This is a genomic window from Streptomyces sp. NPDC048639 (assembly GCF_043199075.1).
Taxonomy (GTDB): domain Bacteria; phylum Actinomycetota; class Actinomycetes; order Streptomycetales; family Streptomycetaceae; genus Streptomyces.
This window is the reverse complement of record NZ_JBICVP010000002.1, coordinates 509094-566764: the sequence shown is the minus strand read 5'-3', so window position 1 is coordinate 566764 and position 57671 is coordinate 509094. Positions and strand designations below refer to the sequence as shown.

At 71.1% G+C, this 57671-nt stretch carries 50 protein-coding genes (2 of these 50 cut by a window edge); 41 read left to right on the top strand and 9 right to left on the bottom strand.

Annotated elements, in window-relative coordinates; all coding sequences use genetic code 11:
• The 3 genes from secF to ACGFNH_RS06805 all read left to right on the top strand — a co-directional run.
• Window positions 1-1016, top strand: the 3' portion of a protein-coding gene (gene secF, locus ACGFNH_RS06815) for a protein translocase subunit SecF (RefSeq protein WP_393651957.1). 112 nt of this gene lie to the left of the window's left edge; only the last 1016 of its 1128 coding nucleotides appear in the window; its start codon lies beyond the left edge, outside the window; the stop codon is at window positions 1014-1016.
• Window positions 1013-1567 (top strand): adenine phosphoribosyltransferase, encoded by a 555-nt coding sequence (locus tag ACGFNH_RS06810; protein ID WP_393651956.1) that lies wholly within the window; start codon window positions 1013-1015, stop codon window positions 1565-1567. The genes secF and ACGFNH_RS06810 overlap by 4 nt, the downstream gene beginning before the upstream one ends.
• 216 nt (window positions 1568-1783) lie before the next feature.
• Window positions 1784-4315: a RelA/SpoT family protein gene (locus ACGFNH_RS06805; RefSeq protein WP_393651955.1), complete on the top strand. Its 2532-nt coding sequence runs from the start codon at window positions 1784-1786 to the stop codon at window positions 4313-4315.
• A gap of 183 nt (window positions 4316-4498) precedes the next feature.
• Here the strand turns inward: ACGFNH_RS06805 and ACGFNH_RS06800 are convergent, their stop codons facing one another.
• Complete coding sequence (locus ACGFNH_RS06800; protein WP_393651954.1) at window positions 4499-5728, bottom strand: DUF349 domain-containing protein; 1230 nt, start codon at window positions 5726-5728, stop codon at window positions 4499-4501.
• A gap of 131 nt (window positions 5729-5859) precedes the next feature.
• The gene (locus ACGFNH_RS06795) at window positions 5860-6687 is read right to left on the bottom strand and encodes a peptidylprolyl isomerase (RefSeq protein ID WP_393651953.1); all 828 of its coding nucleotides are present in this window, start codon (window positions 6685-6687) and stop codon (window positions 5860-5862) included.
• Between the two features lie 150 nt (window positions 6688-6837).
• On the opposite strand from ACGFNH_RS06795, the gene ACGFNH_RS06790 reads away from it, so the two are divergent.
• The 4 genes from ACGFNH_RS06790 (at window position 6838) to ACGFNH_RS06775 (ending at window position 11386) form a co-directional block, all read left to right on the top strand.
• Window positions 6838-7551: an MBL fold metallo-hydrolase gene (locus ACGFNH_RS06790; protein WP_393651952.1), complete on the top strand. Its 714-nt coding sequence runs from the start codon at window positions 6838-6840 to the stop codon at window positions 7549-7551.
• 11 nt (window positions 7552-7562) lie between these two features.
• Entirely contained in the window at window positions 7563-8825 is a 1263-nt protein-coding gene (gene hisS, locus ACGFNH_RS06785; protein WP_393651951.1) for a histidine--tRNA ligase, read from the top strand.
• A gap of 216 nt (window positions 8826-9041) precedes the next feature.
• Complete coding sequence (locus ACGFNH_RS06780) at window positions 9042-9695, top strand: vitamin K epoxide reductase family protein (protein ID WP_393651950.1); 654 nt, start codon at window positions 9042-9044, stop codon at window positions 9693-9695.
• A gap of 230 nt (window positions 9696-9925) precedes the next feature.
• Window positions 9926-11386, top strand: coding sequence for a replication-associated recombination protein A (locus ACGFNH_RS06775; protein ID WP_393651949.1), 1461 nt, complete (start codon window positions 9926-9928; stop codon window positions 11384-11386).
• A 163-nt stretch (window positions 11387-11549) separates the two neighbouring features.
• Here the strand turns inward: ACGFNH_RS06775 and ACGFNH_RS06770 are convergent, their stop codons facing one another.
• A complete protein-coding gene (locus tag ACGFNH_RS06770) occupies window positions 11550-12458 on the bottom strand; it encodes a DUF2470 domain-containing protein (RefSeq protein ID WP_393651948.1) in 909 nt (302 codons plus the stop codon).
• Window positions 12459-12513: 55 nt separating this feature from the next.
• Between ACGFNH_RS06770 and rpsD the strand changes: the two genes are divergently transcribed.
• Entirely contained in the window at window positions 12514-13125 is a 612-nt protein-coding gene (rpsD, locus tag ACGFNH_RS06765) for a 30S ribosomal protein S4 (protein WP_360851258.1), read from the top strand.
• Between the two features lie 153 nt (window positions 13126-13278).
• Here the strand turns inward: rpsD and ACGFNH_RS06760 are convergent, their stop codons facing one another.
• Complete coding sequence (locus tag ACGFNH_RS06760) at window positions 13279-15519, bottom strand: ATP-binding protein (RefSeq protein WP_393651947.1); 2241 nt, start codon at window positions 15517-15519, stop codon at window positions 13279-13281.
• Between the two features lie 185 nt (window positions 15520-15704).
• Here ACGFNH_RS06760 and ACGFNH_RS06755 point away from each other — a divergent pair, with 185 nt between their 5' ends.
• The 14 genes from ACGFNH_RS06755 to nusB all read left to right on the top strand — a co-directional run bounded on the left by ACGFNH_RS06755 (window position 15705) and on the right by nusB (window position 30106).
• Window positions 15705-16145, top strand: coding sequence for a DUF948 domain-containing protein (locus tag ACGFNH_RS06755; RefSeq protein ID WP_393651946.1), 441 nt, complete (start codon window positions 15705-15707; stop codon window positions 16143-16145).
• Window positions 16146-16152: 7 nt separating this feature from the next.
• The gene (locus tag ACGFNH_RS06750; RefSeq protein WP_393651945.1) at window positions 16153-16467 is read left to right on the top strand and encodes a DUF6167 family protein; all 315 of its coding nucleotides are present in this window, start codon (window positions 16153-16155) and stop codon (window positions 16465-16467) included.
• The gene (alaS, locus tag ACGFNH_RS06745; RefSeq protein WP_393651944.1) at window positions 16467-19133 is read left to right on the top strand and encodes an alanine--tRNA ligase; all 2667 of its coding nucleotides are present in this window, start codon (window positions 16467-16469) and stop codon (window positions 19131-19133) included. The genes ACGFNH_RS06750 and alaS overlap by 1 nt, the downstream gene beginning before the upstream one ends.
• A 19-nt stretch (window positions 19134-19152) precedes the next feature.
• Window positions 19153-19617, top strand: coding sequence for a Holliday junction resolvase RuvX (gene ruvX, locus ACGFNH_RS06740; protein ID WP_393652234.1), 465 nt, complete (start codon window positions 19153-19155; stop codon window positions 19615-19617).
• A 132-nt stretch (window positions 19618-19749) separates the two neighbouring features.
• Entirely contained in the window at window positions 19750-21753 is a 2004-nt protein-coding gene (gene mltG, locus ACGFNH_RS06735) for an endolytic transglycosylase MltG (RefSeq protein WP_393651943.1), read from the top strand.
• 4 nt (window positions 21754-21757) lie between these two features.
• Window positions 21758-22615 carry a shikimate dehydrogenase gene (locus tag ACGFNH_RS06730; protein WP_393651942.1) on the top strand — a complete coding sequence of 286 codons (858 nt, stop codon included), beginning with the start codon at window positions 21758-21760 and terminating at the stop codon, window positions 22613-22615.
• Between the two features lie 286 nt (window positions 22616-22901).
• Window positions 22902-24086 (top strand): chorismate synthase, encoded by a 1185-nt coding sequence (aroC, locus tag ACGFNH_RS06725; protein WP_393651941.1) that lies wholly within the window; start codon window positions 22902-22904, stop codon window positions 24084-24086.
• Window positions 24087-24217: 131 nt separating this feature from the next.
• Entirely contained in the window at window positions 24218-24802 is a 585-nt protein-coding gene (locus ACGFNH_RS06720) for a shikimate kinase (RefSeq protein WP_393652233.1), read from the top strand.
• Window positions 24803-24824: 22 nt separating this feature from the next.
• Window positions 24825-25922 (top strand): 3-dehydroquinate synthase, encoded by a 1098-nt coding sequence (gene aroB / locus ACGFNH_RS06715; RefSeq protein WP_393651940.1) that lies wholly within the window; start codon window positions 24825-24827, stop codon window positions 25920-25922.
• Window positions 25919-26359, top strand: a complete 441-nt coding sequence (aroQ, locus tag ACGFNH_RS06710; RefSeq protein ID WP_393651939.1) for a type II 3-dehydroquinate dehydratase — start codon at window positions 25919-25921, stop codon at window positions 26357-26359. The genes aroB and aroQ overlap by 4 nt, the downstream gene beginning before the upstream one ends.
• A 404-nt stretch (window positions 26360-26763) precedes the next feature.
• Window positions 26764-27660 (top strand): Pro-rich N-terminal domain-containing protein, encoded by an 897-nt coding sequence (locus ACGFNH_RS06705; RefSeq protein ID WP_393652232.1) that lies wholly within the window; start codon window positions 26764-26766, stop codon window positions 27658-27660.
• Window positions 27661-27941: 281 nt separating this feature from the next.
• A complete protein-coding gene (locus ACGFNH_RS06700; RefSeq protein WP_393651938.1) occupies window positions 27942-29048 on the top strand; it encodes an aminopeptidase P family protein in 1107 nt (368 codons plus the stop codon).
• Window positions 29049-29108: 60 nt separating this feature from the next.
• Complete coding sequence (gene efp / locus ACGFNH_RS06695) at window positions 29109-29675, top strand: elongation factor P (protein WP_393651937.1); 567 nt, start codon at window positions 29109-29111, stop codon at window positions 29673-29675.
• Between the two features lie 2 nt (window positions 29676-29677).
• Entirely contained in the window at window positions 29678-30106 is a 429-nt protein-coding gene (gene nusB / locus ACGFNH_RS06690; RefSeq protein ID WP_393651936.1) for a transcription antitermination factor NusB, read from the top strand.
• Window positions 30107-30314: 208 nt separating this feature from the next.
• On the opposite strand, the gene bldD is transcribed toward nusB, so the two are convergent.
• Window positions 30315-30815, bottom strand: a complete 501-nt coding sequence (gene bldD / locus ACGFNH_RS06685; protein WP_004948690.1) for a transcriptional regulator BldD — start codon at window positions 30813-30815, stop codon at window positions 30315-30317.
• A gap of 215 nt (window positions 30816-31030) precedes the next feature.
• Between bldD and pyrR the strand changes: the two genes are divergently transcribed.
• The 14 genes from pyrR (at window position 31031) to ACGFNH_RS06615 (ending at window position 47949) form a co-directional block, all read left to right on the top strand.
• On the top strand, window positions 31031-31654 hold the full coding sequence (gene pyrR, locus ACGFNH_RS06680; protein ID WP_393651935.1) for a bifunctional pyr operon transcriptional regulator/uracil phosphoribosyltransferase PyrR: 624 nt from the start codon (window positions 31031-31033) through the stop codon (window positions 31652-31654).
• 85 nt (window positions 31655-31739) lie between these two features.
• Complete coding sequence (locus ACGFNH_RS06675; RefSeq protein ID WP_393651934.1) at window positions 31740-32780, top strand: aspartate carbamoyltransferase catalytic subunit; 1041 nt, start codon at window positions 31740-31742, stop codon at window positions 32778-32780.
• 2 nt (window positions 32781-32782) lie between these two features.
• Window positions 32783-34087 carry a dihydroorotase gene (locus ACGFNH_RS06670; protein WP_393651933.1) on the top strand — a complete coding sequence of 435 codons (1305 nt, stop codon included), beginning with the start codon at window positions 32783-32785 and terminating at the stop codon, window positions 34085-34087.
• Complete coding sequence (locus tag ACGFNH_RS06665) at window positions 34084-34656, top strand: hypothetical protein (protein ID WP_393651932.1); 573 nt, start codon at window positions 34084-34086, stop codon at window positions 34654-34656. The genes ACGFNH_RS06670 and ACGFNH_RS06665 overlap by 4 nt, the downstream gene beginning before the upstream one ends.
• Complete coding sequence (gene carA, locus ACGFNH_RS06660; protein WP_393651931.1) at window positions 34653-35801, top strand: glutamine-hydrolyzing carbamoyl-phosphate synthase small subunit; 1149 nt, start codon at window positions 34653-34655, stop codon at window positions 35799-35801. The genes ACGFNH_RS06665 and carA overlap by 4 nt, the downstream gene beginning before the upstream one ends.
• Window positions 35785-39096: a carbamoyl-phosphate synthase large subunit gene (carB, locus tag ACGFNH_RS06655; RefSeq protein WP_393651930.1), complete on the top strand. Its 3312-nt coding sequence runs from the start codon at window positions 35785-35787 to the stop codon at window positions 39094-39096. Before carA ends, carB begins: the two co-directional genes overlap by 17 nt.
• A 99-nt stretch (window positions 39097-39195) precedes the next feature.
• Window positions 39196-40311 carry a quinone-dependent dihydroorotate dehydrogenase gene (locus ACGFNH_RS06650; RefSeq protein ID WP_393651929.1) on the top strand — a complete coding sequence of 372 codons (1116 nt, stop codon included), beginning with the start codon at window positions 39196-39198 and terminating at the stop codon, window positions 40309-40311.
• The gene (gene pyrF / locus ACGFNH_RS06645; RefSeq protein WP_393651928.1) at window positions 40311-41153 is read left to right on the top strand and encodes an orotidine-5'-phosphate decarboxylase; all 843 of its coding nucleotides are present in this window, start codon (window positions 40311-40313) and stop codon (window positions 41151-41153) included. Before ACGFNH_RS06650 ends, pyrF begins: the two co-directional genes overlap by 1 nt.
• A gap of 357 nt (window positions 41154-41510) precedes the next feature.
• Window positions 41511-41834, top strand: a complete 324-nt coding sequence (locus ACGFNH_RS06640) for an integration host factor (protein WP_393651927.1) — start codon at window positions 41511-41513, stop codon at window positions 41832-41834.
• 38 nt (window positions 41835-41872) lie between these two features.
• Complete coding sequence (gene gmk / locus ACGFNH_RS06635; RefSeq protein ID WP_393651926.1) at window positions 41873-42493, top strand: guanylate kinase; 621 nt, start codon at window positions 41873-41875, stop codon at window positions 42491-42493.
• A 26-nt stretch (window positions 42494-42519) separates the two neighbouring features.
• The gene (rpoZ, locus tag ACGFNH_RS06630; RefSeq protein WP_003982715.1) at window positions 42520-42792 is read left to right on the top strand and encodes a DNA-directed RNA polymerase subunit omega; all 273 of its coding nucleotides are present in this window, start codon (window positions 42520-42522) and stop codon (window positions 42790-42792) included.
• Window positions 42793-42898: 106 nt separating this feature from the next.
• Window positions 42899-44113 (top strand): bifunctional phosphopantothenoylcysteine decarboxylase/phosphopantothenate--cysteine ligase CoaBC, encoded by a 1215-nt coding sequence (coaBC, locus tag ACGFNH_RS06625; protein WP_393651925.1) that lies wholly within the window; start codon window positions 42899-42901, stop codon window positions 44111-44113.
• A gap of 242 nt (window positions 44114-44355) precedes the next feature.
• Window positions 44356-45564, top strand: coding sequence for a methionine adenosyltransferase (gene metK / locus ACGFNH_RS06620; protein WP_393651924.1), 1209 nt, complete (start codon window positions 44356-44358; stop codon window positions 45562-45564).
• A gap of 201 nt (window positions 45565-45765) precedes the next feature.
• Window positions 45766-47949: a primosomal protein N' gene (locus ACGFNH_RS06615; protein WP_393651923.1), complete on the top strand. Its 2184-nt coding sequence runs from the start codon at window positions 45766-45768 to the stop codon at window positions 47947-47949.
• A gap of 347 nt (window positions 47950-48296) precedes the next feature.
• Here the strand turns inward: ACGFNH_RS06615 and ACGFNH_RS06610 are convergent, their stop codons facing one another.
• Entirely contained in the window at window positions 48297-48854 is a 558-nt protein-coding gene (locus ACGFNH_RS06610) for a hypothetical protein (protein WP_393651922.1), read from the bottom strand.
• A 268-nt stretch (window positions 48855-49122) separates the two neighbouring features.
• Here ACGFNH_RS06610 and fmt point away from each other — a divergent pair, with 268 nt between their 5' ends.
• Both fmt and ACGFNH_RS06600 read left to right on the top strand, forming a co-directional pair.
• Window positions 49123-50055: a methionyl-tRNA formyltransferase gene (gene fmt / locus ACGFNH_RS06605; protein WP_393651921.1), complete on the top strand. Its 933-nt coding sequence runs from the start codon at window positions 49123-49125 to the stop codon at window positions 50053-50055.
• Window positions 50056-50145: 90 nt separating this feature from the next.
• A complete protein-coding gene (locus tag ACGFNH_RS06600; protein ID WP_393651920.1) occupies window positions 50146-51582 on the top strand; it encodes an RsmB/NOP family class I SAM-dependent RNA methyltransferase in 1437 nt (478 codons plus the stop codon).
• A gap of 1078 nt (window positions 51583-52660) precedes the next feature.
• On the opposite strand, the gene ACGFNH_RS06595 is transcribed toward ACGFNH_RS06600, so the two are convergent.
• Complete coding sequence (locus ACGFNH_RS06595) at window positions 52661-53260, bottom strand: dihydrofolate reductase family protein (RefSeq protein ID WP_393651919.1); 600 nt, start codon at window positions 53258-53260, stop codon at window positions 52661-52663.
• Window positions 53261-53846: 586 nt separating this feature from the next.
• Between ACGFNH_RS06595 and ACGFNH_RS06590 the strand changes: the two genes are divergently transcribed.
• Window positions 53847-54431 (top strand): RICIN domain-containing protein, encoded by a 585-nt coding sequence (locus ACGFNH_RS06590; RefSeq protein ID WP_393651918.1) that lies wholly within the window; start codon window positions 53847-53849, stop codon window positions 54429-54431.
• Between the two features lie 367 nt (window positions 54432-54798).
• Here the strand turns inward: ACGFNH_RS06590 and ACGFNH_RS06585 are convergent, their stop codons facing one another.
• On the bottom strand, window positions 54799-55371 hold the full coding sequence (locus ACGFNH_RS06585) for a MarR family winged helix-turn-helix transcriptional regulator (RefSeq protein WP_393651917.1): 573 nt from the start codon (window positions 55369-55371) through the stop codon (window positions 54799-54801).
• 219 nt (window positions 55372-55590) lie between these two features.
• On the opposite strand from ACGFNH_RS06585, the gene ACGFNH_RS06580 reads away from it, so the two are divergent.
• Both ACGFNH_RS06580 and ACGFNH_RS06575 read left to right on the top strand, forming a co-directional pair.
• Window positions 55591-56100, top strand: coding sequence for a nitroreductase family deazaflavin-dependent oxidoreductase (locus ACGFNH_RS06580; RefSeq protein WP_393651916.1), 510 nt, complete (start codon window positions 55591-55593; stop codon window positions 56098-56100).
• A gap of 255 nt (window positions 56101-56355) precedes the next feature.
• Window positions 56356-57069, top strand: coding sequence for a DUF4142 domain-containing protein (locus tag ACGFNH_RS06575; RefSeq protein WP_393651915.1), 714 nt, complete (start codon window positions 56356-56358; stop codon window positions 57067-57069).
• A 330-nt stretch (window positions 57070-57399) separates the two neighbouring features.
• Here the strand turns inward: ACGFNH_RS06575 and ACGFNH_RS06570 are convergent, their stop codons facing one another.
• Window positions 57400-57671, bottom strand: partial view of an alpha/beta fold hydrolase gene (locus tag ACGFNH_RS06570; RefSeq protein WP_393651914.1) — the 3' portion only. It continues 538 nt past the right edge of the window; only the last 272 of its 810 coding nucleotides appear in the window; the start codon falls outside the window, past its right edge; it ends in the stop codon at window positions 57400-57402.

Genomic DNA, 57671 nt, shown 5'->3' with positions numbered 1-57671 from the left:
CCATCGTCGGGCTCGGGGTCCGCGGCCTGAACATGGGCATCGAGTTCTCCGGTGGCGCGGTCTTCACCACGCCCAAGACCAGCATCTCGGTCGCCCAGGCCCAGGAGGACGCCGAGAAGGCGTCCGGGCATCAGGTGATCGTGCAGGAGCTCGGGGACGAGGGCACCCTCCGCATCCAGATCAGCGAGGTCGAGACCGCGCAGGCGGACAAGATCCGCGAGGAACTGGCGAAGGACTTCGGCGTCCAGGCGCAGGACATCAACGCCGAGCTGGTCGGCCCGAGTTGGGGCGAACAGATCGCCAACAAGGCCTGGCTGGGTCTGGGAATCTTCATGGCGCTGGTGGTCGTCTATCTCGCCATGGCCTTCGAGTGGCGCATGGCGGTCGCCGCGCTCATCGCCCTGATCCACGACCTCACGATCACCGTCGGTATCTACGCCCTGGTGGGCTTCGAGGTCACTCCGGGCACGGTGATCGGTCTGCTGACCATCCTCGGTTATTCCCTCTACGACACCGTCGTCGTCTTCGACGGTCTGAAGGAAGCCAGCAAGGACATCACCAAGCAGACCCGCTACACCTACAGCGAGATCGCCAACCGCAGCCTCAACGCGACCCTGGTCCGCTCCATCAACACCACGATCGTCGCGCTGCTGCCGGTCGCCGGCCTGCTGTTCATCGGCGGCGGTGTCCTCGGCGGCGGCATGCTGAACGACATCTCGCTGTCGCTGTTCGTCGGTCTGGCCGCCGGTGCGTACTCCTCGATCTTCATCGCCACCCCGCTGGTCGCCGACCTCAAGGAGCGCGACCCGAAGATGAAGGCCCTCACCAAGCGGGTACGCGCCAAGCGTGCCTCCGCCGCCGCCAAGGCGGAGAACGAGCCGGACGACTCACCAGGGGACGCCGCGCCCGAGGACGGCCTTCCGGACGGAGAGGCGGCCGTGGTCGGCCAGCGCAGCCGTCCCGCGCCCCGTAGCGGCGGTGGCCGCCGCGGACGTCCGTCGGGGAAGCGCCGGTGACCGCAGTGGAGCAGGAGGCGCTGAAGGATCTGCTTCTCGCCCGTATCCGGGACGTGCCGGACTATCCCAAGCCCGGCGTGCTGTTCAAGGACATCACCCCGCTGCTCGCCGATCCGGTGGCCTTCGGCGGCCTCACCGAGGCGCTCGCAGAGCTGTGCGTCCGGCACGGCGCCACGAAGGTCGTCGGCCTGGAGGCGCGCGGCTTCATCCTGGCCGCTCCTGCGGCACTCCGTGCCGGGGTGGGCTTCGTCCCGGTTCGCAAGGCGGGCAAGCTGCCCGGCGCCACCCTGGCGCAGGCGTACGAGCTGGAGTACGGCACCGCGGAGATCGAGGTGCACGCGGAGGACCTCGCCCCGGGCGACCGGGTCATGATCATCGACGATGTGCTGGCCACCGGCGGTACCGCCGAGGCCTCGCTCGAGCTGATCCGCCGCGCCGGTGCCGGGGTCGCAGGACTGGCGGTCCTGCTGGAGCTCGGCTTCCTCTCCGGCCGGGACCGTGTGCTGCCGGTTCTCGGTGAGGCTCCGCTGGAGGCTCTGATCACGGTGTGAGACAGCGCACACACCGACCGTAGGAGCGCATCGCAGCGCGAAGGGGCGGGCGCCCGGGAGAACCGGGTGCCTGCCCCTCGGTCGTGCGCCGGTGGCGGACTGCCGACTTGCTTCACGCCCAGGGTCGATACCATGGGGGTTCTCCGGTCCTGATCGGAGGCCGGACGATCCCTCCTGGCTTGCCCTCGCGAGGAGGGGCACACCCGAGGAGTGCTCTTGCCCGACAAGGCTCAGCCGCTGACCGCCGCGGAACCGGAGCAGCCCGCGACCGAGGCCGCCGCGGCCGGAGACGGGTCTGCCGAGACCGCCTCCGAGGCCCCCCAGAACCCGGCCGCAGAGGCTCCCGCTTCCGGGCAGCAGCCGCCCGCCGCCGAGCGTCCGGGCGGCGCCGTCACCGGGGCCACCGGGTCCTCCGCCGCCGGCCGTCCCTCGCAGGGCCCCGCCGCCAGGTCGGCCTCCTCCAACCGCGTCCGCGCGCGCCTGGCCCGTCTCGGCGTGCAGCGCTCCAGCCCGTACAACCCGGTGCTCGAACCGCTGCTGCGCATCGTCCGGAGCAACGACCCGAAGATCGAGTCGGGGACGCTGCGCCAGATCGAGAAGGCGTACCAGGTCGCCGAGCGCTGGCACCGCGGCCAGAAGCGCAAGAGCGGCGACCCGTACATCACGCACCCGCTCGCCGTGACCACCATCCTCGCCGAGCTCGGGATGGACCCGGCGACCCTGATGGCGGGCCTGCTGCACGACACCGTCGAGGACACCGAGTACGGTCTCGACACCCTGCGCCGTGACTTCGGCGAGCAGGTCGCCCTGCTCGTGGACGGCGTCACCAAGCTGGACAAGGTCAAGTTCGGCGAGGCCGCCCAGGCCGAGACCGTGCGCAAGATGGTCGTCGCCATGGCCAAGGACCCGCGCGTCCTGGTCATCAAGCTCGCGGACCGCCTGCACAACATGCGCACGATGCGCTATCTCAAGCGGGAGAAGCAGGAGAAGAAGGCTCGCGAAACCCTGGAGATCTACGCCCCGTTGGCGCACCGGCTGGGCATGAACACCATCAAGTGGGAGCTGGAGGACCTCGCGTTCGCGATCCTCTACCCCAAGATGTACGACGAGATCGTGCGGCTTGTCGCCGAGCGCGCGCCCAAGCGCGACGAGTATCTGGCGGTCGTCACCGACCAGGTGCAGAGCGATCTGCGTGCGGCCCGCATCAAGGCGACCGTGACAGGCCGTCCGAAGCACTACTACTCCGTCTACCAGAAGATGATCGTCCGCGGCCGGGACTTCGCGGAGATCTACGACCTGGTCGGCATCCGCGTCCTCGTCGACACCGTCCGCGACTGCTACGCGGCGCTCGGGACCATCCACGCGCGATGGAACCCGGTGCCCGGGCGGTTCAAGGACTACATCGCGATGCCCAAGTTCAACATGTACCAGTCGCTGCACACGACGGTGATAGGGCCCAGCGGCAAGCCCGTTGAACTCCAGATCCGCACCTTCGACATGCACCGCCGCGCCGAGTACGGCATCGCCGCCCACTGGAAGTACAAGCAGGAGGCGACGTCCGGCGCGTCCAAGGTCCGCAGCGACGCGCCGAAGAGCAAGGCCGGCAAGGACGACGCCATCAACGACATGGCGTGGCTGCGGCAGTTGCTCGACTGGCAGAAGGAGACCGAGGACCCGGGCGAGTTCCTGGAGTCGCTGCGCTTCGACCTCTCCCGCAACGAGGTCTTCGTCTTCACGCCCAAGGGCGACGTCATAGCGCTTCCGGCGGGCGCGACCCCCGTCGACTTCGCGTACGCGGTGCACACGGAGGTCGGCCACCGGACGATAGGAGCACGGGTCAACGGACGGCTCGTCCCGCTCGAATCGACGCTGGACAACGGGGACTTGGTGGAGGTCTTCACCTCCAAGGCGCCCGGTGCCGGCCCCTCCCGCGACTGGCTGGGCTTCGTCAAGTCCCCGCGCGCCCGCAACAAGATCCGTGCGTGGTTCTCCAAGGAGCGCCGCGACGAGGCGATCGAGCAGGGCAAGGACTCCATCGTCCGGGCCATGCGCAAGCAGAACCTGCCGATTCAGCGGATCCTGACCGGCGACTCGCTGGTGACGCTCGCGCACGAGATGCGCTATCCCGACATCTCGGCGCTCTACGCGGCGATCGGCGAAGGCCATGTCTCCGCGCAGAACGTCGTGCAGAAGCTGGTGCAGGCCCTCGGCGGCGAGGAGGCCGCCAACGAGGACATCGCCGAGACCGCACCGCCGATCCAGCGCCGTACCAAGCGCCGGTCGAGCGCGGACCCGGGCGTGGTCGTCAAGGGCGTCGATGACGTGTGGGTCAAGCTGGCCCGCTGCTGTACGCCGGTACCCGGCGACCCCATCATCGGCTTCGTCACCCGCGGCAACGGCGTCTCGGTGCACCGCGCGGACTGCGTCAACGTCGACTCGCTGTCCAAGCAGCCCGAACGGATCCTCGAGGTCGAGTGGGCGCCCACCCAGTCCTCGGTCTTCCTGGTCGCCATCCAGGTCGAGGCGCTGGACCGCTCCCGGCTGCTCTCGGACGTCACACGCGTACTGTCCGACCAGCACGTCAACATCCTGTCCGCGGCGGTACAGACCTCCCGCGACCGGGTCGCCACATCCCGCTTCACCTTCGAGATGGGCGACCCGAAGCACCTCGGCCATGTGCTGAAGGCGGTACGGGGTGTGGAGGGCGTCTACGACGTGTACCGCGTGACCTCGGCACGCAGGCCGTAGCGAACGGTCCCGGGCACCGACACCCGTAGCGACCCGAACGGAACGCCCCGGAACCGGAAGGCCCCGGAACGGCCCGGAACCGGAAGGCCCCGGAACGGAACGGAGCCGGAAGGGCCCGGACAACGGAACGGCCCCGGCGCTTCAGGCGCCGGGGCCGCTCGCGTCAGCAGCGGTCAGGGATGATCAACCGCCGAACTCATGAAGGCCCTTGAGCGCCTGATCGAGCAGCGCCTGACGGCCTTCCAGCTCCTGAGCGAGCTTGTCCGCCTTGGCGTTGTTGCCCGCGGCCCGAGCCTGGTCCACCTGTCGGCGCAGCTTGTCGACGGCCGCCTGGAGCTGTCCGGTGAGCCCCTCGGCGCGGGCCCGCGCCTCCGGGTTGGTACGCCGCCACTCGGTCTCCTCGGCGTCCTGCAGCGCACGCTCCACGGTGTGCATCCGGCCCTCGACCTTGGGGCGGGCGTCCCGCGGTACGTGGCCGATGGCCTCCCACCGCTCGTTGAGCGAGCGGAAGGCCGCCCGTGCCGTCTTGAGGTCGGTGACCGGGAGCAGCTTCTCGGCCTCGGTCGCCAGCTCCTCCTTGCGGTCCAGGTTCTCGCGCTGTTCCGCGTCGCGCTCGGCGAAGACCTCTCCGCGGGCCTGGAAGAAGACGTCCTGGGCGCCGCGGAAGCGGTTCCACAGATCGTCCTCCGCGTCGCGCTGCGCACGCCCCGCGGCCTTCCAGTCCTGCATCAGCTCGCGGTACCGCGCTGCGGTCGTGCCCCAATCGGTGGACCCGGACAGCTCCTCGGCCTCGGCGACGAGCTTCTCCTTGATCCGCCGGGAGTCCTCGCGCTGCGCGTCCAGCGCCGCGAAGTGCGCCTTGCGCCGCTTGGAGAACGCCGAGCGGGCATGCGAGAAGCGGTGCCACAGCTCGTCGTCGGTCTTGCGGTCCAGGCGGGGCAGGCCCTTCCAGGTGTCGACCAGCCCGCGGAGCCGCTCTCCGGCGGCCCGCCACTGCTCGCTGGCGGCCAGTTCCTCGGCCTCGGTGACGAGCTGCTCCTTGGCCTGGCGGGCTTCCTCCGACTGCCGTGCCTTGGCCGCCTTGCGCTGTTCCCGGCGCGAATCGACCTCGCCGGTGAGCTTGTCGAGGCGCTGCCTCAGGGCGTCCAGGTCGCCGACGGCGTGGTGCGCGTCGATCTGCTCACGCAGGTGCTCGATGGCAGTGGTGGCGTCCTTCGTGGACAGATCGGTGGTCCGCACCCGGCGCTCGAGGAGACCGATCTCGACGACCAGCCCGTCGTACTTGCGCTCGAAGTAAGCGAGGGCTTCCTCGGGAGATCCCGCCTGCCACGATCCGACGACCTTCTCGCCGTCGGCCGTCCGCACGTACACGGTCCCCGCCTCGTCGACGCGTCCCCATGGGTCGCTGGTCACAGCGCCTCCTCCACATGATGCTCGCGCGGGCAGCCCACGGGCATCGTCCACAGTTTCGTCACCGCCAACATAGGCGAACCATGGGTCGGCTGTCCGCATCCAGCACGACCGAAATTTCACGTTCGCGCGTGTCAGGACTTGCTTACCGTGGCCTTGTCGATCACAACTGTCGCGTTGGGCGCGGTGTTCCGAGCGGCGTCCGGCGGAGTGGCCCCGGCGTCGGCGATCTTCTTCAGAACGTCCTTGCCGCCGGCGATGGTCCCGAACGGGGTGTAGTCGGGCGGTAGCTGACTGTCCTGGTACACGAGGAAGAACTGACTGCCGCCGGTGTTACGGCCCTTTCCCGACTGGGCGTTGTACTGATTCGCCATCGCGACCGTGCCCGCCGGGTAGACCTTGCCCTTGAGCTTTTGATCCTTGAGGTTCTCGTCCGGGATCGTGTAGCCGGGACCTCCCTGGCCCGTGCCCTTCGGGTCGCCGCACTGCAGCACGAAGATACCGCCCGTGGTCAGGCGGTGACACTTGGTGTGGTCGAAGAACCCCTTGCCCGCCAGGAAGTTGAAGGAGTTCACCGTGTGCGGGGCCTTGGCGGCGTCCAACGCGATGCCGATGTCGCCGCAGGTGGTCTCCAGATTCATCGTGTACGCGGCCGACTTGTCGATCGTCAGCGGCGGTTCCTTCTTCCACTGACTCGTGCCGGGGGAGCCCTTGGCGGGCTTGGCGCAGGGGTCCTTGGCAGTGGGGGAGGGGGAGGGGGCCGCGCTGTCGCTCTTCTCGTCCTCGCCGCCGAAACCGGTGACCGCGTACGCAGCGGCGCCCGCCGCCAGTACGACGGCCAGGCCGCCTGCGAGCACGACGTTGCGCAGCCGCGTCCTGTGCCGCTGCACGGCACGCCGCTGCCGCTGCCGCTCGAACTTCTCCCGGGCGAGCTGTCGCCGCCGCTGGTCCCTCGTGGCCACCGGTTCCTCTCCTCGCATGCGTGGTGCGTCGTGCGCCCGTGCGGGCGTGATGTGAGCCGTACGGTAATACGGGTTCGCTGTGGCCCGTACAGCGCCGGTAGGCTCTGAACTGCTCAGATTGCTGATGCCGGACGACACTGAGGAACGATCGTGCTGATTGCCGGGTTCCCTGCCGGAGCCTGGGGGACCAACTGCTACCTGGTCGCCCCTGCCGCAGGTGAGGAGTGCGTGATCATCGACCCGGGCCACGAGGCCGCCGAAGGGGTCGAGGAGACGCTGAAGAAGCACCGACTCAAGCCCGTCGCCGTCGTCCTCACCCATGGTCATCTCGACCATGTCGCCTCGGTCGTCCCGGTGTGCGGCGCCCATGACGTCCCGGCCTGGATCCATCCGGACGACCGCTACATGATGAGCGACCCCGAGAAGGCCCTGGGCCGGTCGATCGGGATGCCGCTGCTGGGCGATCTGACCATCGGCGAGCCCGACGACGTACGGGAACTGATCGACGGATCCGGGCTGAAGCTGGCGGGCATGGAGTTCACGGTCGCGCACGCGCCCGGTCATACCAAGGGGTCGGTGACCTTCCGGTTGCCCGAGAACTCCGACATCCCGCCGGTGTTCTTCTCGGGCGACCTGCTGTTCGCCGGCTCCATCGGACGCACCGATCTGCCCGGCGGCGACCACGCCGAGATCCTCGAGTCGCTGGCCCGTGTGTGCCTGCCGCTCGACGACTCGACCGTGGTGCTGTCCGGCCACGGCCCCCAGACGACCATCGGCCGCGAGCGCGCCACCAACCCGTTCCTGCGGGAGGTGGCGGCCGGCCTCGGAGATGGCGGAACTGCCGCTCCGCGACGAGGAATGTGACGACTTCTTCCGTGAGCACCTTCAAGGCCCCCAAGGGCACGTACGACCTGATCCCGCCCGTGTCCGAGACCTTCCTCGCGGTGCGCGACGCCCTCTCCGCACCGCTGAGGCGCGCCGGATACGGCTATGTGGAAACCCCCGGATTCGAGAGCGTCGAGCTCTTCGCGCGCGGGGTCGGGGAGTCCACCGACATCGTGACCAAGGAGATGTACACCCTCACCACCAAGGGTGGTGACGAGCTGGCGCTGCGCCCGGAGGGCACCGCGTCCGTGCTGCGCGCGGCCCTGGAGGCGAGCCTCCACAAGGCGGGCAATCTGCCCGTGAAGCTCTGGTACTCCGGCTCGTACTACCGCTACGAGCGGCCGCAGAAGGGGCGTTACCGCCACTTCTCGCAGGTCGGTGCCGAGGCGATCGGCGCCGAGGACCCGGCGCTGGACGCCGAGTTGATCATCCTGGCGGTCGACGCGTACAAGTCGCTGGGTCTGCGGAACTTCCGGCTGCTGCTCAACTCCCTGGGCGACAAGGAGTGCCGGCCGGTCTACCGCGCCGCGCTCCAGGAGTTCCTGCGCGGACTCGACCTCGACGAGGACACCCGCCGGCGGATCGACATCAACCCGCTGCGGGTGCTCGACGACAAGCGGGAGGCGGTGCAGAAGCAGCTCACCGGCGCGCCGATGATGCGGGACCACCTGTGCGAGGCGTGCAAGGCGTACCACGAGCAGGTGCGCGAGCTGCTGACCGCCGCGGGCGTCGAGTTCGAGGACGACCCCAAACTGGTGCGCGGCCTGGACTACTACACGCGCACCACCTTCGAGTTCGTCCACGACGGGCTCGGCTCGCAGTCCGCGGTGGGCGGCGGCGGCCGGTACGACGGCCTGTCCGAGATGATCGGCGGCCCGGAACTGCCGTCGGTCGGCTGGGCGCTGGGCGTGGACCGTACGGTCCTGGCGCTGGAGGCCGAGGGCGTGGAGCTCCAACTGCCCGCGTCCACCCAGGTGTTCACGGTCCCGCTGGGCGAGGAGGCGCGGCGCACGCTGTTCGGCGTGGTCACCGAGTTGCGGAGGGCCGGGATCGCTACGGACTTCGCGTACGGCGGCAAGGGCCTGAAGAACGCGATGAAGTCCGCGAACCGTTCGGGCGCGCGGTACGCGATCGTGGCCGGCGAGCGTGATCTCGCCGAGGGCGCGGTGCAGCTCAAGGACCTGCAGAGCGGCGAACAGGCGCCGGTGGCGCTCGGTGAGATCGTCGCGGAGCTGCGGCGGAAGCTCGCCTGACGCGGCAGGGCGGCCCGCCGGAGTGCGGCGGGCCGCTCCTGTCCGCCCGGTCGGGGTGTCCGGGCCTGCGGATCCTTACGTTCATCGAACGGTCGCCGGGCAACCATGGGTACACACAGTCACTCGTCCGGTGGGCGACGCCCTCAGGGCGCCCGAACTGCGGCACAATGTGCGTGTCCGGTAGGCGAGATCTTCGGTAGCGACGGAAACGGCGATATGGCGACGACAGTGGTTGACGACGTGTCCACCGAGAGGGACGACCGGGAGCACGGCAGCCGCGATGCCATCGGCAGCAGCCGGGGCTTCGCCTGGCTCCTGGTGATCACGGGAGCGGCGGGTCTGCTCGCGGCATGGGTCATCACGCTCGACAAGAACAAGATCCTCGAGGCGAAGGCCGAGGGGAAGACCTTCACGCCGGGCTGCAGCCTCAACCCGATCGTCTCCTGCGGCAACATCATGGAGAGCGACCAGGCCTCCGCCTTCGGATTCCCCAACCCGATGCTGGGGCTGGTCACCTACGGCATGGTGATCGCGATCGGCATGGCGCTGATCGCGGGCGCCCGCTACCGCCGTTGGTTCTGGCTCGGGCTGAACGCGGGCACGCTCTTCGGCGTCGGTTTCTGCACCTGGCTGCAGTACCAGTCGCTGTACGTCATCGGCTCGCTGTGCCTGTGGTGCTGCCTGGCCTGGGTCGCCACGATCGTGATGTTCTGCTACGTCACGAAGTTCAACATCGAGCGGCGCTTCCTCCCGGCGCCCGATGGCCTGCGGCGCGGGCTGATGGAGTTCCACTGGGTCCCGCCGGTGGTCTGGATCGGGATCATCGGCATGATGATCCTGACCCGCTGGTGGGAGTTCTGGACGGGCTGAGCCCGTGGCGCGGCCCTCGCGAGGGCCGTGAAAGCTGTGCCCGGGCCCGGGAGCGACGATGTCGCTTCCCGGGCCTCGGGCGTTCCGGCCGCGTTCCGGTACGCCGGGTGCCCGGAGCGGGCGGGGCACCGGCCGGGGCTGCGGAGCCGACGCGGTTCACTGCCGGTCGGGACATGGATCGGGATCGGAGCCGGGCGGCGTTGTCAGTGCGGTGACATACGCTTCCCGACGTGGAGCCCGATCTGTTCACCGCAGCCGAAGAGGACCGTCGCGAGAAGGATCCGGCCGCCAGTCCGCTCGCCGTGCGGATGCGCCCCCGGACCCTCGACGAAGTCGTGGGGCAGCAGCATCTGCTGCGCCCCGGATCGCCGTTGCGCCGCCTCGTCGGCGAGGGGAGCGGCGGGCCCGCCGGCCCGTCGTCCGTGATCCTCTGGGGCCCGCCCGGCACCGGCAAGACGACCCTGGCCTATGTGGTCAGCCAGGCGACCAACAAGCGCTTCGTCGAGCTGTCGGCGATCACCGCGGGCGTCAAGGAGGTGCGCACCGTCATCGACGGCGCACGCCGCGCCTCGGGGGGTTACGGCAAGGAGACCGTTCTCTTCCTCGACGAGATCCACCGCTTCAGCAAGGCCCAGCAGGACTCGCTGCTGCCCGCCGTGGAGAACCGCTGGGTCACCCTCATCGCGGCGACCACCGAGAACCCGTACTTCTCGGTCATCTCCCCGCTGCTCTCCCGCTCGTTGCTGCTGACGCTGGAGTCGCTCACCGACGAGGACCTGCGCGGTCTCGTCCACCGGGCGCTCGACGAGGAGCGCGGGCTCGGCGGCGCGGTCCGGCTGCCCGAGGACGCCGAGGCCCATCTGCTGCGGATCGCGGGCGGGGACGCCCGCCGAGCGCTCACCGCCCTTGAGGCGGGCGCCGGTTCGGCCATCGCGAAGGGCGAGGACGAGATCACTCTCCAGTCGCTGGAGGAGGCCGTCGACCGCGCCGCCGTGACGTACGACCGCGACGGCGACCAGCACTACGACGTCGCGAGCGCACTGATCAAGTCCATCCGCGGCTCGGACGTGGACGCGGCCCTGCACTATCTGGCGCGAATGATCGACGCGGGGGAGGACCCGCGGTTCATCGCGCGACGGCTGATGATCTCGGCCAGCGAGGACATCGGCATGGCCGATCCGACCGCGCTGCAGACCGCGGTGGCGGCGGCCCAGGCCGTGGCCATGATCGGTTTCCCGGAGGCGGCTCTCACGCTGAGCCATGCCACGATCGCCCTGGCCCTGGCGGCGAAGTCCAACACCGCGACGACGGCCATCGGTGCCGCGCTCGCGGACGTACGGGCGGGGCTGGCCGGACCCGTGCCCGCGCATCTGCGGGACGGCCACTACAAGGGCGCCAAGAAGCTCGGCCATGCCCAGGGCTATGTGTATCCCCACGATGTGCCGGGTGCCATCGCTGCCCAGCAGTACGCCCCGGACGCCCTCCACGGCAAGCGCTACTACGAGCCGACGCGGTACGGCGCGGAGGCCCGCTACGCCGATGTCGTGGAGCGTGTGCGGGCGCGCCTGCGCGGTGAGGCGCCCGCGCGCCCGGCGGATCCCGCGCCCCCGGCGGAGAGTCCGCCCCCGGCCGCGCCGCAGGGGGAGGGCGGCGAGGAAGCCTCGGCCGGGACCCCGCCGGCATCGGACTGACCCGGCCCCGGCCGCGTACCCCCCTGGTCGTGCCGGAGCTGTCGCCCGTGCGGTCCTCATCCCCCGTGCGGTCCTCATCCCCCGTCCCCGCCCGGCCCGTTGGTGCCGTGCTGTTGTACGGGCGGGCCGGACCCTGCGGCCGCAGTGGCTGCGGCCGCACGTCTCACTCGCTCTCGAGCGCCGCCTCGAAGAGCAGGTGCATCGCCCGCCGCAGCTCCGCGATGTCCTCCACCGGCTCGGGGAAGTCGAAGCGCGCGTCGAAGAGGCGGTCGTCGGCGCCGGAGAACCGGACGCGGAGGCCGAAGCGGTCCAGCGCCACCGGCACGGCCTGCTCCTGCAACTCGCAGTCCCCGTCCGAGCGCTCGCCGAGCAGCGAGCACAGCCCCCGCACCTGGTCGCCGTGCGCGGCCGCGAGATGCTGCAGCAGCTCGGCCTCATGGCGTACGAGCGGATCCGCGGCCGCCGACGCGAACTCCTCGGGCTCCACGGACTCCGCCCCCCACAGGTCGTCGACCGCCGCTTCGCCGATCTCGAGGCGCAGCAGCATCCAGGCGGGACGGCCGTAGTCACCGGGCCCCGGGTCCTCCCGCAGAGCCTCGCCGATGCCCAGGATCTGGCCCACGGGGTGGTGCTCGGCGAGCAGCATGGCGGACTCCGCACGGTCCTCGTTCCGTACAGAAGTGAGCCACCCGCCGACCCACCCGCGACCCCGGATACGATGGGGCACGGCGACCGGTGCGACATCGGTGATCTCGATCACTGCCGTCAGATCGTCGTCCTGTGCATGGGCCGCGGCGCGAGCCGCGGGGGAGTCCCCAGGCACCAGTAGCAGTACGTCTCCGTCCGGTGTGACGGCGCGTGCTGCGGGCGTTGCGGCGCCCAGTTCGTCGAGGTCCGCACCCGGAATGCACAATGCGGCCGAGGCGTTCGACTCCACGAGGGTTCGTACACGCTCGGCTGCCGTCGGCTGCCGAGTCTCGTCCAAGGGGCGCGGCTGACCCGGCCTTGCGCTGTCCGCCGTCGATTCCGCGGCGCGGCCGGTGCTGGGCAGGGGGCTCCCAGGTCGAAACATGCGTTCTCCTCCGCTAAGGTAAGCCTCACCTAACTTACACGGAGGTCCGTTCCACGTGAACCAGTCGCGTCCCAAGGTCAAGAAGTCGAGGGCGCTCGGCATCGCCCTGACGCCGAAGGCGGTCAAGTACTTCGAGGCCCGTCCCTACCCGCCCGGCGAGCACGGCCGTGGTCGCAAGCAGAACAGCGACTACAAGGTCCGTCTGCTCGAGAAGCAGCGTCTGCGCGCTCAGTACGACATCAGCGAGCGCCAGATGGCCCGTGCCTATGACCGCGCTCGGAAGGTCAGCGGCAAGACGGGCGAAGCGCTCATCATCGAGCTCGAGCGCCGTCTGGACGCGCTCGTCCTGCGGTCGGGAATCGCCCGCACGATCTACCAGGCCCGTCAGATGGTCGTCCACGGTCACATCGAGGTCAACGGCCGCAAGGTCGACAAGCCCTCGTTCCGCGTGACCCCGGACGACGTCGTGATGGTCCGCGAGCGCAGCCGCGAGAAGCACCCCTTCCAGGTGGCCCGTGAGGGTGGCTACGCCCTCGACGGCGAAACCCCCCGCTACCTGGAGGTCAACCTCAAGGCGCTCGCCTTCCGCCTCGACCGGGAGCCGAACCGCAAGGAGGTCCCGGTGATCTGCGACGAGCAGCTCGTCGTCGAGTACTACGCCCGCTGATCCGGACGTAGACACCCGCGGGGCCCGGAGCGCTCCGGCGGCACGGATGCCCCCGTAGATGTGGTGGACATCTCACCGCACCGGCGCCCGGCGCCATGCAGCACCGGCGTTCGCCCGCGGACACTCGCTCGTACGGGCGTCCGCGGGCACCGCTCAGCCCGCCGTCTCCCCGCCCTTCGCGGAGGGGGAGGCGGCGGGTTCGTGCGTGGCGGGGGCCGAGTCGCCCCGCTCCTCGCTGCGCTGCCCCGGGACCCTGGCCCGGTCCGTGCTCCAACGGCGCGCCCGCGCCATTACGGCGTCCAGGTCGAGGCGGGCTCCCTCGGACAGGCACTCCTCGTAGCGCTCCGCCCCGAGCGCCTCACGCGTCTGCTGCTCGCACTGCTGATGCGGCGCGTTGAAGTACCGCGAGCCGAACAGCGGCAGCCCCACCGAGCGCCACAACTGCCCCGCCGCGCCCTGCAGCACCGCCGCCTCCTCCGGGTCGCCCTCGGTGACCGTGAACAGCGCGAGCAGTTCGATCGCCGTCACCGCCCCCACCAGATCCCGGAAGGCGTGGTCGATGGCGAGACACTCCTCCAGCAGCCGGCGGGCCTCGGCCGTCTCGCCCCGCGTCCAGGCCGCGTACCCCAGGACGTAGAGCGCGTACGCCAGGGTCCAGCGCTCGCCGTGGTCCTCGCAGATCTGGCGCACTTCGTCGCACAGTGCGACGGCGCCCGCCAGATCGCCCTGGAAGGCCACCGTGATGGCGAGGGCGACCTGGCCCATCAGCACATCGCTGTTGAGCTCGCCGATCTCGCGGTAGCGCTCCTGGGCCGTGCGCAGCAGCTCCTCGGCGCGCGGCATGTCGTCGGTGACCAGCGCCAGGCAGCCGGTGCGGTGCAGCGCGTACGCCGCCGCGAGTTGGTTGCCGGTCCGCTCCGCCTCGTCGCTGCACTCCTGGAGCGCCGTGATCGCGCCGATCGAATCGCCCTGGAGCAGCGCCACGTAGGCGAGCACCCACAGGGCCTTGAGCCGCGACTCCTCGTGCTCGCTCTCCAGCTCCAGAGCCCGGTCGAGCCAGTGGCGTCCCTCCGCGACATGGCCGCAGCCGACCCAGTAGAACCACAGGCTGCCCGCGAGGTACTGCCCGATGTGCGCGTCCTCGCTGCCCTCCAGGCAGAATTCCAGCGCGACCCGCAGATTGCTGAGCTCCGCGTCGATCCGGGCCGCCACCTCCGTCTGGCGGGGGCTGAACCACTCCAGCTCGCACCAGGTGGCCAGCCCCAGATACCAGTCGCGGTGACGCCGGCGCAGCCGCGTGGCGTCGCCCGTCGCCTCCAGCCAGTACGCGCCGTACGCCCGTACGGTCTCCAGCATTCGGTAGCGGACGCCGGTCGCGGTGTCCTCGCGGACCAGGAGTGATTGGGCCACCAACTCGGCGATCACGTCCAGGAGATCGTCGACGGCGAGCCCGGTGCCGGAGCAGACGTACTCGGCGGCCTCCAGGTCGAAGTGGCCGGCGAACACCGAGAGCCGGGCCCACAGCAGCCGCTCCTGAGGAGAGCACAGCTCGTGGCTCCAGCCGATCGCCGTGCGCAGGGTGCGGTGGCGCGGCAGGGCGGCGCAACCGCCGCCGGTGAGCAGCCGGAAGCGGTCGTCGAGCCGCTGCAGCATCTGTTCCAGGGACAGGGCGCGCAGCCGCCCGGCGGCCAGCTCCAGGGCGAGCGGGATGCCGTCGAGCCGGTGGCACAACTCGGCGACCGCCCACCGGTTGTCGTCGGTGATCCCGAACCCGGGCAGGACGGCGGCGGCGCGTTCGGCGAAGAGCACAGCGGAGTCCTGGGCGGGCGGCGCCGCCGTCGCGGGGGAGTGCGTGGGCGCGGGTGCGGGCATCGGCGCCAGTGGGAAGGTCTGTTCGCCGGGGACGCCCAGCGGCCGCCGCCCGGCCGCCAGGACGGTCAGCCCCGGTGCGCGCCGGAGCAGGTCGCGCAGGAGGGTCGCGCAGTCGTCGGTGATGTGCTCGAATCCGTCGAGGAGGAGCAGGAGTTGGCGGTCGGCGAGCATCTCGGCGACCTCCGTGCGGGGCGGCCGCGCCGCGTGACCGGCCAGGCCGAGGGCCTCGGCCAGTGCGTGCTCCAGCAGATGCGGGTCATGGACGGACGACAACTCCACGAGCCAGACGCCGTCGGAGAAGCGTTCCTGCCCCAGGTACGCCGCGCGCAGGGTCAGCCGCGTCTTCCCCACCCCGCCGACACCGGTCACGGTGACGGTCCTGGACCGCTTCAGCAGCCGCCCCACTTCGGCGAGTTCGGCCTTCCGGCCCACGAACGAGTTGAGTTCCGCGGGGAGATTGCCGGGTGCCGGATCGCGAGGGCCGCCGTAGGAGGCCGGGCCCTGTCGCGTGGAGCGTCGCATGGCACACGGAGAGTACCCGCATATATGCGCACCGTACAATCCGGGACGACTGCCGTTGCCGTGCCGACCCGTAATCCGGTACGGGACGGTGCTCCCGGCGCGATAGGGTCGACATCTGCCCGCCGTTCCCGGAGAGACCGCCCGTGACCGGCGGAGACCGATACGTCTACAGGGAGCGATGCATCGTGTCCGGTGGAGAGGTGGCCGGGATCCTCGTGGCCGTCTTCTGGGCGATCCTGGTGTCGTTCCTCGCCGTGGTGCTGGTGAGGCTCGCGCAGGTGCTCAGAGCGACCACCCAACTCGTCGCGGATGTCTCGGAGCAGGCGGTGCCGCTGCTCGGGGAGGCGTCGGCGACGGTGCGGACCGCGCAGACCCAGCTCGAGCGGGTCGACGCGATCGCGACCGATGTCCAGGAGGTCACCTCCAACGCGTCGGCGCTCTCCTCGACCGTCGCCACCACCTTCGGCGGCCCGCTGGTCAAGGTCGCGGCCTTCGGCTACGGGGTGCGACGGGCCCTGGGGCGCAAGGACGCGCAGTCGCCCCCACGCCGCCGTACCGTGATCGTGGGACGTACCGTGCCGCGCGCCCGGCGAGGCGGCCGCGGCGCCCGCGGCGGAAAGGCCTGAGCGACCGATGTTCCGCCGCACGTTCTGGTTCAGCACCGGCGTGGCCGCCGGGGTGTGGGCCACCACGAAGGTCAACCGCAAACTCCGGCAACTGACGCCGGAGAGCCTCGCCGCGCAGGCCGCGGACAAGGCCGTCGAGGCCGGCCACCGGCTCAAGGAGTTCGCCCTCGACGTGAAGGCCGGGATGGCGCAGCGCGAGGAAGAGCTGAACGACGCCCTGGGGCTGGAGCCCCCGGACCACCACGACCGCGAGCTGCCCGCGCCGCGCCGACCCGAGGCGCTGGGCACGAGTCACCCGTACAACCGGAATGAGGACCACTGATGGAGTCGGCTGAAATCCGTCGCCGCTGGCTGCGCTTCTTCGAGGAGCGGGGGCACACCGTCGTGCCGTCGGCGTCACTCATCGCGGACGACCCGACGCTGCTGCTGGTCCCTGCGGGCATGGTCCCGTTCAAGCCGTACTTCCTGGGTGAGGTCAAGCCGCCCTTCCCGCGGGCCACCAGCGTGCAGAAGTGCGTGCGGACGCCCGACATCGAAGAGGTCGGCAAGACGACCCGGCACGGCACCTTCTTCCAGATGTGCGGCAACTTCTCCTTCGGCGACTACTTCAAGGAAGGCGCCGTCAAGTTCGCCTGGGAGCTGCTGACGAGCTCCGTGGAGGACGGCGGCTACGGCCTGGAGCCGGAGAAGCTCTGGATCACCGTCTACAAGGACGACGACGAGGCCGAGCGGATCTGGCGCGATGTGATCGGCGTGCCCGCCGAGCGCATCCAGCGGCTGGGCATGAAGGAGAACTACTGGTCCATGGGCGTCCCCGGCCCCTGCGGACCGTGCTCGGAGATCAACTACGACCGCGGACCGGAGTTCGGCGTCGAGGGCGGCCCGGCCGTCAACGACGAGCGCTACGTGGAGATCTGGAACCTGGTCTTCATGCAGTACGAGCGCGGTGAGGGCTCCGGCAAGGAGAACTTCCCGATCCTCGGGGAGCTCCCCCAGCAGAACATCGACACCGGCCTCGGCCTCGAGCGCCTCGCGATGATCCTGCAGGGCGTGCAGAACATGTACGAGACCGACACCCTGCGCGTCGTCATGGAGAAGGCCACCGAGCTGACCGGCGTGGCCTACGGGTCTTCGGAGGACTCGGACGTCTCGCTGCGCGTCGTCGCCGACCACATCCGCACGTCCGTGATGCTCATCGGCGACGGTGTCACCCCCGGCAACGAGGGCCGTGGCTACGTCCTGCGCCGCATCATGCGCCGCGCCATCCGCAACATGCGCCTTCTCGGCGCCACCCAGCCGGTCGTCGGCGACCTCGTCGATGTCGTGATCAAGTCGATGGGGCAGCAGTACCCGGAGCTGGCCGAGGACCGCAAGCGCATCGAGACGGTGGCCCTCGGCGAAGAGGCCGCCTTCCTCAAGACCCTCAAGACCGGCACCAACATCCTGGACACCGCCGTCGCCGACACCAAGTCCTCCGGTGGCCGCGTCCTGCCCGGCGACAAGGCCTTCCTGCTCCACGACACCTGGGGCTTCCCGATCGACCTCACCCTCGAAATGGCCGCCGAGCAGGGCCTGTCGGTGGACGAGGAGGGCTTCCGCCGCCTGATGAAGGAGCAGCGGGAGCGGGCCAAGGCCGACGCCAAGGCCAAGAAGCAGGGGCACGCCGACCTGTCCGCGTACCGCGAGGTGGCCGACACCTCCGGCGTCACCGACTTCATCGGTTACTCCGACACCACGGGCGAGTCCCGCGTCGTCGGTCTCCTCGTGGACGGCCTGCCGGCGCCGGCCGCCCAGGAGGGCGACGAGATCGAGGTCGTCCTGGACCGCACCCCGTTCTACGCCGAGGGCGGTGGCCAGCAGGCCGACACCGGCCGCATCAAGCTGGACACCGGCGCGGTCGTGCAGGTCCGCGACGTCCAGCAGCCGGTGCCGGGCGTGAGCGTGCACAAGGGCGTCGTCCAGGTCGGTGAAGTCACCGTCGGTGCCCCGGCGTTCGCCGAGATCGACATCACCCGGCGCCGGGCCATCGCCCGCGCCCACAGCGCCACGCACCTCACCCACCAGGCGCTGCGCGACGCCCTCGGTCCCACCGCCGCCCAGGCCGGTTCCGAGAACGCCCCCGGCCGCTTCCGCTTCGACTTCGGCTCGCCGAGCGCCGTGCCCACCGCGGTGCTCACCGATGTCGAGCAGCGGATCAACGAGGTGCTGGGCCGCGAACTCGACGTCACCGCCGAGGTGATGAGCATGAGCGAGGCCAAGAAGCAGGGCGCCATCGCCGAGTTCGGCGAGAAGTACGGCGAGCGGGTCCGCGTCGTGACCATCGGCGACTTCTCCAAGGAGCTGTGCGGCGGTACGCACGTCCACAACACGTCCCAGCTCGGCCTGGTGAAGCTGCTGGGCGAGTCCTCGATCGGCTCCGGTGTGCGCCGCGTCGAGGCCCTCGTGGGCATGGACGCCTATTCCTTCCTGGCCCGCGAGGCCACGGTCGTCGCCCAGCTCACCGAGCTGGTCAAGGGCCGCTCCGAGGAACTCCCCGACCGCGTCGCCGGGATGCTGAGCCGGCTCCGCGAGGCGGAGAAGGAGATCGAGAGGTTCCGCGCCGAGAAGGTTCTCCAGGCCGCCGCGGGCCTCGCCGAGGGCGCCCAGGACGTACGGGGTGTGGCGGTGGCCACCGGCCGGGTGCCCGACGGCACCTCCGCCGACGATCTGCGCAAGCTCGTCCTCGATGTGCGCGGCCGGCTGCAGGGCCGTCCGGCCGTCGTCGCCCTGTTCACGGTGGCCAATGGCCGTCCGCTGACCGTGATCGCCACCAGTGAGGGCGCCCGCGACCGCGGCATCAAGGCCGGCGAGCTGGTGCGTACGGCCGCCAAGACCCTCGGCGGTGGCGGTGGCGGCAAGGACGACGTCGCCCAGGGCGGTGGCCAGAACCCTGGCGCCATCGACGACGCCGTGGCCGCTGTCGAGCGGCTCGTCGCCGAGAAGGCGTGACGTGACGGAGGCTCAGCCCATGCGCCGCGGCAGGCGTATCGCCGTGGATGTCGGGGATGCCCGGATCGGGGTCGCCTCGTGCGACCCCGACGGGGTCCTGGCCACTCCGGTGGAAACCGTCCCCGGACGGGACATCCCGGCCGCGCAGCGGAGGCTGGCCGCCATCGTCGCGGAGTACGAGCCGATCGAGGTGGTCGTCGGACTGCCCCGGTCGCTCAGCGGCGGTGAGGGTCCGGCCGCGAAGAAGGTGCGCACCTTCGCACAGGGCCTGGCCCAGGGCATCGCCCCCGTGCCGGTGCGCCTGGTCGACGAGCGGATGAGCACCGTCACGGCGGCCCAGGGGCTGCGTGCTTCGGGGGTCAGCTCCAAGAAGGGCCGCGGGGTCGTCGACCAGGCGGCGGCGGTGGTGATTCTGCAGAACGCACTCGAAACGGAGCGCTCCTCGGGTAAAGCTCCTGGGGAGTCCGTCCAAGTGGTCATCTGATCGCGATACGGTAACGTTCCGCGCGACCGGCATCGTTCGAGTTACGGATGCCGCCGTACGGAAAAGAGGCGGACCGGACGCCTGCGCACGGACGACGCGCACCGGAAGCCGTCTCGCGCCTCTAGGGGATCGATGACTGAGTATGGCCGGGGTCAGGGCTCCGAACCGTGGCATCCCGAGGACCCGTTGTACGGGGACCAGGGGTGGCACGGACAGGCGCAGTGGGACGGTCGGACGACTCCGTACGACGCTGCTCAGCAGCAGTACCCCGGCGGACAGCAGCCCGCACCGCACGGCTATCCCCAGGAGGGATACGGCCAACAGGACTACGCCCGGCAGAGTTACGAGCAGCAGGACTACGGCCGTCAGGACTACGGCCAACCGGGCTACGACCAGCGGGGCCATGGTCAGCAGGGATTCGACCAGCAGGGATACGACCAGCAAGGCCATGGTCAGCAGGGATACGACCAGCAGGACTACGGCCGTCAGGACTACGGCCAACCGGGCTACGACCAGCGGGGCCATGGTCAGCAGGGATTCGACCAGCAGGGATACGACCAGCAAGGCCATGGTCAGCAGGGATACGACCAGCAGGCCTATGGCCGGCAGGGATACGAGCAGCAGGGATACGACCAGCAAGGTTACGGCTGGGACCCCGCCCCGACCGGCCGGCCGATGGCGTACGGAGGCCCCGAAGAGCCGTACCCGTACGGCCAGCAGCCGCAGCCCCATGACCCGTACGGCGGCCGGCGCCCCGACCCTTACGGCACACCGGATGCCTATCCGCCTCCGCAGCCGCCGGGCAACCGCAACCACCCGCACCCCCAGCAGCAGACCGCCCAGCCGTACGGCGACCAGCTCCAGTACACCGAGCCCCCGCGGCGCGGGCAGCCGGAACCGGACGAAACGGCGGAGTGGCAGGCCGTCCCCGAGCGCGACGAACACCCCTTCTTCGCGGGGGATCACGGTCATGACGACGACCGTGACGAGAAGCCCCGCGGCTCGGGCGGCGGCCGCCGCGGTGACCGCGAGCGGGACCGTGACCGCGATCGCGGGCCCAAACGGCGCAGCGGCATGGCCCTGTTGCTCTCCGGCGCCGTTCTGATCGGTGCGGTCGGCGGCGTCGGCTACCTCGCCTACGACTTCTGGCAGGACCACTTCGGTCCGCCGCCCGACTACTCGGGCAGCGGCAGCGGAAACGTCCAGGTGGAGATCCCGGACGGCGCCACCGGCAACCAGATGGGCAACATCCTCAAGAGCGCGGGCGTGGTGAAGAGCGTCGACGCCTTCGTCGAGGCCCAGCAGGACAACCCCAAGGGCGACGCCATCCAGCCGGGCGTCTACGTGCTGCGCAAGAGCATGTCCGCGAATTCGGCCGTCGAGATGATGACGGACCCGGCGAACCTCAACGCACTCATCATCGCCGAGGGCCTGCGGGCCGGCTCGGTCTACCGCGCCATCGACAAGAAGCTGAACCTTCCGGACGGGACGACCAAGTCCGTCGCCAAGAAGAAGGCCGACAGCCTCGGGCTGCCGTCCTGGGCAGACAACCCGAAGGCCAAGGATCCGCTGGAGGGCTTTCTCTATCCCTCGCGGTACAGCGCGGCCAAGGGCACCAAACCCGAGGACATCCTGCGCCAGATGGTCGACCGCGCGAAGGGCGTTTACAAGAAGCTGGACGTGGAGGGCGAGGCGAAGAAGCTCGGACTCGACTCGCCGCGCGACATCGTCACGGTGGCCAGCCTCGTGCAGGCCGAGGGCAAGACGCACGACGACTTCCGCAAGATGGCCGATGTCGTCTACAACCGCCTCAAGCCCGGCAACCAGGAGACCAACGGGAAGATCGAGTTCGACTCGACGTACAACTACCTCAAGAACCAGAGCAACATCGACATCCCGATCAACGAGATCCGGAACCACGACGACCCGTACAACACGTACTTCTACCGTGGGCTCCCGCCGGGCCCGATCGGGAATCCGGGCGACGAGGCGCTGCGCGCGGCGCTCGACCCGGACAGGGGCGGCTGGTTCTACTTCATCTCCCTGGACAACCAGAAGACCACCTTCACCAAGACCCTCGCCGAGCACGAGAAGCTCGTCGACCAGTTCAACAAGAACCGTGAGAAGGGCAATTGACGCCATGACGGCAGGACAGCGGCGCCCGGAACGGCGCGCGGCGGTCCTCGGCTCACCGATCGCCCACTCCCTCTCGCCGGTCCTGCACCGCGCCGCGTACCAGGCGCTGGGCCTGGACGGCTGGTCCTACGACCGCTTCGAGATCGACGAGGACACCCTGCCCGGTTTCCTCGGCGACCTTCCGGAGGGCGACTGGGCGGGGCTGTCCCTGACCATGCCGCTCAAGCGCGCGGTCATCCCGCTGCTCGACGAGATCAGCGAGACGGCGGCGTCCGTCGAGGCGGTCAACACCGTGGTGTTCACGGACGACGGGCGTCGTACGGGCGACAACACCGACATCCCCGGCATGCTCGCTGCGCTCCGTGAGCGCGGCGTCGAGAAGGTCGACCGGGCCGCCGTGCTCGGAGCCGGAGCCACCGCGTCCTCCGCGCTCGCCGCCCTCTCCCGCATCTGCACCGGACCGGTCACCGCCTATGTGCGCAGCGAGGCGCGGGCCGCGGAGATGCGGCAGTGGGGAGAGCGGCTCGCCGTCGAGGTGGCGACCGCCGACTGGGCCGACGCCGCTTTCGCCTTCTCCGCGCCGCTCGTCGTCGCCACCACCCCAGCGGGCACGACCGACGCGCTCGCCGCGTCCGTACCGGATCTGCCGGGAACCCTCTTCGACGTTCTCTACGAGCCCTGGCCGACCCGGCTGGCGGCCGCCTGGGCGGACCGCGGCGGGGCGGTCGTGGGAGGCCTCGACCTGCTCGTCCACCAGGCCGTACTCCAGGTCGAGCGGATGACGGGGCACACACCGGCGCCGCTTGAGGCCATGCGCCAGGCCGGCGAGCGGGCGCTGCGGGGGCGTACGGCGGAGGGGTGAGAGTCCAGTCAGGGCGGCCCCTTCCGAGGCGAACCAGCCATCCGTCGGTGGCGAACCGGGCATGCCGGGACGTTCTCGTCTGCCGTCCCGCCCGTCATGACCCGGCGTACGGCGTCCGCTCCGTGGACCGGCGTCCGGGCGGACCGCCCGGACGTGGGAGGATCGGAGATGGCGGGCCCAGGGCCGCGCTCCCTCAGCGACCGCGGAGTGGGGGTACCCCAGCGGTGGCGGGGCAGTGCCCCCGGGCTGCGCCGCACGACCGAGGCGCGAGCATGAGGGAGCACCGTTGAGCAGGTTGCGCTGGCTGACCGCGGGGGAGTCGCACGGCCCCGCACTCGTCGCGACGCTGGAGGGTCTCCCCGCCGGCGTCCCGATCACCACCGAGATGGTGGCGGACGCGCTCGCCCGGCGGCGTCTGGGGTACGGCCGGGGCGCGCGGATGAAGTTCGAGCGCGACGAGGTCACCTTCATCGGCGGCGTACGCCACGGCCTGACACTCGGCAGCCCGGTCGCGATCATGGTGGGCAACACCGAGTGGCCCAAGTGGGACAAGGTCATGGCCGCCGATCCGGTCGACCCGGCCGAACTCGCCGAGCTTGCCCGCAACGCGCCCCTGACCCGCCCCCGCCCCGGCCACGCCGACCTCGCGGGGATGCAGAAGTACGGCTTCGACGAGGCCCGTCCGGTGCTGGAGCGCGCCTCGGCGCGCGAGACCGCGGCACGCGTCGCCCTGGGCACCGTCGCCTGCTCGTACCTGAAGGAGACGACGGGGATCGAGATCGTCTCCCATGTGGTGGAGCTGGCCGCGGCCAAGGCCCCGTACGGCGTGTACCCGAAGCCCTCCGATGTCGAGCGGCTCGACTCCGACCCCATGCGCTGCCTCGACCAGGACGCGAGCAAGGCGATGGTCGCCGAGATCGACCAGGCCCACAAGGACGGCGACACCCTCGGTGGTGTCGTCGAGGTGCTGGCCTACGGCGTGCCCGTCGGCCTCGGCTCCCACGTCCACTGGGACCGGCGGCTCGACGCCCGCCTCGCCGCGGCGCTCATGGGCATCCAGGCGATCAAGGGTGTCGAGGTCGGCGACGGCTTCGGCCTGGCGCGGGTGCCCGGCTCCAAGGCCCATGACGAGATCGTCTCCACCGACGAGGGGCTCCGCCGCAGCACCGGCCGCTCCGGCGGCACGGAGGGCGGGCTGAGCACCGGCGAACTGCTGCGCGTACGGGCCGCGATGAAGCCCATCGCGACCGTGCCCCGCGCGCTGGCCACCGTCGATGTCTCCACCGGCGAGGCCACCCAGGCGCACCACCAGCGCTCCGACGTCTGCGCCGTGCCGGCCGCGGGCATTGTCGCGGAGGCGATGGTGGCGCTGGTGCTGGCGGACGCGGTCGCGGAGAAGTTCGGCGGCGACAGCGTGGCCGAGACCCGGCGCAATGTGCGGGGCTACCTCGACAATCTGGCGATCCGGTGACCGACGACCGTGGGGGTCCTTTGAGCAACGACCGTGGGGGTCCTTTGAGCGGCGGCGGAGAGCGAGCGGTGAGCGCCGGCGGGGAGAACGAGAGCGCGGCGAGTGGCCCGGTCGTCGTCCTGGTCGGGCCCATGGGCGTCGGCAAGTCGACCGTGGGCGCGCTGCTCGCCGATCGGCTCGGCACGGGCTACCGCGACACCGACGCGGACATCGAGGTCATGGCCGGCCGCCCCATCCCGGAGATCTTCATCGACGAGGGCGAGGCGCACTTCCGCGAACTGGAGCGCCAAGCCGTCCACGCCGCCGTGGTCGAGCACTCCGGCGTCCTCTCGCTCGGTGGCGGCGCGATCATGGACTCCGGTACGCGCAAGCTGCTCGCCGGCCTGCCCGTCGTCTTCCTCGACGTGGGCGTCAACGACGCGATGAAGCGCGTCGGTCTCAACGCCCCGCGCCCGCTGCTCGCCGTCAATCCGCGGCAGCGCTGGCGCGAGCTGATGGAGGAGCGGCGCCCGCTCTACACGGAGGTCGCCCGGGTCGTCGTGCGGACCGACGAGCGCACCCCCGAGGATGTTTCCGACGCCGTCGTCGAGGCGCTGGACCTGCCGAGCGCCCGGCCGTCCGGGCACGGCGCAGTGGCCGAACCCCGGCCGACCGGCTCCGACAGCCCCCGCACACCCGGCGGCGACGGCGGCTCCGGGACAGGAAGGACATCGTGAGGCACCACGCAGTGAGGTACGCATGAGCGAGACCGGCAGCCCCACCCGTATCCAGGTCGGCGGCAGCGCGGGAACGGACCCGTACGAGGTACTGGTCGGCCATCAGCTCCTGGGCGAGCTGCCCGGCCTCATCGGCGGCTCCGCCAAGCGCGTCGCCGTTCTGCACCCCGAGGCGCTGGCCGCCACCGGCGAGGCCGTGCGCGAGGACCTGGCCGGACAGGGCTACGAGGCCATCGCGATCCAGCTCCCCAACGCGGAGGAGTCCAAGACCGTCGAGGTCGCGGCGTACTGCTGGAAGGCGCTCGGCCAGACCGGCTTCACCCGCTCCGACGTCATCATCGGCGTCGGCGGCGGCGCCACCACCGATGTGGCGGGCTTCGTGGCCGCGACCTGGCTGCGGGGTGTGCGCTGGATCGCGGTCCCGACCACGGTGCTCGGCATGGTCGACGCGGCCGTGGGCGGCAAGACGGGCATCAACACCGCCGAGGGCAAGAACCTCGTCGGCGCCTTCCATCCGCCGGCCGGTGTGCTGTGCGACCTCGCCAGCCTCGCCTCGCTGCCCGCCAACGACTACATCAGCGGCCTCGCCGAGGTCATCAAGGCGGGCTTCATCGCCGACCCCGTGATCCTCGAACTGGTCGAGGAGGACCCGGCCGCCGCCCGTACGCCGGAGGGCCGGCACACCGCGGAGCTCATCGAGCGGTCGATCCGGGTCAAGGCCGAGGTCGTCTCCGCGGACCTCAAGGAGTCCGGTCTGCGCGAGATCCTCAACTACGGCCACACGCTCGGGCACGCCATCGAGAAGAACGAGCGCTACAACTGGCGCCACGGCGCGGCCGTTTCGATCGGCATGGTCTTCGCCGCCGAGCTCGGGCGCCTCGCCGGCCGCCTCGACGACGCGACCGCGGACCGGCACCGGGCCGTCCTGGAGTCCGTCGGGCTGCCGCTGACCTACCGCGGCGACCAGTGGCCGAAGCTGCTGGAGACCATGAAGGTCGACAAGAAGTCCCGCGGCGACCTGCTGCGCTTCATCGTCCTCGACGGCCTGGCCAAGCCGACCGTCCTGGAGGGCCCCGACCCGGCCGTCCTCGCGGCCGCCTACGCGGAGGTCTCCAAGTGACCCGCAGGGTCTACGTGCTGAACGGCCCGAACCTCGGGCGGCTCGGCTCGCGCGAGCCCGACGTCTACGGCTCCACCTCGTACAAGGGCCTCGTCGAGGAGTGCACACGGCTCGGCGAGGAGCTGGGCTTCGAGGTCGAGGTCCGGGAGACCAACGACGAGGGGGAGATGATCCGCTGGCTGCACGAGGCGGCCGACGGATCGGTCCCGGTGGTGCTCAACCCGGGTGCGTTCACCCACTACTCGTACGGGATGCGGGACGCGGCGGCCCAGCTCACCGCGCCGCTCATCGAGGTGCACATCTCGAACCCGCACGCGCGTGAGGAGTTCCGGCACACCTCGGTCGTCGCGGCCGTGGCGACGGGCACGATCGCGGGCTTCGGCATCGGCTCGTACCGGCTGGCGCTGCGCGCGCTCGCCGATGAGCTGCCGGGCTGAGCCGGACTCCGCGCTGCCCCGCCCGGGCACTTCCGGACGCCCCCGGCCGTTCCCCCAACGGAGCGGCGGGACGGAGGGCCGCCCCTGGGGTTCGGCCGACGGCAGTGGGGGAACTGGCCCTCGGGCCGCGGCAGTTGGGCCTGGCCCTGTCCTCGGCGCCTACCGGGATGGGCCTCCGTCAACGGGGTAGCCGGGGTGGGGAGCGCAGGCCTTCCTCCCCACGGCAGCCGCGAACCGGCGCGCGTGGCCCCTCGGCCCCGCCGGCCGGGGGTGGGGGTACCTCCGGCCAGGAGCTGGGGGATAGCGTTCGGGCCACGCGGTCGCGATGGCCGTTGCACCACATGCCGTTCGACCGTACGCAGTTCGGCCGTACGCAGATCGACAGAGAGACGGAGAGGCAGCGGATGCAGCACGCAGGGGGAGCTCCGCTGCCACCGCCCCACGGACCCGGGGGACGGCCGGGTCCGGGCTGGCCCCCCGTACCGCCGTCGCGCGCGCAGGGCGCACCGCCGCCGCATCCCGGTCCGCATCCTCACCCCGGTGCACCGGCCCCGGTCGGTCCACCGCCGATACCCGGCCCAGCGGGCCCGCCACCGGGACCGGCGCACGGCCCCGGCTGGTCGGGTCCTCCGCCGCGGCATCCGTCCGCCCCGCCCTCCGACACGGGCCACATCCGTCTGCCCCCGGGCGGCCCCGTTCCCATGCCGGGCCCGCCCCCGGGCACGGCGGCGCCCGACCCCGCGCAGACGACGATCGCGGTGCTCCTCATCGGACCGGCCGGCGCGGGCAAGACGACGGTGGCCCGCCACTGGGCGGACACCCGCCGGGTCCCGACCGCGCACATCAGCCTGGACGACGTACGCGAGTGGGTCCGGTCCGGATTCGCCGATCCCCAGTCGGGGTGGAACGACCACTCGGAGGCGCAGTACCGGCTCGCCCGCCGCACCTGCGGTTTCTCCGCCCGCAACTTCCTCGCCAACGGGATCTCCTGCATCCTCGACGACGCCGTCTTCCCCGACCGCCCCGTCGTCGGGCTGGGCGGCTGGAAGCGGCACGTGGGGCCGGGGCTGCTGCCGGTGGTGCTGCTGCCGGGCCTGGAGATCGTCCTTGAGCGCAATGCCGCGCGCTCGGGCAACCGCAGGCTGTCCGACGAGGAAGTGGCCCTGATCCACGGCAAGATGGCCGGCTGGTACGGCTCAGGGCTGCCGATCATCGACAACTCGCAGCTCGACGTCCCCACCACGGCGCGCATCCTGGACGACGTCCTGGCGCGCAGCATCGCGAGCCCGCCGAGCTGGTAGCGCCTCGCGGGGCCCGGTCGGTCGCCACGGGGGCCGCCCGTGTATCCAGCCGCCCGTGTATCCAGCTGTGCCGTACTCGGTGTGCCGCATACCGGGTGCCGCACACCGCGGACGGCGTCCACCACGTCGCGGACGACCTCCATCACACCGCGGGCTGCGTCCATCACACCGCGGACGACCTCCATCACACTGCGGACGAGGTCCCCCCGCGGATGGCCCCCGCCGCCCGTCCGGCGGTGCTCACCGGGCCGGGTCCGGCCACCGCTCGTAGGCTCGGAGGCATGGCAGAGGTGCACGCGGCCAGGCGTACGCGCCTGCGCGATATGTGTGCGGCGGCAGGACGCGCCGCCGTACTGGTCTCGCGTCCCGCGAACGTTCGCTATCTCGCGGGCGCCGCACCGCAGGGCGCGGCCCTGCTGCTCGGTCCCGCCGAGGACGTTCTGCTCAGCGTCGGCCCCCCGTCCGGCGATCCGGCCGAGGGCCGTCTCGCCGAGGACCTGCGGGTCCTGGCCCTCCCCGTACCTTCCGCCGACGCGGCCGTCGCTGCCGCGGGCCTCGCGGCAGAGGCCGGGGCCGATTCCCTGGCCGTCGAGGAGCACCACCTCACCGTCTCCCGGCACCGAGCCCTGGGCGAGGCCGCACCGCGCGTGCTCCTCGCCGACCTGGGCCGCGCCGTCGAGCAGCAGCGGCTGATCAAGGACGACGAGGAGATCGCCTGTCTGCGCATCGCCGCCGAGATCTCCGACCAGGCACTGGGCGAGCTGCTGGAGTCGATCCTCGTCGGCCGTACGGAGCGGCATCTCGCCCTGGAGCTGGAGCGCCGGCTCGTCGACCACGGCGCGGACGGCCCGGCGTTTCCCACCTCGGTCGCGACGGGGCCGAACGCCGGCGCCGACGGCCATCTGCCCACCGACCGCCGCGTCGAGGAGGGCGACTTCCTGAGCGTCCGCCTGGGCGCGAACTACCGCGGCTACCGCTGCGAACTGGGCCGTACGTTCGTCATCGGCACCTCGCCGGCGGGCTGGCAGATCGACCTCTACGAGCTGGTCTTCGCAAGCCAGCGGGCGGGTCGCGAGGCGCTCGCGCCGGGCACCGCGTACTGCCAGGTGGACCATGCGGCGCGCCACGTTCTGGACGCGGCGGGGCACGGAGACGGGCTGGCGCCCTCCACGGGGCACGGTGTAGGACTGGAAATCGACGAGGAGCCTCAGCTCGCCCCCACAGCCATGGGTAAACTGGACGCTTGTGTGCCGGTCACCGTCGAGCCTGGGGTTCACCTCCCGGGCAGGGGTGGTGTCCGGATCACCGACACGCTCGTCGTCCGTCCCGAGGCGGACGGCGGACCTGAGCTACTCACCATTACGACCAAGGAACTGCTCGCGCTCTAGGGATTCCGGGCGCACAGCCGAGGTCTTACCCGCCAGCCAGTCCAGGAGAATTACGCAACCGTGGCCAGCACGAACGACCTGAAGAACGGCATGGTGCTCAAGCTCGACGCGGGCCAGCTCTGGTCCGTCGTCGAGTTTCAGCATGTCAAGCCCGGCAAGGGCCCTGCCTTTGTCCGCACCAAGTTGAAGAACGTGCTTTCCGGCAAGGTCGTCGACAAGACCTTCAACGCCGGCGTGAAGGTCGAGACGGCCAACGTCGACAAGCGAGGCATGCAGTTCTCGTACAAGGACGGCAGTGACTTCGTGTTCATGGACATGGACACGTACGACCAGCTCCACATCACCCCGGAGACCGTGGGCGACGCCGCCAACTTCCTCCTCGAGGGCTTCGAGGCCGTCGTGGCGATGTACGAGGGCAGCCCGCTGTACGTCGAGCTTCCGGCCGCCGTCGAGCTGTCGATCGAGTACACCGAGCCCGGCATCCAGGGCGACCGCTCCACCGGCGGCTCCAAGCCCGCCCGTCTGGAGACCGGCTACGAGATCGGTGTTCCCCTCTTCATCACCACCGGAGAGAAGATCAAGGTCGACACCCGCTCCGGCGAGTACCTCGGCCGGGTGAACAAGTAATCGTGGCTGCACGCAACAAGGCCCGGAAGCGCGCATTTCAGATCCTCTTCGAGTCCGATCAGCGCGATGTCGCCGTGAAGACGGTGCTCGCGGACTGGCTGCGGCTCGCGCGGACCGACGACCGGCAGCCGCCGGTCAGCGAATACACGATGCAGCTCGTCGAAGGGTACGAGGGGCGTGCGGAGCGGATCGACGAGCTGATCGCCACCTACGCGGTCGGCTGGACGCTCGACCGGATGCCCGTGGTGGACCGCAACATCCTGCGGCTCGGCGCGTACGAGTTGATCTGGGAGGACGACGTCCCGGACGCCGTGGTGATCGACGAGGCCGTGCAGTTGGCCAAGGAGTTCTCCACGGACGAGTCGCCGGCTTTTGTGAACGGTCTGCTGGGCCGTCTCAAGGACCTCAAGCCGTCCTTGCGCAGAGCCTGAGCCGCCGCGCGGGCCCGCCCGGCCCGCGCGCACCGGCAGCACCCGTACGACGACACCGGGCCCGGAACGGAGAGCTTTCCGTTCCGGGCCCGGTTCGTTCGTCCCGGCGCCCTCGGGGTTTCCCGAGGGCGGTCGGCAAGGGACGTGACGTTTCTGCTCCGGACCGGCTCCGACCGGCTCCGATCCGGGTCACAGGTCGAGTCTGTGGTCAGGCGTCCTCGTGCTGCACGGCCCTGCGGGCGTCCGCGTCCAGCACGCCCCAGCTGATGAGCTGCTCGGTCAGAACCGAGGGCGACTGGTCGTAGATCACCGCGAGCGTGCGGAGGTCGTCCTGGCGGATCGACAGGACCTTGCCGTTGTAGTCACCGCGCTGGCTCTGGATCGTCGCGGCATAGCGCTGCAGCGGACCCGCTTTCTCGGCCGGCACATGCGCCAGACGCTCCAGGTCCAGCACCAGCTTCGGCGGCGGCTCGGCGGCGCCGCCGGGTGTGGTACCCGGCAGCAGCTCCTGCACAGGGACGCCGTAGAAGTCCGCGAGCTCCGCTAGACGCTGCACGGTCACGGCCCGGTCGCCACGCTCGTACGAGCCGACGACGACGGCCTTCCAGCGTCCCTGCGACTTCTCCTCGACGCCGTGGAGAGAGAGCCCCTGCTGGGTGCGGATGGCGCGAAGCTTGGCCCCGAGCTGTTTGGCGTATTCGCTGGACATATAGCTCCCCGGACGAAGGATGGTCACTCACTGTGAGGTTACGCAGCGTAATCCCACATCGTCAAGCGGAACGGGTCTACACCCGTTGTCATGGGAGGTCAGAGGGGTCGAGGGGTGCCGGGGGGCCCGCGGACGCCCCCTGGTACCGTTGGCCCTGCACATCCCGACGTCCTTTAAGGTCCGTCCCGTGAGGCGGAGAAGGAGGTCCGTTTCGTATGGACACAACAGGCCCGGAAGGCCCGCTCTCTGCGCGCCCCGTGCTCGAGGCACCCGACATCGCCCGGGTCCTCACCCGTATCGCCCACGAGATCGTCGAGCGCGCCAAGGGCGCCGACGACGTGGTGCTTCTCGGCATCCCCACCCGCGGGGTCTTCCTCGCCCGCAGGCTGGCCGCCAAGCTCGAGGAGATCACCGGACGCCCCGTGCCCGTCGGCTCCCTCGACATCACCATGTACCGCGACGATCTGCGGCTGCGGCCCGCCCGCGTCCTCGCGCGCACGGAGATCCCCGATGACGGTGTCGACGGCCGCCTGGTCGTCCTGGTCGACGACGTGCTGTTCTCCGGCCGCACGATCCGCGCCGCGCTCGACGCGCTGGGCGACATCGGCCGCCCCCGCGCCGTACAGCTCGCGGTTCTCGTCGACCGCGGCCACCGCGAACTGCCCATCCGCGCCGACTACGTCGGCAAGAACCTCCCGACGTCGCTGCGGGAGACGGTGAAGGTCCAGCTCACCGAAGAGGACGGGCGCGACAGCGTGCTTCTCGGCGAGCGAAGCGAGGTGGCGGTCCCCCCGGACGGAGTCCGGGGGAGCGAGCCCGCCTCCGCAGTCGAGCAGTAGCACCTCCCCACGGACCCGGTGACCCCGGGGCCGCGGTCACGCGCGCCCACCCGTCACACCTCAACTCCCACCACGGAGCCACCAGATGAAGCGTCACCTCATCTCGGCCGCCGACCTCACCCGCGACGACGCCGTCCTGATCCTCGACACCGCCGAGGAGATGGCCCGGGTCGCCGACCGGCCGATCAAGAAGCTGCCGACCCTGCGCGGCCGCACCGTCGTCAACCTCTTCTTCGAGGACTCGACCCGGACCCGTATCTCCTTCGAGGCGGCGGCCAAGCGGCTGTCGGCCGACGTCATCAACTTCTCCGCCAAGGGCTCCTCGGTGTCCAAGGGCGAGTCGCTCAAGGACACGGCGCTGACCCTGGAGGCGATGGGCGCTGATGCCGTCGTCATCCGGCACCACGCTTCCGGCGCCCCGCACCGCCTGGCCACCTCCGGCTGGATCAAGGGCTCGGTCGTCAACGCCGGCGACGGAACACACGAGCACCCCACCCAGGCGCTGCTGGACGCCTTCACCATGCGCCGCCACCTCGCGGGCGCGGCCGACGGCGGCCCCACCCACCACCGGGGGCCGGGCTGGGGGTACCTCCCAGCGGTAGCTGGGGGAGGCACAGGCCGCGACCTTTCCGGCCGCCGTATCACCGTCGTCGGCGACATCCTGCACAGCCGGGTCGCCCGCTCCAACGTCCATCTGCTGCACACCCTCGGCGCCGAGGTCACCCTGATCGCGCCGCCCACCCTGCTGCCCATCGGCGTCGAGACCTGGCCCTGCGAGGTCGGCTACGACCTGGACGCGGTCCTGCCGAAGTCCGACGCCGTGATGATGCTGCGCGTCCAGAGCGAGCGCATGAACGCCGCTTTCTTCCCCACCGAGCGCGAGTACGCCCGCCGGTACGGGCTCGACGGCGAGCGGATGAGCCGTATGCCGGAGCACGCGATCGTCATGCACCCCGGCCCCATGAACCGCGGCATGGAGATCACCGCCGAGGTCGCCGACTCGCCGCGCTGCACGGCCGTCGAGCAGGTCGCCAACGGCGTCAGCATCCGGATGGCCGTCCTCTACCTGCTGCTCGGCGGTGCCGAGCCTGCACCGTCGACATCCCGCACCGAGGAGAGCAAGTGACCATGAGCGAGCCGAAGAAGACCCTCCTCCGCGGCGCGCGGATCCTCGGCGGAGAGCCGCAGGATGTACTGATCACCGGCGAGACCATTACGGCCGTCGGCACCGACCTGACCGTCTCCAGCGCCGAGGGCTCAGACGTCATCGACGCGGAGGGCCGGATCCTGCTGCCGGGCCTGGTCGATCTGCACACGCATCTGCGCGAGCCGGGCCGCGAGGACTCCGAGACCGTTCTCACCGGCACCCGCGCCGCGGCCGTCGGCGGCTTCACCGCCGTCCACGCCATGGCCAACACCTTCCCCGTCGCCGACACCGCCGGTGTCGTCGAGCAGGTCTGGCGGCTCGGCCGGGAGTCGGGCTACTGCGACGTACAGCCCGTCGGCGCCGTCACCGTCGGCCTGGAGGGCAAGCAGCTCGCCGAGCTCGGTGCCATGCACGACTCCGCCGCCGGCGTCCGGGTCTTCTCCGACGACGGCAAGTGCGTCGACGACGCCGTGATCATGCGCCGGGCGCTGGAGTACGTGAAGGCCTTCGACGGAGTCATCGCCCAGCACGCCCAGGAGCCGCGCCTCACCGAAGGCGCCCAGATGAACGAGGGCATCGTCTCCGCCGAACTCGGCCTCGGCGGCTGGCCCGCCGTCGCCGAGGAGTCGGTCATCTCTCGCGATGTGCTGCTGGCCGCCCATGTCGGCTCTCGCGTGCACATCTGCCACCTCTCCACCGCCGGCTCGGTCGAGATCGTCCGCTGGGCCAAGTCCAAGGGGTGGAACGTCACCGCCGAGGTCACCCCGCACCACCTGCTTCTCACCGACGAGCTCGTACGGTCCTACAACCCCGTCTACAAGGTGAACCCGCCCCTGCGCACCGAGGCCGACGTCATGGCCCTGCGCGAGGCCCTCGCCGACGGCACCATCGACTGCGTCGCCACCGACCACGCCCCGCACCCGCACGAGGACAAGGACTGCGAGTGGGGCGCGGCGGCCATGGGCATGGTCGGACTGGAGACCGCGCTCGCCGTCGTCCAGCACACAATGGTCGAGACCGGCCTCATCGACTGGGCCCAGGTCGCCGAGCGCATGTCCTTCCGCCCGGCCGCCATCGGCCGCCTGGAGGGCCACGGACGCCCCGTCTCGGTGGGTGAGCCGGCCAACCTGACCCTCGTCGATCCGGCATACCGTGGTGTCGTGGACCCCGCGGGCTTCGCCTCCCGCAGCCGCAACACCCCGTACGAGGGCCGTGAGCTGCCCGGGCGCGTCACCCACACCTTCCTGCGGGGCCGGGCAACGGTCGTGGACGGGAAGCTGGCGTGACACCACACATCCGACTGGCCGCCGAGCTGGCAGCTGAGCAGAAGTCCCAGGACGTCACCGACCTCGCCGCACGCATCGGGTGGGTCGTCGGCCTGCTGCTCTTCGTCGCCCTGCTCTACTGGCTGATGCGCGAGGGCTGGAAGTGGCGCGGGCTGCTCCAGTCCGGCCTCCCCGAGCTGCCCGAGGCCCCGGAGGCCACCGGCGATCCCCGGCTCTCCATGACCGGCCGCTACCACGGCTCCACCACCGCGGGTCAGTGGCTCGACCGGATCGTCGCCCACGGCCTCGGCACCCGCAGCCGCGCCGAGCTGACGCTCACCGACGAGGGACTGTCCGTCATACGCCCCGGGGCACGGGACTTCTTCGTGCCCGCGGACGCGCTGCGCGGTGCCCGGCTCGACAAGGGGATCGCGGGCAAGGTCCTCACCGAGGGCGGCCTGCTGGTGATCACCTGGCAGCACGGCGACACCCTGATCGACTCCGGCTTCCGCTCCGACCGTTCCGAGGAGCACCGGGCCTGGGTCACCACGCTCGACAGCACCACCACCCACCAGGAAGGCGCACGATGACGACCTCCACCCCGGGGGCCAGGACCCCCGCCGTACTTGTCCTGGAGGACGGCCGCAGTTTCCGCGGCCGTGCCTACGGGGCCGTGGGGGAGACCTTCGGTGAGGCCGTCTTCTCCACCGGCATGACCGGCTACCAGGAGACGCTGACCGACCCCTCGTACCACCGCCAGGTCGTCGTCATGACCGCCCCCCACATCGGCAACACCGGCGTCAACGACGAGGACGCCGAGTCGAAGAAGATCTGGGTGGCCGGCTATGTGGTGCGCGATCCCGCCCGCCTGCCGTCCAACTGGCGCTCCGTGCGCGGCTTGGATGAGGAGCTGGCCGCTCAGGGTGTGGTCGGTATCAGCGGGATCGACACCCGTGCGCTGACCCGCCATCTGCGGGAGCGCGGTGCGATGCGCGTCGGGATCTTCTCCGGCGCGGCGATCGGCGACGACGCTGCGATGCTGGCGCGCGTACAGGACGCGCCGCAGATGAAGGGCGCGAACCTCAGCGCCGAGGTGGCCACCACCGAGACCTACGTCGTCCCGGCGATCGGTGAGAAGACGTTCACCGTGGCCGCGATCGATCTGGGCATCAAGGGCATGACGCCGCACCGCATGGCCCAGCGCGGCATCGAGGTGCACGTCCTCCCCGCCACCGCGTCGGTGGAGGACATCTACGCGGTGAACCCGGACGGTGTGTTCTTCTCCAACGGCCCGGGCGACCCGGCCACCGCCGACCATCCCGTCTCGCTGATGCGGGGGGTGCTGGAGCGCAGGACCCCGCTGTTCGGTATCTGCTTCGGCAACCAGATCCTCGGCCGCGCGCTGGGCTTCGGCACGTTCAAGCTGAAGTACGGCCACCGCGGTATCAACCAGCCGGTCCAGGACCGCACCACCGGCAGGGTCGAGGTCACCGCGCACAACCACGGCTTCGCCGTCGACGCTCCGCTCGACCGCGACTCCGATACGCCCTTCGGGCGCGCCCAGGTTTCCCATGTCTGCCTCAACGACGGCGTGGTCGAGGGTCTGCGGTGCCTCGATGCCCCGGCCTTCAGCGTCCAGTACCACCCCGAGGCGGCCGCGGGTCCGCACGACGCCGCGTACCTGTTCGACCGCTTCGTCTCGCTCATGGAGGACCAGCGTGCCCAAGCGCACTGACATCCAGTCCGTCCTGGTCATCGGATCGGGGCCGATCGTCATCGGCCAGGCCGCCGAATTCGACTACTCCGGCACCCAGGCCTGCCGTGTCCTCAAGGCCGAGGGCATGCGCGTGATCCTGGTCAACTCCAACCCGGCCACGATCATGACGGACCCGGAGATCGCCGACGCCACGTACGTCGAGCCGATCACCCCGGACATCGTCGAGAAGATCATCGCCAAGGAGCGCCCCGACGCGCTGCTGCCCACCCTCGGCGGCCAGACCGCGCTGAACACCGCGATCTCCCTGCACGAGGCGGGCACGCTCCAGGAGTACGGCGTCGAGTTGATCGGCGCCAACGTCGAGGCCATCCACAAGGGCGAGGACCGCGACCAGTTCAAGGACGTCGTCGAGGCCGTCCGGGCGAAGATCGGTCACGGCGAGTCCGCCCGGTCGGTGATCTGCCACTCCATGGACGAGATCATGGCGGGCGTCGAGACGCTCGGCGGCTACCCCGTCGTCGTACGGCCGTCCTTCACCATGGGCGGCGCGGGCTCCGGCTTCGCGCACGACGAGGAGGAGCTGCGCCGTATCGCGGGCCAGGGCCTGACGCTCTCCCCGACGACCGAGGTGCTCCTGGAGGAGTCGATCCTCGGCTGGAAGGAGTACGAGCTGGAGCTGATGCGCGACAAGCACGACAACGTCGTGGTCGTCTGCTCCATCGAGAACTTCGACCCGATGGGTGTGCACACCGGTGACTCGATCACCGTCGCCCCGGCGATGACGCTGACCGACCGCGAGTACCAGATCCTGCGGGACATCGGCATCGCGGTCATCCGCGAGGTCGGTGTGGACACCGGCGGCTGCAACATCCAGTTCGCGGTCGACCCCGAGGACGGCCGGGTCATCGTCATCGAGATGAACCCGCGCGTCTCCCGCTCCTCGGCCCTGGCGTCGAAGGCCACGGGCTTCCCGATCGCGAAGATCGCGGCCAAGCTCGCCGTCGGCTACACCCTGGACGAGATCCCCAACGACATCACGCGGGAGACCCCGGCGTCGTTCGAGCCCACCCTCGACTACGTTGTGGTGAAGGTGCCGCGGTTCGCGTTCGAGAAGTTCCCCGCGGCGGACGCCACCCTCACCACCACCATGAAGTCCGTCGGCGAGGCCATGGCCATGGGCCGGAACTTCCCCGAGGCGCTGAACAAGGCGCTGCGCTCCCTGGAGAAGAAGGGCAGCCAGTTCTCCTTCACCGGCGACCCGGGGGAGCTGGCCGGGCTGCTGAACACCGCCCGCGTCCCCACCGACGGCCGGATCAACACCGTCATGCAGGCCATCCGCGCCGGCGCCACCCCGGAGGAGGTCTTCGCCTCCACGAAGATCGACCCCTGGTTCACCGACCAGCTCTTCCTGATCAAGGAGATCGCGGACGAGATCGCCGCGGCGGACAAGCTCGGCCCCGAGCTGCTCGCCGAAGCCAAGCGCTACGGCTTCTCCGACGCCCAGATCGCCGAGATCCGGGGGTTGCGCGAGGACGTCGTCCGCGAGGTGCGGCACGCGCTCGGCATCCGCCCGGTCTACAAGACCGTCGACACCTGCGCCGCCGAATTCGCCGCCCGTACCCCGTACTTCTACTCCTCCTACGACGAGGAGAGCGAGGTCGCCGCGCGCGAGAAGCCCGCGGTGATCATCCTCGGCTCGGGCCCCAACCGCATCGGCCAGGGCATCGAGTTCGACTACTCCTGCGTGCACGCCTCCTTCGCCCTGCACGACGCGGGCTACGAGACCGTCATGGTCAACTGCAACCCCGAGACCGTCTCCACCGACTACGACACCTCCGACCGGCTCTACTTCGAGCCGCTCACCCTGGAGGACGTCCTGGAGATCGTCCACGCCGAATCGCAGGCCGGGCCGGTCGCGGGCGTCATCGTCCAGCTCGGCGGCCAGACCCCCCTCGGCCTCGCCCAAGCCCTCAAGGACAACGGCGTACCGATCGTCGGCACCTCTCCGGAGGCCATCCACGCCGCCGAGGACCGCGGCGCGTTCGGCCGCGTGCTCACCGAGGCCGGACTGCCCGCCCCGAAGTACGGCACCGCGTTCTCCTTCGACGAGGCCAAGGCCATCGCCACCGAGATCGGCTACCCGGTCATGGTCCGCCCCTCCTACGTCCTCGGCGGCCGCGGCATGGAGATCGTCTACGACGAGCCCTCCCTCGGCGAGTATCTGACCCGCCACGCCGGGCTCATCTCCGAGCACCCGGTCCTCATCGACCGCTTCCTGGACGACGCCATCGAGATCGACGTCGACGCCCTCTACGACGGCCAGGACCTCTACCTCGGCGGCGTCATGGAGCACATCGAGGAAGCCGGCATCCACTCCGGCGACTCCGCCTGCGCGCTGCCCCCGATCACCCTCGGCGGCTTCGACATCAAGCGGCTGCGCATCTCCACCGAGGCCATCGCCAAGGGCGTCGGCGTCCGCGGCCTGATCAACATCCAGTTCGCCATGGCCGGGGACATCCTCTACGTCCTGGAGGCCAACCCGCGCGCCTCCCGTACGGTCCCCTTCACCTCCAAGGCCACCGCCGTACCCCTGGCGAAGGCCGCCGCCCGCATCTCCCTCGGCGCGACCATCGCCGAGCTGCGCTCCGAGGGCCTGCTCCCGCCGTCCGGTGACGGCGGCACGCTACCGCTGGACGCGCCGATCTCCGTCAAGGAGGCCGTGATGCCCTGGAGCCGCTTCCGCGACGCCTCCGGGCGCGGTGTGGACACCGTCCTCGGGCCGGAGATGCGCTCCACCGGAGAGGTCATGGGCATCGACTCGGTCTTCGGCACCGCCTACGCCAAGTCGCAGGCCGGAGCGTACGGCGCGCTGCCCACCAAGGGCCGGGCGTTCGTCTCCGTCGCCAACCGCGACAAGCGCTCGCTGATCTTCCCGGCACGCGAACTGGTCGGCATGGGCTTCGAACTGCTCGCCACCTCCGGCACCGCCGAGGTCCTCAAGCGCAACGGCATCAACGCCACGGTGGTGCGCAAGCACAGCGAGGGCGAAGGTCCGCGGGGTGAGAAGACCATCGTCCAGCTCATCCACGAGGGCCACGTCGACCTGATCGTCAACACCCCGTACGGCACCGGCGGCCGCCTCGACGGCTACGACATCCGCACCGCCGCCGTCGCCCGCGGTGTCCCGTGCCTGACGACGGTCCAGGCGCTGGCCGCCGCCGTCCAGGGCATCGAGGCACTCAGCCGCGGAGACGTCGGTGTCCGCTCCCTCCAGGAGCACGCGGAGCACCTCACCGCGGCCCGTACGGCCTAGGTCCTCCTCCGCCCACCCGCCCTCGCCGGCGGGTGGGCGGTTTCCGGACACCCCGGTCCCTGGACATCCCTGCTCGCCGCGGAAGGCCCGGCACACACCATGTACTCCCTCCTGTTCCGACTGATCTTCCGGCGGATGGACCCCGAGCGGGCCCACCACCTGGCCTTCTCGTGGATCCGGCTCGCCGCCCGGGTCCCTGTCCTGCGGACGCTGGTCGCGGCCGTTCTCGCGCCGCGGCACCGGGCGCTGCGGACCGAGGCGCTGGGCCTGTGCATGCCCGGCCCCTTCGGGCTGGCCGCCGGCTTCGACAAGAACGCGACCGGCATCGACGGGCTCGCCATGCTCGGGTTCGGCCATGTCGAGATCGGCACCGTCACCGCCCAGCCACAGCCGGGCAATCCCCGGCAGAGGCTCTTCCGGCTGGTCCCGGACCGCGCGCTGATCAACCGCATGGGGTTCAACAACGAGGGTTCGGCCGCGGTCGCCGCTCGGCTGGACGCCCGCCGCGCGGCCTTCCCGGCGGTCGTCGGCGTCAACATCGGCAAGACGAAGGTCGTCCCCGAGGATGAAGCCGTCGCCGACTATGTGACGTCGACCGAGCGACTCGCGGCCCGCGCCGACTACCTCGTCGTCAACGTCAGCTCCCCGAACACACCCGGACTGAGGAATCTCCAAGCCGTCGAGCACCTCCGCCCACTGCTCTCGGCCGTCCGCGAGGCCGCCGACCGTACGGTCACCGGCCGCCGTGTCCCGCTGCTCGTCAAGATCGCCCCGGACCTCGCCGACGAGGACGTGGACACCGTCGCCGATCTCGCGGTCGAGCTGGGCCTCGACGGCATCATCGCCACCAACACCACCATCGCCCGCGACGGCCTCGGCCTGGCCACTCAACGGACGGAGATCGAGGCGATCGGCGCCGGAGGGCTCTCCGGAGCACCGCTGAAGGCCCGGTCCCTGGAGGTCCTGCGCCGGCTCTACGCGCGCGTGGGCGACCGGATCACGCTCATCGGCGTCGGCGGCATCGAGACCGCCGGCGACGCCTGGGAACGCATCCTCGCCGGCGCCACCCTGGTCCAGGGTTACAGCGGCTTCATCTATGCCGGCCCGTGGTGGTGCCGCACGATCAACGCCGGGCTCGCCGAGCGCCTCGCCCGGAGCCCGTACGCCACCCTCGCCGACGCCGTCGGCGCCGAGACCCGGAAGGCTGCCGCCTGATGACCGAACCGGAGCCGTTCGGCGCGCGTCTGCGCCGCTCCATGGACACCCGTGGTCCGCTGTGCGTCGGGATCGACCCGCACGCGTCGCTGCTCACCGACTGGGGGCTGAACGACGACGTCAGCGGCCTGGAACGGTTCACTCGTACGGTTGTCGAGGCCCTCGCCGATCGTGTCGCCGTCCTCAAGCCGCAGTCCGCGTTCTTCGAGCGCTTCGGCTCGCGCGGAATCGCCGTCCTGGAGCAGGCCGTCGCCGAGGCGCGCGCCGCGGGGGCCCTGGTGCTCATGGACGCCAAGCGCGGCGACATCGGCTCCACCATGGGCGCGTACGCCGCCACGTATCTGCACCCGGACAGCCCGCTGTTCTCCGATGCCGTGACGGTCAGCCCGTATCTCGGCTTCGGCTCGCTGCGCCCGGCGCTGGATGCGGCGGAGGCCGCCGGCTGCGGGGTCTTCGTCCTCGCGCTCACCTCCAACCCCGAAGGGGCCGAGGTGCAGCGCGCCACCGTCGCGGACGGCAGGTCCCTCGCGCAGGTGATGCTCGACCATATGGCGGCCGAGAACGCGGGGGCGTCCCCGCTGGGCTCCGTCGGCGCGGTCGTCGGCGCGACCCTCGGTGAGGCGGGTGCCGATCTGGCGATCAACGGCCCGCTCCTCGCGCCCGGGATCGGCGCCCAGGGTGCGACTCCGGCGGATCTGCCCGGTGTCTTCGGCGCCGCGGTGGGCAACGTGGTGCCCAGCGTCAGCCGCGGGGTGCTCCGCCACGGCCCGGATGCGGCGGGGCTGCGGGACGCCGCGGCCCGACTCGCCGACGAGGTACGGGCCGCCGTACGGGGGAGCTGACCGACTTTCCCGCCGCGGATCGCGCTGGGAAATCCCTACAGATCCCGCGAGGACCGAACGGGCGCGGGGCCCCTGCCGGGCTCCACGCTCGCCCCGTACGGCGGTCTTTCCACGGTCGCGCAGGTCAGGCTGTTGAACAATTTCGAGGCAAACCCGGGGCTATTTGCCCTAAATGTCCCAGTCAAGCGAGGCTGACCAGGACTTTTCCGCCGTTCTCGCTGACTCCGGCGCACTTGCCCGCTAGTCTCCGTCGCAGAGCGAACGTGCAAGCGCGTTGCTCGTTGCTCCGCAGGTGTGGGGCGACTAGGTTCCTCACCGGTCCGTATCCGACAGTTCGACATCCGAGGTGACGTAGGCGTGGCTCTTCCGCCCCTTACCCCTGAACAGCGCGCAGCCGCGCTCGAAAAGGCCGCCGCGGCTCGCCGGGAGCGGGCCGAGGTCAAGAATCGACTCAAGCACTCCGGTGCGACCCTGCATGAGGTCATCAAGCAGGGTCAGGAGAACGACGTCATCGGCAAGATGAAGGTCTCCGCTCTCCTGGAGTCCCTTCCCGGCGTCGGCAAGGTCCGCGCCAAGCAGATCATGGAGCGGCTCGGCATCTCCGAGAGCCGTCGTGTGCGCGGTCTGGGCTCGAACCAGATCGCCTCGCTCGAGCGCGAGTTCGGCGGCGCCACCTCCTGATGTTCCCGGGCACTCCCGGGAACCTGGATAATCGCTCCATGGCCGCATCATCCCGGGGGACGCACCGTCCCCTCGAGACGCCGGGCGAAACCCCGGCCACTCCGGACGCACGTCCGCGACTGACCGTGCTCTCCGGCCCCTCCGGGGTCGGGAAGAGCACGGTCGTCGCCCATCTGCGCAAGGCTCACCCCGAGGTCTGGCTCTCCGTCTCGGCGACCACCCGCAAGCCCCGTCCCGGGGAGCGGCACGGCGTCCAGTACTTCTTCGTGGAGGACGAGGAGTTCGACAAGCTCATCGCCAACGGTGAGCTGCTGGAGTGGGCCGAGTTCGCCGGAAACCGGTACGGCACGCCCCGAAGAGCCGTCCTCGATCACCTGGAGGCCGGTGAACCGGTGCTGCTGGAGATCGACCTCCAGGGCGCACGGCTGGTCCGTGACTCGATGCCCGACGCGCAGCTCGTCTTCCTCGCCCCGCCGAGTTGGGACGAGCTGGTCCGCCGGCTCACCGGCCGGGGTACGGAGCCGCCGGACGTCATCGAGCGTCGGCTCGAGGCCGCGAGAACGGAACTCGCGGCCGAGTCCGAGTTCGATACCACCCTGGTCAACACCTCCGTCGAGGACGTGGCTCGCGAGCTGCTAGCCTTGATGAGAGTTTCCTGATCTTCTCCCCTTTCGGAAGGTAGAGCGTGTCCTCTTCCATCACCGCGCCCGAGGGCATCATCAACCCGCCGATCGACGAGCTTCTCGAGGCCACGGACTCGAAGTACAGCCTCGTGATCTACGCGGCCAAGCGCGCGCGTCAGATCAACGCGTACTACTCACAGCTCGGCGAGGGTCTGCTCGAGTACGTCGGTCCGCTCGTGGACACCCACGTGCACGAGAAGCCGCTCTCGATCGCCCTGCGCGAGATCAATGCGGGTCTGCTGACTTCCGAGGCCGTCGAAGGCCCCGCGCAGTAGCAGCAATACCGGATCGTCATCCCGGGCCCGGCGGCGCGTCCGCCGGGCCTGTGGTGTGTCATGGGTGGGTACAGGCCCGTAACGAGGTCACGGTGTGGGGAGAGCGATGGACAAGCCCGAGGTCGTTCTGGGGGTCAGCGGCGGGATCGCCGCCTACAAGGCGTGCGAGCTGCTGCGCCGCCTGACCGAGTCCGGCCATGACGTACGGGTCGTGCCGACCGGCTCCGCGCTCCACTTCGTCGGCGAGGCCACCTGGTCCGCCCTCTCCGGCAACCCCGTGTCGACCGAGGTGTGGGAGTCGGTCCACGAGGTGCCGCACGTCCGCATCGGGCAGGCGGCCGACCTCGTGGTGGTCGCGCCGGCCACCGCCGACCTGCTCGCCAAGGCTGCCCACGGCCTCGCGGACGATCTGCTCACCAACACGCTGCTCACCGCCCGATGTCCGGTGATCTTCGCGCCCGCCATGCACACCGAGATGTGGGAGCACCCGGCCACGCAGGAGAACGTGGCGACACTGCGCCGACGCGGGGCCGTCGTCATCGAACCGGCCGTCGGACGCCTGACCGGTGTGGACACCGGCAAGGGCCGTCTCCCCGAGCCCGCCGAGATCTTCGATGTCTGCCGCCGGGTGCTCACCCGCGGGGCCGCGGGCGCGGAGGGACAGGACATGGCCGGGCTCCATGTCGTCGTGAGCGCGGGCGGCACCCGCGAGCCACTCGACCCCGTCCGCTTCCTCGGCAACCGCTCCTCGGGCAAGCAGGGCTACGCCCTCGCCCGTACGGCTGTGGCGCGTGGTGCACGTGTGACGCTCGTCGCTGCCAACACCACCGGGCTGCCGGATCCCGCGGGGGTCGACGTGGTGCCGGTGGGCACCGCCGTACAGCTCCGCGAGGCCGTGCTGAAGGCCGCCGCCGACGCCGACGCCGTGGTGATGGCCGCCGCGGTGGCGGACTTCCGCCCCGCGCACTACGCCGAGGGCAAGATCAAGAAGAAGGACGGCGCCGATCCCGAACCCGTCGCCCTGGTGCGCAACCCGGATGTTCTCGCCGAGATCTCGGCCGACCGGGCGCGGTCCGGCCAGGTGATCGTCGGCTTCGCGGCCGAGACCGACGACGTCCTGGTCAACGGCCGGGCCAAGCTGGAGCGCAAGGGCTGTGACCTGCTCGTCGTCAACGAGGTGGGGGAGCGCAAGACCTTCGGTTCGGATGCGAACGAGGCGGTCGTGCTCGGCGCCGACGGCAGCGAGACTCCCGTGCCTCTCGGGCCCAAGGAGGCCCTGGCGGAGATCGTGTGGGATCTGGTGAGCCGGCGCGTCCGCTGATATTTTCCGATCGTTCCGCGTTGGTCCGGAACCGGGCGACACGCCCGGCTCGTGGAGGGGGAACGGAGCACGAACGATTCATGAACGGTTGGTTCCGCAGGTCATAGCGCTCCCAAGGAGCGAGATGGCTTGTCCGTTCGACGGAAGTGACCGATAAACTGGTGCTGGATCCGCGTCGGGCGCAGCCCCCGCACGGGTCCAGCCATGATCAGCCAGCAGCCGCTGCAACCCCAGGGAGCGATGTGTCCCGCCGCCTGTTCACCTCGGAGTCCGTGACCGAGGGCCACCCCGACAAGATCGCTGACCAGATCAGCGACACGATTCTCGACGCGCTGCTCCAGGAGGACCCCACGTCGCGGGTCGCCGTGGAGACCTTGATCACCACGGGCCTCGTGCACGTGGCCGGCGAGGTGACGACCAAGGCGTACGCCCCGATCGCCACCCTCGTCCGCAACAAGATCCTCGAGATCGGCTACGACTCCTCCAAGAAGGGCTTCGACGGCGCCTCCTGTGGTGTGTCGGTGTCCATCGGTGCGCAGTCACCCGACATCGCGCAGGGCGTCGACGCCGCGTACGAGAAGCGGGTCGAGGGCGACGAGGACGAGCTGGACCGGCAGGGGGCGGGCGACCAGGGCCTGATGTTCGGGTACGCCTGCGACGAGACGCCCGAGCTGATGCCGCTGCCGATCAACCTGGCCCACCGGCTCTCGCGCCGGCTCTCGGAGGTGCGGAAGAACGGGACCATCCCGTACCTGCGCCCCGACGGCAAGACCCAGGTCACCGTGGAGTACGACGGCGACAAGGCCGTGCGCCTCGACACCGTCGTGGTCTCCTCGCAGCACGCCTCCGACATCGACCTGGACTCGCTGCTGGCGCCCGACATCCGCGAGTTCGTCGTCGAGCACGTCCTCAACCAGCTCATCGAGGACGGCATCAAGCTGGACACCTCCGGCTACCGCCTGCTGGTGAACCCCACCGGGCGCTTCGAGATCGGCGGTCCGATGGGTGACGCCGGCCTCACCGGCCGGAAGATCATCATCGACACCTACGGCGGCATGTCCCGCCACGGCGGCGGCGCCTTCTCCGGCAAGGACCCGTCCAAGGTCGACCGCTCGGCGGCGTACGCGATGCGCTGGGTCGCGAAGAACGTCGTGGCGGCCGGGCTGGCCTCGCGCTGCGAGGTGCAGGTCGCGTACGCGATCGGCAAGGCCGAGCCCGTCGGTCTCTTCGTGGAGACCTTCGGCACCGCCACCGTCGACGTGGAGAAGATCGAGAAGGCCGTCGGCAAGGTCTTCGACCTCCGCCCGGCCGCGATCATCCGCGACCTGGACCTGCTCCGCCCGATCTACGCCCAGACCGCGGCGTACGGTCACTTCGGCCGCGAGCTCCCGGACTTCACCTGGGAGCGCACGGACCGGGTCGACGCGCTCCGCTCCGAGGTGGGGCTGTAAGCCTCCGGCACATCACGGCGGCGGGCCCCCCCCCCGCGGGCCGGGGGCGCCCCCCGCGGGGGGGGGGTTGCCCCCCCCCCCCCCCCCGCGGGGGGCGCCCCCCCCCGGGGGGGCGGGGCCCCGCCGCCGTCGTGCGCGGGCGTGCACGCGGGCCGGCCTCCGCGCCGTGAGGTGTCGGTCCTCTCTGGTAGGACGGTGTGTGTGAGCAGCGACAACGGGCCGCCGGGCGAGGATCCGGCGCAGACGTCCCCGGCGGCGGAGCCGCAGGGCGGCGAGCAGCTCGCGCTCATCCGCGAGACCGTGCGCAAGGCGAAGGTGCCCCGGGCCAAGCCCCGTACATGGCGCGGTGCCGCGCTCGCGGAGCACCGGCCGGTGGCGCGGGTGCTGGTCGACAAGGGCCTGATCCACCTCGACCAGTTCTTCGACTACGCCGTGCCCGCCGCGATGGACGCCGAGGCCGAACCCGGTGCCCGCGTCCGCGTCCGCTTCGGCGCCCGCGTGGTCAAGGGCCGCCGCGAGGGCGGCGAACTGCACGACGGCTTCATCGTCGAGCGGCTCGAGGAGAGCGACTACCGCGGACCGCTGGCGCCCATCGCCCAGGTGCTCTCCCCGGAGCCGGTGCTCGGCCCCGCCCTGCTGGCCCTGTGCCGTGCGGTCGCCGACCGCTATGCCGGCGCGCTCGCCGACGTCGTCCAACTCGCCGTCCCGCCACGCCGCGTACGCCCCGAGGCCGAGCCCGTCGCGGACCCGCTGCCGCCGCCCCGGGCGCCCGAGCCCGGCTCCTGGACGCGGTACGCCAGCGGCTCCGGCTACCTCCAGGCCCTCGCCCGCGGCGACGCACCCCGCGCCGTATGGACCGCGCTCCCCGGACCGCAGTGGGCGGACGAAGTCGCCCGCGCCGCCGCCGCGACGCTCGCCTCCGGGCGGGGTGCGCTCGTCGTCGTGCCCGACGGGCGTACGGCCGCGCGCGTGGACGCCGCGCTCACCGCCCTCGTCGGCACCGGGCGCCATGTGCTCCTCACCGCGGACAGCGGGCCGGAGGAGCGCTACCGCCGGTGGCTCGCGGTCAACCGGGGCAGCGTGCGTGCCGTGGTCGGCACGCGAGCCGCCATGTTCGCCCCCGTGCGCGACCTCGGTCTGGCCGCGATCTGGGACGACGGGGACTCCAGTCACGGCGAGCAGCACGCGCCGCAGCCGCACGCCCGCGAGGTGCTGCTGCTGCGCGCCGCGCACGAGAAGGCCGCCTTTCTGCTCGGCGGGGTCGGCTGCACGGTCGAAGGCGCCCAACTCGTCGAAACAGGCTGGGCGTTGCCGCTCGCTGCGCCGCGGGAGCAGGTCCGTTCCGCGGCGCCGCTGATCCGTACCGTCGGCGACGCGGACCAGGCGCGCGACGAGGCCGCGCGCGCCGCCAGGCTGCCCACCGTGGCCTGGCAGGTGGTGCGCGAGGGGCTGCGTACCGGGCCGGTCCTGGTCCAGGTGCCCCGCCGGGGGTACGTCCCTCGGCTGACGTGCGAGCGATGCCGTACCCCGGCGCGCTGTACGCAGTGTTCGGGGCCGCTCGAAGGGCAGGACGAGGGTGGGCTGCGGTGCGGCTGGTGCGGGCGCGCGGAGGCGGACTGGCACTGCGCCGAGTGCGGGGGGCTACGCCTGCGGGCGCAGGTCGTCGGGGCGCGCCGCACGGCCGAGGAGCTGGGGCGGGCCTTTCCCGCCGTACCGGTACGGACCTCGGGGCGCGACCACGTCCTCGACACCGTCCCCGGCAGACCCGCGCTGATCGTGAGCACGCCCGGCGCGGAGCCGGTCGCCGAGGGCGGCTACGCCGCGGCGCTGCTGCTCGACGGCTGGGCCATGCTCGGCCGCCCCGACCTGCGGGCGGGGGAGGAGGCGCTGCGCCGCTGGCTGGGCGCGGCTGCGCTGGTCCGGGGCCAGGACGACGGCGGCACGGTGGTGGTCGTCGCCGAGCCGACGCTGCGGCCCGTACAGGCTCTGGTCCGCTGGGACCCCGCGGGCCATGCGCTGCGCGAACTCGCCGAGCGGGCAGAGCTCGGCTTTCCGCCGGTCTCCCGGATGGCGGCGGTCGTCGGCCGCCCGGACGATGTGCAGGACCTGCTGACGACGGCCCAACTGCCGGACGGGACGGAGGTGTTGGGGCCCGTACCGCTGCCTGCCCCGCCGCCGGGCCGGCCGCGCCGCGCCGGTGACCCGCCTCCGGCCGCGCAGAGCGGATCCCGGACGGGGGAGAACTGGGAGCGCACCCTGCTGCGCGTCCGCCCGGGGAACGGGGCGGCGCTGGCGGCGGCGTTGAAGGCGGCGCAGGCGGCACGAGCGGTGCGACGCGAGGGAGAACCTGTGCGCGTCCGCATAGATCCGCCGGACCTCGGCTGAGGGGCGGGGTCGCGGAGGGTGGGCTCAAGGGGCGGGCGCCCCGGTCCCGCGCCGTCCATGATCGCAGGGACGGGAACTCCCGTTGCCCCTGCCGTCGCATGGGTGATCCGGCAGGTGAGGAGGCGGCGTCGGCTGTGGCACACCCGCGTCGTCGGCTGAGTCGTCGGGCGGTGTCGGCTGCGCCGGGCCCGTCCGGTACGACCTACCGCGAACGCGTACGCCCCCCTAACGCAGCGCGGGCCGCCGATCTGCACCAGGTGCAGTGGCGGCCCGATGCGCGTGACGCGGCGGGATCGGCGTCGGATGCTGGAGGGCCGACGCGAACGGGGTCGGAGGGACGGAGGACGTCAGCCGTGGCGTGGCCCCGGAAGGGCGGTGGGACGCGAGTCCTCGCGCACCGGGTTCCCGGCGCCGGTGTGGGGCGCCATCGAGCGGGCCGCGGGCACGGCCGGCTGCGGTCCGCTGTGCCGGAGCCCGGAAGGCGACGGCGTGACGGGCATCGCCGGGCTCTCGCTCGTATGGACCGGTGCCTCGCTGTCGCCGGCGCTCGCGGCGGTCGTGCGGCGGGCCCCGTAACGGCGGTGCACCGCCTGCTTGGTGACCCCGAGGGCGGAGCCCACCGCGTCCCAGGAGAAGCCCAGGGAGCGGTCGAAGTCGACGGCGGCGGTGACCAGGGTCTCGACGCTGTCGCGCAGTTCCTGGGCGAGCCGCACGGTCGGTGCGGGCGCCCTTCCGTAGACGACGAAGCCCGTGGACGGGCCGCTGCGCCGCGGCCGGTAGACGTTGCCCAACTGGGCGGTGAGGGTGCGCAGTGCGTCCACCTGCCGGCGGACCCGCTCGATGTCCCGCACGAGGAGGTGCAGACTGGCCCGCGCCTGGGCGTCGTGGGTTGCGTTCTCGGCCATGAACAAGCCTCTCGAACCGGCGTTGAATAGGATCGGGCCGCAACTGCGGCCCGATTTCGGTCAATCTCTCTTGACCGGACCAACGCGTCACCTGCCGAAGTGGTCACGGTCCGGTGAGCGTGAGCCTGTTGCCAAGGGGCGCGCGGGAGTGCGCGTGCTGCCATGGACGCGAGCGCCGCCGCGTTCCGCGAGGTCATAGACTGTAGTGCTCCGCCGCGGCCGCCAGCCCCGGCGCCGTCGTTCCCGCCTGAGAGGCAGCGCATCACCGATGAAGCTCGTCTTCGCCGGCACCCCCGAGGTCGCCGTACCCGCCCTTGACGCCCTGATCGCCTCGGACCGCCACGAGGTCGCCGGCGTCGTCACCCGCCCCGACGCGGCCGCGGGCCGCGGGCGCCGACTGGTGGCGAGCCCCGTCGCGCAGCGCGCGGAGGAGGCGGGCATCGAGGTGCTCAAGCCGGCGCGGCCGCGCGACGAGGACTTCCTCGCCCGCCTCCGGGAGATCGGCCCCGACTGCTGCCCGGTCGTGGCCTACGGGGCACTGCTGCCCAGGACCGCCCTGGACATCCCGGCTCACGGCTGGGTGAATCTGCACTTCTCCCTGCTGCCCGCCTGGCGCGGCGCCGCCCCCGTGCAGCACGCGGTGCTGGCGGGCGACGAGGTCACGGGTGCGACGACCTTCCTGATCGAGGAGTCCCTCGACTCCGGTCCGGTCTACGGGGTGGTGACCGAGAACGTACGCCCGACCGACACCAGCGGCGATCTGCTGACCCGTCTCGCCTTCGCGGGCGCCGGCCTGCTCGCCGCGACGATGGACGGCATCGAGGACGGCACCCTCAAGGCCGTGCCGCAGACCACCGAGGGCGTAACCCACGCGTCGAAGATCAACGTCGAGGACGCGGAGATCGACTGGGCGGCGCCCGCGCTCCGCGTGGACCGGCTCGTCCGCGCCTGCGCGCCCGCCCCGGGCGCCTGGACGGTCTTCCGCGGGGAGCGCCTGAAGGTCATGTCGGTGACGCCGGCCGCGGACCGTACGGACCTGGCCGCCGGTGATCTCGCCCCCACGAAGAAGGCGGTCCACGCCGGGACGGGCTCGCACGCCGTCGAGCTGCAGTGGGTGCAGCCGCAGGGCAAGAAGCCGATGCGGGCGGCCGATTGGGCGCGCGGTGTGCGGATCGCGGGCGGGGAGAGGCTGGGCGGGTAGAGGCGGGCTCCCCGGCCAGGTCCTTGAGTCCGGTCCGCGGGACGTAGGCTGGTGGTCTCAGTCCCCATCCGTCTCCGGAGCACATTTCCCGTGAACGACCAGCGCCGTCGTGGCCGTCCCGGCAAGCCGTACCGCCGTCCCCAGAAGGACCCCGTCCGCATCCTCGCCTTCGAGGCGCTGCGGGCGGTCGACGAGCGCGACGCGTACGCCAACCTCGTCCTGCCCCCGCTGCTGCGCAAGGCCCGGGAGACCGAGGGGTTCGACACCCGGGACGCGGCGCTCGCGACCGAGCTGGTGTACGGCACGCTGCGCCGCCAGGGCATGTACGACGCGATCATCGCCGCGTGCGTGGACCGGCCGCTGCGTGAGGTCGACCCGCCCGTCCTGGACGTCCTCGGCCTCGGCGCGCACCAGCTCCTCGGTACGCGCATCCCGACGCACGCGGCGGTCTCCGCGACCGTCGAACTGGCGCGGGTCGTGCTGGGCGACGGACGGGCGAAGTTCGTCAACGCCGTGCTGCGCAGGATCGCGGCCGACGACCTCGACGGCTGGCTGGACCGCGTGGCACCGCCCTACGACCAGGACCCCGAGGAGCACCTGGCCGTCGTCCACTCGCACCCCCGCTGGATCGTCTCCGCCCTGTGGGACGCGCTCGGCGGCGGCAGCGCGGGGATCGAGGACCTGCTGGAGGCCGACAACGAGCGGCCCGAGGTAACGCTCGTCGCCCGCCCCGGCAGGTCGACGACCGACGAGCTGCTGGAGACGCTGGGGGAGGAGTCCGGGCTGCCGGGCCGCTGGTCACCGTACGCCGTGCGGCTGGCCGACGGCGGTGAGCCCGGAGCCCTCGACGCCGTGCGCGAGGGGCGCGCCGGTGTGCAGGACGAGGGCAGCCAACTCGTCGCCCTCGCCCTCGCGAACGCGCCCCTGGACGGGGCCGACAGCCGCTGGCTCGACGGCTGCGCGGGACCCGGTGGCAAGGCGGCGCTGCTGGCCGCGCTGGCCGCGAAGCGGGGCGCGACGCTGCTCGCGGCCGAGAAGCAGCCCCACCGGGCGCGCCTGGTCGAGCGGGCACTCGAGGGGAACCCCGGCCCGTACCAGGTGATCACGGCGGACGGCACCCGGCCGCCGTGGCGGCCCGACGTCTTCGACCGGGTGCTGGTCGACGTCCCGTGCACCGGTCTCGGCGCGCTCCGTCGCCGGCCGGAGGCCCGCTGGCGGCGCCGTCCCGAGGACCTCGACGGTTTCGCGCCGCTGCAGCGCGCCCTGCTGCGGGAGGCGCTCGGCGCCGTACGCGTCGGCGGAGTCGTGGGATACGCGACGTGCTCGCCGCATCCTGCCGAGACCCGTGCCGTCGTGGACGACGTGCTGAAGGGCCGCGGCGGTACGGCCCCCGAGGCGGAGTGGATCGACGCCCGCCCGCTGATGCCCGGCGTACCCGCACTGGGTGAGGGCCCGGATGTTCAGTTGTGGCCCCATCTCCACGGCACGGACGCGATGTACCTGGCGCTGCTGCGCCGTACGGGGTGACGAGGTCCGCTTGCGCAGTGTCTCGGAACGAGTGACCGGCTCTCATTCCGGGTGGCCTCTGTCCGGCCGACCGGGCACGCAAGTGGGGCAGATGTGCCTTCGTTCGCCTCGCTCCTTGCCCCCCATCGGCCCGCCGGACCCGACGCCGTCGACATCACGCGACTCACCCGCTCGACGCCGTAAGGCCCTTCCGCGGTGCCCCGGGACTGTCAGTCGCGCCTTGTGGCCTCCGCGACGTCCGCGGGACCGGGAGCCGCTGACCTGCCGGGTCGAGGGGCGCCGCCGAGATGCGGGTCTCGCTGCGGCCCGCGGCCGCCACGGCAGGAGCGGCTGCGGGGTGATCGTTCAGGGATGCGCGTTCCCGGTCCAGCGCAGCGCTTGTCCGTATCGGAGCCCGGGACGATCGGCCGTCGGGAGAGCGAGGGCCTCTGGTGCGTCTGCTGCCTGACGGTGGCTGCGGCGGGAACTCCACGAAACGCGCCGATCGTTCGGGGGAATCCGCTGATGGAGGGCCCGGGACGGAGAGATCGGGCTCCGCGTCGTCCCCCTGCCGCGGCCGGCCCACAGTGGTGTTGATGTCCGCGTCGCGCCGCCTGCGCCGCGCACTCGGCGTCAGAGCGGCGCGGATGGCCATGTTGAAGGCTTCGTGCGCGGTCCTTGCCCGCGTGACGAAGGTGTGGGTGCCCGGATGACCGTTCACGGTCACGATCGGCAGCGTCACCTCCCACCACCCGGGCTCGGACTCTTCCATCGTCCCGTACGGCTCCAGCGGAACAACTTCCGCGTGCGCACGCTCGAAGGGCTCAAGAGCCCCCTCCATGGCGGACCTCCGGACTGTCACGACAAACCTCCCGCACGGCCGCGCGAGAAACCCTTATGCGTACAAAGCCTGCTCCGGTGAAGGCCGACCCACATCCGGCCACAGCAGACAGTCCCCTCCACCCACGGTCGTGCCGTGGGACCGCTCCCGGTACTCCCCACGGAGTACCGGGCCTGTTCGAGGGATCATGCGGAGGCGAGCCGGGCGTGTTGCCTTCCCTCGTCGTGCCATGGAGGCCGCGCGGGTCCGGGAATCGGCCTACTTCTTGACCCGGTAACGCAGGTGGGTGACGCCCGTGCCTTCGACCACCGCTGTGGGGCCCTCGAACTGCACCGGCGTGACGCCGAGTTCGCCGAACAGCGTCTTCCCGCCGCCCAGGACGACCGGTACCAACTCGACGCCGACCTCGTCGAGGAGGCCCGCCTCCAGGGACTGCCGGGCCATCTGCCCACCGTTGACCACGACATTCCTGTCCCCGGCCAACTCCTTCGCCTTGGCCACCGCCGCCTCGATGCCACCGGTGACGAAGACGAAGTTCTCGTCGTCCTCCGGACGGTCGTCCGGGCGCGTGTGCGTGAGCACGACCGTGGTCACATCCATCGGGTGGCGCCCGCCCCAGGCGTTCGTCATGTCGTAGAGGTACCGGCCGACGACCAGCGCACCGGTGTTCTCCCACTCCGGCTTGACCAGTTCGGCGCTCGCGGCGGAGATGCGGATGGGCGGTACGTCCGGACTGGCCGACGGGATCTCGGCGTCACCGTTGCCGTACCACTGGAACAGCAGGTCGAAGCCGCCTTCTTCCGGTCCGGCGATAAACCCGTCGAGGGACATCGTGGCGCCGGTGGTGACCTTGCTCATCTGGTTGTCTCCTTCGTTGTCCGTGGTGTTGTCGATACGTCGTAGGCAACGCCGTTCTGTCGACATGCCGCGCGAAGGTTCTTTCCGCGGGCGGGGCGAGCACCGACGCGACGGCGATGGTGGCCACCGCGTTGACCCCGACAGCAGCAGCAAGCGCGCGGACGCGCCCGAGATGGGGCGAGCAGTGCCGAGAACAGCGCTCAAGTGCCACCTATCACGCAAAGGCGCAGCCTTCCGGCAGACCTCGCGGACTTCCGCTCCGGGAACTGCTCGGGACCACCCGGACCGGCGACGCGGTCGCTGCGGAGACCGCTCACCGACCTCGTCGCATTCCGGTCACCGCAGTCTTTCGAGCGTGGTGAGCCACCCCGAAGCTCACCGAGTTCAGGAGAGGACACGGGCTCTCGGACGGCGCACGGGGCGCACGGGGCGCACGGCCCGTGCGGCCCGGGGGGGAGCAAAGCCCCGCGCTCCCTCTCAACGAGGTGTTTCACCTTGGACGAGTACTGAGAGCGTGAATCGGGCTGCTTCGCTGGTTGCACTCTCGTGAACTCGTACTCGCGATACGCGAGGAAAGGACACACGCATGTCTTGGAATCGTCGTGCACTGGCCTCCTCCGCCGCCGTACTGGCGCTTGCCGGAATTGTCGCGGCCGGTGCGGCGCCCGCCTCCGCAGCCCCCCAGCCCAACCGGGACATCGTCAACAAGATGAGCGGAGGGCGACTGGCATTGCTGAGCAACGGCACCGGCGAGAACAACGCCGCCATCACGCTGCGCGACCCCGCCTGGAACTACAGCACAGAGAGCTGGGAGACCGACTTCTCGGCCTGGGGAGCAGACGCACCCAACACCTACACGGCCACGTTCAAGAACGAGGCCGCGAACAAGTGCCTCCAGCCCAGCTCCGCCACACCTGTACGGGGAACCACCATCGTCGTCAAGACGTGCGATGGCTCGCAGCTCCAGAAATGGAGCCTGATCCGGGAAATGGTCGGTGATACGCACACCGGCTGGTGGATCTACCGTCCCATGGTCAACAAGGACCTGGCGATGTCCCTGAACCGCTACAACGACGGCAGTTGGGACAGCTTGTATCTGAACTACGCGCAGCCGAGTTCGGATCGCCTGTGGCGGCTCGCAGCGAACAACTCCCCCATCGCCAACAGCTGACCACGGCCAGGACACGGCCCCACGGCTGCCGGGCAGGGCTCACCGCACACAACGAGCCCGGACCGGCTGCTGCCTGTCGACCCGAGCCGGGCCGCCTCCCCGCCAGGGAGGCGGCCCGGCCGTCGCACGGGAGCGTGGTCGGAGCTCCACCGGGCTGTCGTAACTGCCGTACGCGAAAAGGGTGTTGTCGTCGCAGTCCGCGCTGCCCGAGAGGGCATCCTCCACAACTCGACCTTCACGCCTGCTGGTCCGGCAGCCGTCTCCGCCACGGAGGAGGCAGCCGGCTCCCCAACCGCGTCGACCATCACCGGTCGCGCGGGTACGAGGCGCCCGGTGCACCCTGACCGCGGCGGCGGCGGCGCCGCGGTCAGCGCGTCGAGCCGTCCTGTGCCGCCTCCTGTACGTCCGCCCAGCCCAGCGGGTGAGCCTGCGCGCCGTCCGCGGTGAGCGGCTGTTCGCCGCCGGCCTCGCTGAAGACCGTCAGCGCCTCGATCAGAGCGGAGCGTTGCTCCGGGGCGAGGCGCGCCACGATCGAGGCGATCTCGCGCCGGCGCCTGCCCATGACGTCGTCGACGAGCCTGCGCCCCTCGTCGGTCAGCCGGAGAACGGTCTCGCGGCGGTTGCCGGGGTTGGTGCGGCGGTCGGCCAGGCCGGCCGCGATCATGCGGTCGATCATCCGCATCGCGGTCGACGGATTCACCCCGAGCAGGTCGGCGAGTGTCACGAGTTTGGCCGAGCCGTGCGTGGACAGCACTACGAGCAACCGGAACTGAGCGAGTGTCACTCGGTCCTCGACAGCCGCGAGGGACCGTGCGGACACGGCCACCAGCAGCCGCGACGCGGTCAGCACCGCACGCGTCACCGCGTCGACGTCGTCGGTGTCGGTGCCGGGGCCTGTGTCGGCACCGGTGTCCGGCGAGGAGGGGGAAGGCTCGGTCATACCCCCTTTTTACCGCGCTGCGGTGTGCTCCCGGCCGCCGAGGCCACCGTTGCGGGGGAGCCCTCCGCTTCTGCCGCGGCCGCGAGGAGTGGCACCCGGACCCGTACTCCCGAAGAGCTTTGCCCTGTGCAAAGCTTATATGGATGAAGCATTTGGGGCTGCGGACTGCCGCCACCGGTCCGCCGCCCACCCGGCGTGACACGAGCCCGAAGGAGGACCATGACATCCCGAGCCGACGAACCCAACCCGCATCCCTCGCCCACCGGTTGGAGACGTTTCCTGGCGCGGCTGCCCATTCACATGTACCGGATCGGCCTGGGCTCCCTCTTCGGCCATCGGCTCCTTCTGCTCGTCCACACCGGGCGCACCTCGGGGGCCGCCCGCCGGGTCGTGATCGAGGTCGTCGAGCACGATGCGCGGCGCGGTGCGTGGACGGTGGCTTCAGGTTTCGGTGACAGGGCCGACTGGTACCGCAATGTGCGCCACACGCCTCGCGCCACCGTCCAGGTCGGCCGGCGCTTTCACGCCGTCACCGCACGTTTTCTCCCCGCCGACGAGGGCGGGCGGCTCATGGCCCGGTACGCGGCCGCGCACCCGCGCGTCGCCGTCAAACTCTGCGCCTATCTGGGCTTTGCGGTCGACGGCTCCCCGGACGGTTTCCGCCGAGCGGGGGAGCGCATCCCCTTCGTCCGGCTGGAGTCCGTCCCTCCGTCCGGCGCGGTCGGCTGACCGGGGCGATCGGCGGGCCGGCGCCTCCCTGGGGCGGCAGGAAGACGGAGGGGCAGGAAGGCGGAGGCGGGAAGGCCGTGGCAGGAGAAGGCGGAGGCAGGGGCGTCGCCGGCGAAACCCGGGGCAGGATCGTCGGCCGGCGCTGAACATCCCGCAGCCCCGCCCCGTACCCCCTGGTGCGCGCCGTGCCAGCCGCCACACATCAGCTCCCGACGACATGAACGACCTGTTCTCCATGCCGAATCGGGAGGCATCATGCGTCCGAACCGACGCGCAGTACAACCGAAGATCTCGCTGAGCATGATCGTGGTCATCGTCACGGTCTGCCTGGCCGTCACGGCCATGGTGATGGTGGTGCGGGACGACGACGGCGAGGCATCGGCCGCCTCCCAGGCCCCCGCGGGACTGTCCCAGCACACCGGCGGCCATTCCTCCTCGGCCGGGGCGGGCGTGAACACGGGGACCCAGGCGCAGGAATCGGGCCCGCAGACCGTCACCGAGGTGGACAAGACGTTCCTGATCAAGGTCCGGCAGGCCGGGCTCTGGGAGATCCCGGCGGGCAAGCTCGCCCAGACCCATGCCTCCAACGAGTCGGTCAAACGCGCAGGACTGCATCTGATCGACGGCCACAGCCGGCTGGACCAGCTCGTCCGCGAGGACGCCAGGATCCTGGGCGTCCAGCTTCCCAACAAGGCGAGCGCCGAACAGCAGGGCTGGGTACGGCAGATGGAGAACGCCCGCGGGCCCGAGTTCGACCGGCTCTTCGCCAACCTCCTGCGCTCCTCGCACGGGAAGATCTTCGCCACCATCGGCGAGGTGCGGGCGTCCACTCAGAACGACCTGATCCGCCGTCATGCACGCCAGGCCAACCAGACCGTACTGGACCACCTCGAGGTCCTGGAGGACACCGGGCTCGTGGACGGGAAGACGTTGCAGGAGGTCGAGGAGGCCGTGGCGCCCAAGGATTAGGCGTGGATGCCGCCGATCCGGTGCGAGTGTGGCGAGGCTCGGACCGCGGCCCTGGACCTGACCTTTGCACTGTGCAATGCTCTGCCGTGAGGAGGGCCTTGGCCGGATGGTGTCGGCCCATGCCCGGGAGCTCGGCACTGGCACGGTGACGCGACGCGCCACGGCACACCCGGCCCCATCGACCGAAGCCCTCCTCGGTGCAGGAAAAGGCGCCGGCGCGAGCCGCCCGGCACGTCGGGGGAGTCGGGTGGCGCGCCCGGCGCCGCGTCCGCGGGCCCGCCCCGTAGCGGGTCCGTCCAGGAGCCCGCGTCGCCGCGGCCTTGCCGCCCGTCAGGAGCCCGCGTCGACCTCGCGCCAGAAGGCGTCCACCCGTGCGTTGAACTCGTCCGGGACTTCCTGGAAGGGCTGGTGGGCTTCCTCCTCCATCACCTCGAAGCGGGCGCCGGGGATGGCGTCCGCCACGGCCCGGCCCAGCCGTGGAGGGGCGGAGAGGTCGACCCCGCCGGCCAGAACGAGAGTCGGTACGGCGATGTCCGGCAGGCGGTCCGTGGTGTCGTGCACGGCGAAGGCGTCGATCATGCTCTGTACGGCGTCCAGGGACG

Excerpts from the sequence above, each read along its gene's own strand:
- ACGFNH_RS06675 (WP_393651934.1), top strand. The coding sequence starts at position 31,740 with ATGAAGCGTCACCTCATCTCGGCCGCCGACCTCACCCGCGACGACGCC.
- pyrF (WP_393651928.1), top strand. The coding sequence starts at position 40,311 with ATGACCGAACCGGAGCCGTTCGGCGCGCGTCTGCGCCGCTCCATGGAC.
- ACGFNH_RS06585 (WP_393651917.1), bottom strand. The coding sequence starts at position 55,371 with ATGACCGAGCCTTCCCCCTCCTCGCCGGACACCGGTGCCGACACAGGC.
- ACGFNH_RS06770 (WP_393651948.1), bottom strand. The coding sequence starts at position 12,458 with ATGTTTCGACCTGGGAGCCCCCTGCCCAGCACCGGCCGCGCCGCGGAA.
- ruvX (WP_393652234.1), top strand. The coding sequence starts at position 19,153 with ATGCGCCGCGGCAGGCGTATCGCCGTGGATGTCGGGGATGCCCGGATC.
- ACGFNH_RS06590 (WP_393651918.1), top strand. The coding sequence starts at position 53,847 with ATGTCTTGGAATCGTCGTGCACTGGCCTCCTCCGCCGCCGTACTGGCG.
- pyrR (WP_393651935.1), top strand. The coding sequence starts at position 31,031 with ATGGACACAACAGGCCCGGAAGGCCCGCTCTCTGCGCGCCCCGTGCTC.
- aroB (WP_393651940.1), top strand. The coding sequence starts at position 24,825 with ATGAGCGAGACCGGCAGCCCCACCCGTATCCAGGTCGGCGGCAGCGCG.
- fmt (WP_393651921.1), top strand. The coding sequence starts at position 49,123 with ATGAAGCTCGTCTTCGCCGGCACCCCCGAGGTCGCCGTACCCGCCCTT.
- ACGFNH_RS06780 (WP_393651950.1), top strand. The coding sequence starts at position 9,042 with ATGGCGACGACAGTGGTTGACGACGTGTCCACCGAGAGGGACGACCGG.
- gmk (WP_393651926.1), top strand. The coding sequence starts at position 41,873 with ATGGCCGCATCATCCCGGGGGACGCACCGTCCCCTCGAGACGCCGGGC.
- carA (WP_393651931.1), top strand. The coding sequence starts at position 34,653 with ATGACGACCTCCACCCCGGGGGCCAGGACCCCCGCCGTACTTGTCCTG.
- ACGFNH_RS06670 (WP_393651933.1), top strand. The coding sequence starts at position 32,783 with ATGAGCGAGCCGAAGAAGACCCTCCTCCGCGGCGCGCGGATCCTCGGC.
- ACGFNH_RS06720 (WP_393652233.1), top strand. The coding sequence starts at position 24,218 with ATGGGCGTCGGCAAGTCGACCGTGGGCGCGCTGCTCGCCGATCGGCTC.
- ACGFNH_RS06705 (WP_393652232.1), top strand. The coding sequence starts at position 26,764 with ATGCAGCACGCAGGGGGAGCTCCGCTGCCACCGCCCCACGGACCCGGG.
- ACGFNH_RS06610 (WP_393651922.1), bottom strand. The coding sequence starts at position 48,854 with ATGGCCGAGAACGCAACCCACGACGCCCAGGCGCGGGCCAGTCTGCAC.
- bldD (WP_004948690.1), bottom strand. The coding sequence starts at position 30,815 with ATGTCCAGCGAATACGCCAAACAGCTCGGGGCCAAGCTTCGCGCCATC.
- alaS (WP_393651944.1), top strand. The coding sequence starts at position 16,467 with ATGGAGTCGGCTGAAATCCGTCGCCGCTGGCTGCGCTTCTTCGAGGAG.
- coaBC (WP_393651925.1), top strand. The coding sequence starts at position 42,899 with ATGGACAAGCCCGAGGTCGTTCTGGGGGTCAGCGGCGGGATCGCCGCC.
- ACGFNH_RS06760 (WP_393651947.1), bottom strand. The coding sequence starts at position 15,519 with ATGCGACGCTCCACGCGACAGGGCCCGGCCTCCTACGGCGGCCCTCGC.
- ACGFNH_RS06730 (WP_393651942.1), top strand. The coding sequence starts at position 21,758 with ATGACGGCAGGACAGCGGCGCCCGGAACGGCGCGCGGCGGTCCTCGGC.
- ACGFNH_RS06650 (WP_393651929.1), top strand. The coding sequence starts at position 39,196 with ATGTACTCCCTCCTGTTCCGACTGATCTTCCGGCGGATGGACCCCGAG.
- ACGFNH_RS06580 (WP_393651916.1), top strand. The coding sequence starts at position 55,591 with ATGACATCCCGAGCCGACGAACCCAACCCGCATCCCTCGCCCACCGGT.
- ACGFNH_RS06575 (WP_393651915.1), top strand. The coding sequence starts at position 56,356 with ATGCGTCCGAACCGACGCGCAGTACAACCGAAGATCTCGCTGAGCATG.
- ACGFNH_RS06750 (WP_393651945.1), top strand. The coding sequence starts at position 16,153 with ATGTTCCGCCGCACGTTCTGGTTCAGCACCGGCGTGGCCGCCGGGGTG.
- ACGFNH_RS06595 (WP_393651919.1), bottom strand. The coding sequence starts at position 53,260 with ATGAGCAAGGTCACCACCGGCGCCACGATGTCCCTCGACGGGTTTATC.
- ACGFNH_RS06700 (WP_393651938.1), top strand. The coding sequence starts at position 27,942 with ATGGCAGAGGTGCACGCGGCCAGGCGTACGCGCCTGCGCGATATGTGT.
- mltG (WP_393651943.1), top strand. The coding sequence starts at position 19,750 with ATGACTGAGTATGGCCGGGGTCAGGGCTCCGAACCGTGGCATCCCGAG.